General features: G+C 72.2%; 54 protein-coding genes (1 of these 54 cut by a window edge). 30 read left to right on the forward strand and 24 right to left on the reverse strand.

The features are described 5' to 3' along the window. Window positions 1–251: 251 nt before the first annotated feature. Both AB0K14_RS34335 and AB0K14_RS34340 read left to right on the forward strand, forming a co-directional pair. The gene (locus AB0K14_RS34335) at window positions 252–1229 is read left to right on the forward strand and encodes a zinc-binding alcohol dehydrogenase (protein ID WP_360458607.1); all 978 of its coding nucleotides are present in this window, start codon (window positions 252–254) and stop codon (window positions 1227–1229) included. Continuing rightward, window positions 1216–1899, forward strand: a complete 684-nt coding sequence (locus AB0K14_RS34340) for a creatininase family protein (RefSeq protein ID WP_360458609.1) — start codon at window positions 1216–1218, stop codon at window positions 1897–1899. The genes AB0K14_RS34335 and AB0K14_RS34340 overlap by 14 nt, the downstream gene beginning before the upstream one ends. On the opposite strand, the gene AB0K14_RS34345 is transcribed toward AB0K14_RS34340, so the two are convergent. Genes AB0K14_RS34345 through AB0K14_RS34360 form a run of 4 tightly spaced genes read right to left on the reverse strand, consistent with a single transcriptional unit; the run spans window position 1828 to window position 4956 of the window. After that, window positions 1828–2772: a lysylphosphatidylglycerol synthase transmembrane domain-containing protein gene (locus AB0K14_RS34345; protein ID WP_360458612.1), complete on the reverse strand. Its 945-nt coding sequence runs from the start codon at window positions 2770–2772 to the stop codon at window positions 1828–1830. The genes AB0K14_RS34340 and AB0K14_RS34345 overlap by 72 nt on opposite strands. Next, the gene (locus AB0K14_RS34350; RefSeq protein ID WP_360458615.1) at window positions 2769–3545 is read right to left on the reverse strand and encodes a class I SAM-dependent methyltransferase; all 777 of its coding nucleotides are present in this window, start codon (window positions 3543–3545) and stop codon (window positions 2769–2771) included. Before AB0K14_RS34350 ends, AB0K14_RS34345 begins: the two co-directional genes overlap by 4 nt. Continuing rightward, the gene (locus AB0K14_RS34355; RefSeq protein ID WP_360458618.1) at window positions 3542–4561 is read right to left on the reverse strand and encodes a glycosyltransferase family 4 protein; all 1020 of its coding nucleotides are present in this window, start codon (window positions 4559–4561) and stop codon (window positions 3542–3544) included. Before AB0K14_RS34355 ends, AB0K14_RS34350 begins: the two co-directional genes overlap by 4 nt. Further along, window positions 4558–4956, reverse strand: a complete 399-nt coding sequence (locus AB0K14_RS34360) for a 6-carboxytetrahydropterin synthase (RefSeq protein ID WP_360458803.1) — start codon at window positions 4954–4956, stop codon at window positions 4558–4560. Before AB0K14_RS34360 ends, AB0K14_RS34355 begins: the two co-directional genes overlap by 4 nt. A 90-nt stretch (window positions 4957–5046) precedes the next feature. On the opposite strand from AB0K14_RS34360, the gene AB0K14_RS34365 reads away from it, so the two are divergent. The 10 genes from AB0K14_RS34365 to AB0K14_RS34410 all read left to right on the forward strand — a co-directional run bounded on the left by AB0K14_RS34365 (window position 5047) and on the right by AB0K14_RS34410 (window position 17106). Continuing rightward, on the forward strand, window positions 5047–5673 hold the full coding sequence (locus AB0K14_RS34365; protein WP_360458620.1) for a GTP cyclohydrolase II: 627 nt from the start codon (window positions 5047–5049) through the stop codon (window positions 5671–5673). 74 nt (window positions 5674–5747) lie between these two features. Next, window positions 5748–7163 (forward strand): alpha/beta hydrolase, encoded by a 1416-nt coding sequence (locus AB0K14_RS34370; RefSeq protein WP_360458623.1) that lies wholly within the window; start codon window positions 5748–5750, stop codon window positions 7161–7163. Between the two features lie 12 nt (window positions 7164–7175). Further along, entirely contained in the window at window positions 7176–8258 is a 1083-nt protein-coding gene (locus AB0K14_RS34375) for a sensor histidine kinase (RefSeq protein WP_360458626.1), read from the forward strand. Beyond that, on the forward strand, window positions 8259–8903 hold the full coding sequence (locus AB0K14_RS34380; RefSeq protein WP_360458629.1) for a response regulator transcription factor: 645 nt from the start codon (window positions 8259–8261) through the stop codon (window positions 8901–8903). It abuts the gene before it with no gap. Window positions 8904–9108: 205 nt separating this feature from the next. Continuing rightward, window positions 9109–9855: an ABC transporter ATP-binding protein gene (locus AB0K14_RS34385; RefSeq protein ID WP_360458632.1), complete on the forward strand. Its 747-nt coding sequence runs from the start codon at window positions 9109–9111 to the stop codon at window positions 9853–9855. Next, the gene (locus AB0K14_RS34390) at window positions 9852–12332 is read left to right on the forward strand and encodes an ABC transporter permease (RefSeq protein ID WP_360458635.1); all 2481 of its coding nucleotides are present in this window, start codon (window positions 9852–9854) and stop codon (window positions 12330–12332) included. The genes AB0K14_RS34385 and AB0K14_RS34390 overlap by 4 nt, the downstream gene beginning before the upstream one ends. A 4-nt stretch (window positions 12333–12336) precedes the next feature. Next, window positions 12337–13572: a sensor domain-containing protein gene (locus tag AB0K14_RS34395; RefSeq protein ID WP_360458638.1), complete on the forward strand. Its 1236-nt coding sequence runs from the start codon at window positions 12337–12339 to the stop codon at window positions 13570–13572. Next, window positions 13560–14204 (forward strand): response regulator transcription factor, encoded by a 645-nt coding sequence (locus tag AB0K14_RS34400; RefSeq protein WP_360458641.1) that lies wholly within the window; start codon window positions 13560–13562, stop codon window positions 14202–14204. Before AB0K14_RS34395 ends, AB0K14_RS34400 begins: the two co-directional genes overlap by 13 nt. 37 nt (window positions 14205–14241) lie before the next feature. Beyond that, entirely contained in the window at window positions 14242–15495 is a 1254-nt protein-coding gene (locus AB0K14_RS34405; protein WP_360458644.1) for a hypothetical protein, read from the forward strand. Window positions 15496–15870: 375 nt separating this feature from the next. Continuing rightward, a complete protein-coding gene (locus AB0K14_RS34410) occupies window positions 15871–17106 on the forward strand; it encodes a hypothetical protein (protein WP_360458647.1) in 1236 nt (411 codons plus the stop codon). A gap of 31 nt (window positions 17107–17137) precedes the next feature. On the opposite strand, the gene AB0K14_RS34415 is transcribed toward AB0K14_RS34410, so the two are convergent. From AB0K14_RS34415 to AB0K14_RS34430, 4 genes are read right to left on the reverse strand one after another with little or no spacing between them, the layout of a single operon-like run. Continuing rightward, window positions 17138–18160, reverse strand: a complete 1023-nt coding sequence (locus AB0K14_RS34415) for a LacI family DNA-binding transcriptional regulator (protein ID WP_360458650.1) — start codon at window positions 18158–18160, stop codon at window positions 17138–17140. 7 nt (window positions 18161–18167) lie between these two features. After that, a complete protein-coding gene (locus AB0K14_RS34420; protein WP_360458653.1) occupies window positions 18168–19058 on the reverse strand; it encodes a carbohydrate ABC transporter permease in 891 nt (296 codons plus the stop codon). After that, window positions 19055–19984, reverse strand: coding sequence for a sugar ABC transporter permease (locus AB0K14_RS34425; RefSeq protein WP_360458656.1), 930 nt, complete (start codon window positions 19982–19984; stop codon window positions 19055–19057). Before AB0K14_RS34425 ends, AB0K14_RS34420 begins: the two co-directional genes overlap by 4 nt. 11 nt (window positions 19985–19995) lie before the next feature. Then, window positions 19996–21279: an extracellular solute-binding protein gene (locus AB0K14_RS34430; protein ID WP_360458659.1), complete on the reverse strand. Its 1284-nt coding sequence runs from the start codon at window positions 21277–21279 to the stop codon at window positions 19996–19998. A gap of 170 nt (window positions 21280–21449) precedes the next feature. Between AB0K14_RS34430 and AB0K14_RS34435 the strand changes: the two genes are divergently transcribed. The 3 genes from AB0K14_RS34435 to AB0K14_RS34445 all read left to right on the forward strand — a co-directional run bounded on the left by AB0K14_RS34435 (window position 21450) and on the right by AB0K14_RS34445 (window position 25110). Beyond that, on the forward strand, window positions 21450–23489 hold the full coding sequence (locus AB0K14_RS34435; protein WP_360458661.1) for a beta-galactosidase: 2040 nt from the start codon (window positions 21450–21452) through the stop codon (window positions 23487–23489). Between the two features lie 140 nt (window positions 23490–23629). Next, window positions 23630–23953 (forward strand): PadR family transcriptional regulator, encoded by a 324-nt coding sequence (locus AB0K14_RS34440; RefSeq protein ID WP_360458664.1) that lies wholly within the window; start codon window positions 23630–23632, stop codon window positions 23951–23953. Continuing rightward, a complete protein-coding gene (locus tag AB0K14_RS34445) occupies window positions 23950–25110 on the forward strand; it encodes a hypothetical protein (protein ID WP_360458667.1) in 1161 nt (386 codons plus the stop codon). Before AB0K14_RS34440 ends, AB0K14_RS34445 begins: the two co-directional genes overlap by 4 nt. Before the next feature lie 12 nt (window positions 25111–25122). Here AB0K14_RS34445 and AB0K14_RS34450 read toward each other — a convergent pair whose 3' ends face one another. After that, window positions 25123–26043: a substrate-binding domain-containing protein gene (locus AB0K14_RS34450; protein ID WP_360458670.1), complete on the reverse strand. Its 921-nt coding sequence runs from the start codon at window positions 26041–26043 to the stop codon at window positions 25123–25125. 209 nt (window positions 26044–26252) lie between these two features. Between AB0K14_RS34450 and AB0K14_RS34455 the strand changes: the two genes are divergently transcribed. The 3 genes from AB0K14_RS34455 (at window position 26253) to AB0K14_RS34465 (ending at window position 28636) form a co-directional block, all read left to right on the forward strand. Beyond that, window positions 26253–26624, forward strand: a complete 372-nt coding sequence (locus AB0K14_RS34455) for a YciI family protein (protein WP_360458673.1) — start codon at window positions 26253–26255, stop codon at window positions 26622–26624. After that, complete coding sequence (locus AB0K14_RS34460; protein WP_360458676.1) at window positions 26621–27877, forward strand: DUF6596 domain-containing protein; 1257 nt, start codon at window positions 26621–26623, stop codon at window positions 27875–27877. Before AB0K14_RS34455 ends, AB0K14_RS34460 begins: the two co-directional genes overlap by 4 nt. A 69-nt stretch (window positions 27878–27946) precedes the next feature. Beyond that, the gene (locus tag AB0K14_RS34465; RefSeq protein ID WP_360458679.1) at window positions 27947–28636 is read left to right on the forward strand and encodes a dihydrofolate reductase family protein; all 690 of its coding nucleotides are present in this window, start codon (window positions 27947–27949) and stop codon (window positions 28634–28636) included. 69 nt (window positions 28637–28705) lie between these two features. Here AB0K14_RS34465 and AB0K14_RS34470 read toward each other — a convergent pair whose 3' ends face one another. Both AB0K14_RS34470 and AB0K14_RS34475 read right to left on the reverse strand, forming a co-directional pair. After that, window positions 28706–29161 (reverse strand): pyridoxamine 5'-phosphate oxidase family protein, encoded by a 456-nt coding sequence (locus tag AB0K14_RS34470; RefSeq protein WP_360458682.1) that lies wholly within the window; start codon window positions 29159–29161, stop codon window positions 28706–28708. A gap of 53 nt (window positions 29162–29214) precedes the next feature. Next, entirely contained in the window at window positions 29215–29841 is a 627-nt protein-coding gene (locus AB0K14_RS34475; protein WP_360458685.1) for a glyoxalase, read from the reverse strand. Between the two features lie 113 nt (window positions 29842–29954). On the opposite strand from AB0K14_RS34475, the gene AB0K14_RS34480 reads away from it, so the two are divergent. Together AB0K14_RS34480 and AB0K14_RS34485 are read left to right on the forward strand one after the other, a co-directional pair. Further along, window positions 29955–30683: a hypothetical protein gene (locus AB0K14_RS34480; RefSeq protein ID WP_360458689.1), complete on the forward strand. Its 729-nt coding sequence runs from the start codon at window positions 29955–29957 to the stop codon at window positions 30681–30683. A gap of 224 nt (window positions 30684–30907) precedes the next feature. Then, window positions 30908–31381: a hypothetical protein gene (locus AB0K14_RS34485; protein ID WP_360458692.1), complete on the forward strand. Its 474-nt coding sequence runs from the start codon at window positions 30908–30910 to the stop codon at window positions 31379–31381. A gap of 30 nt (window positions 31382–31411) precedes the next feature. On the opposite strand, the gene AB0K14_RS34490 is transcribed toward AB0K14_RS34485, so the two are convergent. After that, complete coding sequence (locus tag AB0K14_RS34490; RefSeq protein ID WP_360458695.1) at window positions 31412–31822, reverse strand: hypothetical protein; 411 nt, start codon at window positions 31820–31822, stop codon at window positions 31412–31414. A gap of 209 nt (window positions 31823–32031) precedes the next feature. Here AB0K14_RS34490 and AB0K14_RS34495 point away from each other — a divergent pair, with 209 nt between their 5' ends. Then, a complete protein-coding gene (locus AB0K14_RS34495; RefSeq protein WP_360458698.1) occupies window positions 32032–33660 on the forward strand; it encodes a BTAD domain-containing putative transcriptional regulator in 1629 nt (542 codons plus the stop codon). Window positions 33661–33701: 41 nt separating this feature from the next. Here AB0K14_RS34495 and AB0K14_RS34500 read toward each other — a convergent pair whose 3' ends face one another. After that, window positions 33702–34793: a pectin acetylesterase-family hydrolase gene (locus AB0K14_RS34500; RefSeq protein WP_360458701.1), complete on the reverse strand. Its 1092-nt coding sequence runs from the start codon at window positions 34791–34793 to the stop codon at window positions 33702–33704. A 114-nt stretch (window positions 34794–34907) separates the two neighbouring features. Between AB0K14_RS34500 and AB0K14_RS34505 the strand changes: the two genes are divergently transcribed. From AB0K14_RS34505 to AB0K14_RS34520, 4 genes are all read left to right on the forward strand, one after another. Next, on the forward strand, window positions 34908–36245 hold the full coding sequence (locus AB0K14_RS34505; protein ID WP_360458704.1) for a sensor histidine kinase: 1338 nt from the start codon (window positions 34908–34910) through the stop codon (window positions 36243–36245). Further along, on the forward strand, window positions 36242–36904 hold the full coding sequence (locus AB0K14_RS34510) for a response regulator transcription factor (protein ID WP_360458707.1): 663 nt from the start codon (window positions 36242–36244) through the stop codon (window positions 36902–36904). The genes AB0K14_RS34505 and AB0K14_RS34510 overlap by 4 nt, the downstream gene beginning before the upstream one ends. A 341-nt stretch (window positions 36905–37245) precedes the next feature. Beyond that, a complete protein-coding gene (locus tag AB0K14_RS34515) occupies window positions 37246–37809 on the forward strand; it encodes a papain-like cysteine protease family protein (RefSeq protein ID WP_360458710.1) in 564 nt (187 codons plus the stop codon). A 9-nt stretch (window positions 37810–37818) separates the two neighbouring features. Then, window positions 37819–38679, forward strand: coding sequence for a hypothetical protein (locus tag AB0K14_RS34520; RefSeq protein ID WP_360458713.1), 861 nt, complete (start codon window positions 37819–37821; stop codon window positions 38677–38679). 69 nt (window positions 38680–38748) lie between these two features. Here AB0K14_RS34520 and AB0K14_RS34525 read toward each other — a convergent pair whose 3' ends face one another. Next, window positions 38749–39291, reverse strand: a complete 543-nt coding sequence (locus tag AB0K14_RS34525; protein ID WP_360458716.1) for a hypothetical protein — start codon at window positions 39289–39291, stop codon at window positions 38749–38751. A gap of 220 nt (window positions 39292–39511) precedes the next feature. On the opposite strand from AB0K14_RS34525, the gene AB0K14_RS34530 reads away from it, so the two are divergent. Both AB0K14_RS34530 and AB0K14_RS34535 read left to right on the forward strand, forming a co-directional pair. Further along, a complete protein-coding gene (locus AB0K14_RS34530; RefSeq protein ID WP_360458719.1) occupies window positions 39512–39955 on the forward strand; it encodes an ATP-binding protein in 444 nt (147 codons plus the stop codon). Between the two features lie 94 nt (window positions 39956–40049). Further along, window positions 40050–40472, forward strand: coding sequence for a hypothetical protein (locus AB0K14_RS34535; protein WP_360458722.1), 423 nt, complete (start codon window positions 40050–40052; stop codon window positions 40470–40472). Here AB0K14_RS34535 and AB0K14_RS34540 read toward each other — a convergent pair. The 3 genes from AB0K14_RS34540 to AB0K14_RS34550 all read right to left on the reverse strand — a co-directional run bounded on the left by AB0K14_RS34540 (window position 40462) and on the right by AB0K14_RS34550 (window position 42252). Then, on the reverse strand, window positions 40462–41310 hold the full coding sequence (locus AB0K14_RS34540; RefSeq protein WP_360458725.1) for a phosphotransferase: 849 nt from the start codon (window positions 41308–41310) through the stop codon (window positions 40462–40464). The genes AB0K14_RS34535 and AB0K14_RS34540 overlap by 11 nt on opposite strands. 94 nt (window positions 41311–41404) lie before the next feature. Next, entirely contained in the window at window positions 41405–41692 is a 288-nt protein-coding gene (locus tag AB0K14_RS34545; RefSeq protein ID WP_360458728.1) for a hypothetical protein, read from the reverse strand. A gap of 62 nt (window positions 41693–41754) precedes the next feature. Continuing rightward, the gene (locus AB0K14_RS34550) at window positions 41755–42252 is read right to left on the reverse strand and encodes a hypothetical protein (protein WP_360458731.1); all 498 of its coding nucleotides are present in this window, start codon (window positions 42250–42252) and stop codon (window positions 41755–41757) included. Between the two features lie 515 nt (window positions 42253–42767). On the opposite strand from AB0K14_RS34550, the gene AB0K14_RS34555 reads away from it, so the two are divergent. Continuing rightward, window positions 42768–43301, forward strand: coding sequence for a hypothetical protein (locus tag AB0K14_RS34555; RefSeq protein WP_360458734.1), 534 nt, complete (start codon window positions 42768–42770; stop codon window positions 43299–43301). A 230-nt stretch (window positions 43302–43531) separates the two neighbouring features. Here AB0K14_RS34555 and AB0K14_RS34560 read toward each other — a convergent pair whose 3' ends face one another. The 3 genes from AB0K14_RS34560 to AB0K14_RS34570 form a co-directional block, all read right to left on the reverse strand. Then, complete coding sequence (locus AB0K14_RS34560) at window positions 43532–43825, reverse strand: hypothetical protein (protein WP_360458737.1); 294 nt, start codon at window positions 43823–43825, stop codon at window positions 43532–43534. Window positions 43826–44020: 195 nt separating this feature from the next. Then, window positions 44021–44677, reverse strand: a complete 657-nt coding sequence (locus AB0K14_RS34565) for a response regulator transcription factor (RefSeq protein WP_360458740.1) — start codon at window positions 44675–44677, stop codon at window positions 44021–44023. Next, window positions 44665–45888 (reverse strand): sensor domain-containing protein, encoded by a 1224-nt coding sequence (locus AB0K14_RS34570; RefSeq protein ID WP_360458743.1) that lies wholly within the window; start codon window positions 45886–45888, stop codon window positions 44665–44667. Before AB0K14_RS34570 ends, AB0K14_RS34565 begins: the two co-directional genes overlap by 13 nt. A gap of 280 nt (window positions 45889–46168) precedes the next feature. Here AB0K14_RS34570 and AB0K14_RS34575 point away from each other — a divergent pair, with 280 nt between their 5' ends. Together AB0K14_RS34575 and AB0K14_RS34580 are read left to right on the forward strand one after the other, a co-directional pair. Then, window positions 46169–47299, forward strand: coding sequence for a serine hydrolase domain-containing protein (locus AB0K14_RS34575; protein ID WP_360458745.1), 1131 nt, complete (start codon window positions 46169–46171; stop codon window positions 47297–47299). Between the two features lie 284 nt (window positions 47300–47583). Further along, window positions 47584–48750, forward strand: coding sequence for a serine hydrolase domain-containing protein (locus AB0K14_RS34580; protein WP_360458748.1), 1167 nt, complete (start codon window positions 47584–47586; stop codon window positions 48748–48750). 445 nt (window positions 48751–49195) lie between these two features. Here AB0K14_RS34580 and AB0K14_RS34585 read toward each other — a convergent pair whose 3' ends face one another. The 4 genes in view from AB0K14_RS34585 to AB0K14_RS34600 are tightly spaced (at most 29 nt apart) and all read right to left on the reverse strand, a layout consistent with a single transcriptional unit that may run on beyond the window. Next, a complete protein-coding gene (locus AB0K14_RS34585) occupies window positions 49196–53257 on the reverse strand; it encodes a TIGR02680 family protein (RefSeq protein WP_360458751.1) in 4062 nt (1353 codons plus the stop codon). Next, window positions 53254–54486, reverse strand: a complete 1233-nt coding sequence (locus AB0K14_RS34590; RefSeq protein ID WP_360458754.1) for a TIGR02678 family protein — start codon at window positions 54484–54486, stop codon at window positions 53254–53256. The genes AB0K14_RS34585 and AB0K14_RS34590 overlap by 4 nt, the downstream gene beginning before the upstream one ends. Then, window positions 54483–56045 carry a TIGR02677 family protein gene (locus tag AB0K14_RS34595; protein WP_360458757.1) on the reverse strand — a complete coding sequence of 521 codons (1563 nt, stop codon included), beginning with the start codon at window positions 56043–56045 and terminating at the stop codon, window positions 54483–54485. Before AB0K14_RS34595 ends, AB0K14_RS34590 begins: the two co-directional genes overlap by 4 nt. A gap of 29 nt (window positions 56046–56074) precedes the next feature. Further along, window positions 56075–56872, reverse strand: partial view of a TIGR02679 family protein gene (locus AB0K14_RS34600; protein WP_360458759.1) — the 3' portion only. Its footprint extends 456 nt past the window's final position; the window shows 798 of its 1254 coding nt (coding positions 457–1254); its start codon lies off the right edge, out of view; it ends in the stop codon at window positions 56075–56077.

Genomic DNA, 56872 nt, shown 5'->3' on the forward strand with positions numbered 1-56872 from the left:
ACACGCAGCTGCTCAACCGGCTGGTGCGCGAGCGCAGGCTGGTGCCGGTGGCCCAGCCCCGACGATCGAAAAGCGTGATCGCCGGGGAATGAGGCGCGAACGACCGACGCGACCTCGCGGGACGGGGGCAGAACGACCGACGCGACCTCGCGGGACGGGGGCAGGTCGGTTGCGACCATGCGCGCGGTGAGCGCGGGGGTGTGCTGGAGTGTGGTCATCTTGCCCCTCGTGCCGGTTCGGAGGTTGTACACATGACACGCTTCGCGAGGGCCCTGTGGTTCACCTCGGCGGGAAAAAGTGAGATCCGGGAGGTCGAACTGGCCGAGCCCGGGCCCGGCGACGTGCTGGTGCGGACGCTCTACTCGGGCGTCAGCCGGGGCACGGAGAGCCTGGTCCTGCGCGGTGGCGTGCCGGAGAGCCAGCGCGAGGTGATGCGCGCGCCGTTCCAGGAGGGTGACTTCCCGTGGCCGGTCAAGTACGGCTACCTCAACGTCGGTGTGGTGGAGCGCGGTCCGCTGCTCGGCCGCACGGTGTTCTGCCTGTACCCGCACCAGACGCACTACGTGGTGCCCGCCGACGCGGTGACGCCCGTGCCGGACCGGGTGCCCGCCGCGCGGGCCGTGCTGGCCGGGACGGTGGAGACGGCGGTCAACGCGCTGTGGGACGCCAAGCCGTTGGTGGGCGACCGGATCGCGGTCGTCGGCGGCGGGATGGTGGGGTGCGCCGTAGCCGCCGTGCTGGCCCGGTTCCCCGGCGTGCGGCTGCAACTGGTCGACGCCGACCCCGGCCGCGCGTCGGTGGCCGCCGCGCTCGGCGTGGAGTTCGCCTCACCCGAGGACGCGGAGGGCGACCGCGACCTGGTCGTGCACGCGAGCGCGACCGAGGCGGGGCTGACCAGGTCGTTGGCGCTGCTCGCGGCGGAAGGCCGGGTGGTGGAGCTGAGCTGGTACGGCGACCGCCGGGTCGCGCTGCCGCTCGGCGAGTTCTTCCACTCCCGCCGGCTGCGGCTGATCGGCAGCCAGGTCGGCGTCCTCGCCCGGCCCGACCGCACCTACGCCGAGCGGATGGCCCTCGCGCTCGACCTGCTCGCCGACCCCGCGTTCGACGCGCTGATCACGGGCGAGAGCCCGTTCGACGACCTGCCGTCCGTGCTGCCGGCGCTGGCGAGCGGCGCGCTACCGGCCCTGTGCCACCGCGTTGGCTACGGTGCCGGGCATGTACCTGCCTGACACCACAGAGGACGTGCGGGCGCGTGCGGCGACCGTGGCGGTGCTGCCCGTCGGCAGCCACGAGCAGCACGGCCCCTACCTGCCACTGGCCACGGACACGGTCGTGGCCTGCACGATCGCGCGGGCGATCGCCGACGCGCACCCGGTCCAGCTGCTGCCGCCGATCACGATCTCGTGCTCGCAGGAGCACGCCGCCTGGCCGGGCACGGTGAGCATCTCGGCGCGCACCCTGTACTCGGTGGTGCGGGACGTCGCGGACTCGTTGCGCCGGTCGGGCGTGCCGAACCTGGTGCTGGTCAGCGGGCACGGCGGCAACTACGTGCTGGCCAACGTCGTGCAGGAGGCCGAGGGGATGGCGTTGTTCCCCGGCGGCGGCGACTGGGCCGCGGCACGCGACGCGGCCGGCATCGAGACCTCGTCCCGCAGCGACATGCACGCGGGCGAGCTGGAGACGTCGATCCTCCTGCACGCCCACCCGGAGCTGGTGAAGCGCGGTTACGACACGAGCGACCACCTGGCCGACGACCGGCCGCACATGCTCACCCTCGGGCTCGCGCCGTACACGTCCTCGGGCGTGGTGGGACGGCCGTCGCTGGCGTCAGCCGACAAGGGCCGGGACGTGCTGGCCGCGCTGGTCGAGTCGTTCGGGCCGTACCTGGCGGTGTTCTGAGCGGAACAGGGTGAGCACCCCGGGCAGGCTGCCGATCAGCGCCAACACGCCGTAGACGACCCCCGTCGTGAGCCCTTGGGCGGCGCCGAGACCGGCCGTGCCGAACGCCACCGCCAGGAACGCCTCGCGCGGCCCGAAGCCGCCGACGTTCACCGGCACGGCCATCACCAGCAGCGCCAGCACGGCCAACGGGACGAGCCCGCCGATCGGCGCCTCGACACCCGCTGCCCCGGCCGCGACCACGAACAGCGCCACGTGCCCGGCCAACGCGACCGCCGACAGCAGGACGACCTCCGGCAGGACCTCGCGGTTCACCAGGCCCGTGCGGGCGTCCGCCCACGTCGTGCGCAACGCCCGGCGCACCTTCGCCGAACGGCCGGCGACCACCGCCACCACGACCACCAGCGCCACCAGCGCCACGCCGAGCACGCCCGGGACCTCGACCGACGAGGAGCCGGCCGACAGCACCACGACACCGAGCGCGACCAGCACCACCTGCCCCGCGACCCGCTCGAACACCACCGCCCGCACACCGCGCCCGACGTCACCGGCCCGCCGACCGTGGCTCACCGCCCGGTGCACGTCCCCGAGCACGCCCGCGGGCAGCACGGCGTTGAGCAGCAGCGCCCGGTAGTAGGTCGACACGGCCGCGCCCAGGGTGAGCGGCAGACCGAGGCGACGCGCGATCAGGCACCACCGCCGTGCGCAGGCCAGGGTGGTCAGCAGCCCGATGCCGACCGCGGCGGCGACCGACCACCCGTCGACGGCGCGCAGCCCGGCCACGAACGCGTCGGCGCCCAACCGCCACCCCAGCGCGCCCAGGATCGCGACCGCGCCGACCAGCCTCAGCCAGGGCCACCACCGCCGCGTCACGGCACCGCCAGCAGGTCGGTGTGGTGCACCACGACCCGCGGCCCGTGGTCGAGCTTGCGCCGCAGGTAGCCGGGTGCTTCGGCGGCCAGGCGGGGTTCCTGCTCCACCGCCGCGCCCACCCACCCGCGCAGCCACTCCCCCGCCAACGCGGCCTGGTCCGGGCCCAGCCGCCACGGGCTCGGGCTCGTGGTCACCTCGGCGCCCCGCCGGGCGAACGCCTCCACCGCGACCTCCACGGCGTCCGGGCCGAGCAGCCGACGCCCGTCGACCACCCGCCGCTGGTGCGCGTTGAAGGCGGCCTCGAACTCGGCGTCCCGCGGCTCGGCCGGGTCGAACTCCACCCGACCCGCCACGGACAGCGTGAACAGCACCGGGCAGCCCGCCTCGACGCACGCCCCGGCCACGTCGTCCAGCTCGTCCCGGGTCAACAGGTCGAGCAGCGCCGACGCGGTGACCAGCGACGTGCCGGCGAGGTCGGCGGCGGTGAGCGCGGTGACGTCGCTCTCGTGCGTCTCGATCGTCACGCCGCTCATGGTCGCCGCCGCGATGCTGAGCAACCGGGGGTCGCGGTCGTGCAGCACCCAGTGCTGCGGACCGCCCAGCCGCCCGGAGAGCCATCGTCCCAACGATCCCGTTCCACACCCGAGATCACGCACCACGAGGGGTGTCCGGTTCAGATCGATCTTGTCGAGCCGGTCGACCAGGTCGAGCGCGCGGGCCTCCGCGTCGGCCCTCTCGCGCAGTGACAGCCATTCCGGTGCGAAGGTGCTCATGGCCGCAGACTAGCCGGCACCTCCGCCAACCGGGCCGCTGTTTCGTCCCATGTGGACAGCTCACGACGGCGTGCCAGCGCACGGCCGCGCAGCTCACGGCGCCACTGCCCGTCGGTGAACCAGCGCCGCAGCGCCCGCGCCAACGCCGGCACGTCACCCGCCGGCAGGAGCAGGCCGCCCGTGCCGAGGGCGTCCGGCACGGAACTGGCCAGCACCGGCACACCGCGGGCCAACGCCTCGGTCACGACCATGCCGTACGTCTCGGCCCGCGACGGCAGCACGAACAGGTCGGCCGTCGCGTACGCGCGCGCCAGCGCCTCACCGCCGAGGGGGCCGGTCAGCTCGATCCGGTCGCCGAGCCCGTGCCGGTCGACCAGCTCGCCGACCGGCCACCGCACCGGCCCGACGAACGCGCACGTCCACGGCAGGTCCGCGACCTCCGCCAGTGCCTCCACCAGCACGTCGTGGCCCTTGCGCGGGGTCACCGAGGCGACGCACAGCAGCCGCGACGCGCCGTCCGTGCCGGTGGCGGGCGGCGCGGGGTCGGTGCCGGGCGTGACCACGTGGACCGCGGCCAGCCCGTGGTGCTCGGCCAGCCGCCGTGCCGCGGCCGGGCTCGTGGCCACGACGGCGCTCGCGGCGCGCAGGCACTCCCGTTCGGCGGCGTCCAGCCTGGCCGCGTCGGCGGGTGCCAGGCCCGTCTCGTCGGCCAGCGGCAGGTGCACCAGGACCACCAGGCGCAGCCGGCGGGCGTGCGGCACGACGACCTCCGGCACACCGCACGCCACCAGCCCGTCGAGCAGCACGACCGCGCCGTCGCCGATCCCGGCCAGCGCCCGGCCCAACTCCCGCCGGGCGCCCTCCCCCGGTTGCGGCCACGCGCCGGGCACGGCGATCTCGCGCACCTGTCCGCCCAGCGCGCGCAGGCCTTCGACCGCCCGGCGGTCGTAGACGTTGCCGCCGCTGGGCGAGGTCGGGTCGTCCACGCCGCCCGGCAGGACGAAGTGGAGGGTCACAGCGGTCGTTCGTAGCTCGCCCAGGCGACGTGCGACTCGTGCAGCGTGACCTCGATCGCGGTCAGGCCCCGGGCGCCTTCGCCGAGCTCGCCCGCGTGCACATCGTCCGCGAGCCGGTCCGCGATGTGCTTGGCCAGGAACTCGGTCGAGGTGTTGATCCCGGCGAACGCGGGCTCGTCGTCGAGGTTGCGGTAGTTGAGCTCGCCGAGCACGGCGCGTAGCCGCTCGGTCGCCAGTCCGATGTCGACCACGATGTTGTCGGCGTCGAGATCGTCCCGTTTGAACCTCGCGTCCACCACGAACGTTGCCCCGTGCAGGCGTTGCGCCGGGCCGAAGACGTCGCCGCGGAAGCTGTGGGCGACCATCACGTGGTCGCGAACGGTGATGCTGAACAGGGTGACCTCCGGCGAGTGCGCGAGTTACGGTGCAGGTCCGGTCGAGCGTAGTGAAGCGCCCGGCCGGTGTCGGGGTGACAGGGGAGCCGGATGCAGCACGAAGCCTTCAACGAGCAGGACGTCGCGGAGTCCGATCTGGTCACGCGCCGCGGCACGTTCCGCGCGGTCGCGTTCCGGGCCGACGGGCACGAGCACATGGCGCTCGTCTACGGGCGGACGGCGTTGCGCGACAACGTGCTCGTGCGCGTGCACTCCGAGTGCATGACCGGTGACATATTCGGCGCGATGCGCTGCGAGTGCGGCGACCAGCTGGAGGCGGCCCTGGACCGGATCGTCGCCGAGGGCAGCGGCGTGCTGGTCTACCTGCGCGGCCACGAGGGGCGCGGCATCGGGCTGGTGGCCAAGGTGCGCACGCACGTGCTCCAGGACGAGCAGGGCATGGACACGCTCGACTCCGCGACCACACTCGGCCTCCCGGTCGACGTCCGGGACTACACGCCGGCCGCGCGGGTCCTGAGACACCTGCGCGTCGGTTCGGTGCGGTTGATGTCCAACAACCCGGACAAGATCCGGGCGTTGGAGGACAACGGCATCGCGGTGGCCCGCGTGCCGCACCTGGTTCGGCCCAACCCGCACAACATCGGCTACCTGACCGCGAAACGCGACCGGCTGGGCCACGACCTGCCGCAGGTCTCGGAGTACCCGACGGCGCGGTAGGCCCGGCGACGTTCCCGGGAAGATCTGTCCGAAGAGGGACGCGCGGCCATGCGCCGGGCGAGCACGCTGGGCCGATGAGGAAAACGATCACCGGCGCGGTGGGGGCGGTATCCCTGCTCGCCGCGCTCATCGTCGCGCCGGGCGCCGCACAGGCCACCGGTGGCGCGCTGTCGTGGGTGGACTGCGGCGACGGGTTGCACTGCGGTGCGATCACCGTGCCTGCGGACTGGGGCGACCCGGGCGGCCCGCGCGTCGAACTCGGCCTGGCCCGGCTGCCCGCGCGCGACCAGGCCACGAAGAAGGGCGTGCTGCTGGTCAACCTGGGCGGGCCGGCGCAGCAGATCTCGGTGCTGCGCATCGCCAAGAGCGCGTTCACCGACCTGACGCAGTGGTTCGACGTCGTGGTCTCCGACCCGCGCGGGTTCGAGGCCAGCACGGGGATCGAGTGCCCCTACCCGGCACCGTTGCCGGAGAACCTGGAGTGGGCCTCGCCGGACCAGGACACCTACGAGCGGTACCGCGCGGCGAACCACCGGTTCGGGGTCGACTGCGGCCGGGCGGCCGGGCCGCTGGCGGGCCACCTCGACTCCGGGCAGGTGGCCCGGGACATGGACGCGATCCGGGCGGCGCTGGGCCAGGCGAGGCTCCACTACTACGGCAACTCCTACGGCACGGTCTTCGCCCAGGCCTACGCGCGGCACTTCCCCCACCGGATCGGCCGGATGTACCTGGACAGCGTGCTGGACCACACCACCCGCTCCTGGACCGACTGGCTCGTGCCCCGCGCGCAGACCATGGAGCGCAACATGGTGCGGTTCGCCGAGTGGTGCGCCGGCGAGCCGACGTGCGCGCTGCACGGCCGTGACGTGCTCGCCGTCTGGGACGAAGTGCTCGCCCGGGCCGCGCGCGAACCGATCCCCGCGCCCGGCGCCGGCACGACCGTCAACGCCTCCCGGATCGTGTCGCGCACGAATCCCGCGTTCGAGCAGGAGTGGCCGGAGCTGGCCCGGTCCGTCGCCGAGGCGCACGCGGGCGACGCCACCCGGTTCGCCGAGCAGCCGGTCGGCGGCCGCGACCCCGACCTGTCCCGGATCATGTTCTGCGCCGACTTCCCCTACCCGTCCGACCACCGGGTGCTCAAGTCGTGGGAGGCCGAGCTGCGCGCGATCACGCCCCACATCGGGTGGGTCGCGACCTGGCCGATGGCCTACCACTGCGCCGGGCTGCCCGGCACCGGGACCTACCCGCCGCGACGCCTGCACGTCCGGGACCTCCCGCCCGTGCTGGTGGCCAGTGGCGAGTACGACGGCACGACCCCACCGCGGGACGCGCGACGCGTCGCGGCACAGCTCGGCCACGCCCGCTACCTGCCGGTGAAGGGCGGTCACGCGCTCTACCTCAGCGGCCACCCGTGCGTCCGGGAGCACGTCCACCGCTACCTCACCACCGGTGCGCTGCCACCCGAGGGCACGGCCTGCGGCGCCGCGTAGACGATGGTGGTCATGCGATACGCCCGGGAAGGCCTGCTCGTCGTGGGCGTCACGGCGCTGCTGGTGCTCCTGTCGATCTGGGAGGGACGGGGGCACGCGCCGCAACCGCTGCCGGTCCTGTGCGCGACCAGCCTGTGCGTCAGCCTGCCGCTGCTGCTGCGGCGCGTGCTGCCGTTGACGGCGGCGGTGCTGTCCGCGGTGGTGGGGCTCGGTGGCCTGGGTTTCCTGCCCACGTGGCCGGGGATGCTGGTGACGATGGGCGCGTTCTGCGCGGCCGTCTACCACCGCGACCGCGGTCCGGGGCTGGTGCTGGCGGTGTGCGGTGGCTGGGTGCTGGTCAGCGCCGTGATCGCGGGCAGCCCGGTCCAGGTCTTCACGGTCACCGACCTGCTCGTCATGGGCGTCGCGCCGGTGGCGACCGGCTACGCGTTGCGGCTGCACCGGGAACGGGCGGACCAGACGCTGCGGCTGCACCGCGCGGACGCGGACCGGGTGCTGGCCGAGGAGCGGGCGCAGCTCGCCCGCGAGGTGCACGACAGCGTCGGCCACCACCTCACCGCGATCCGGATGCAGGCCACCGCCACCCGGCGCGCGCTGGACGGCGCCCCACCGCTCGCCGACCGCGCGTTGGGCACGATCGCCGAGCTGTCGTCGTCCGCGCTGGACGAGGTGCGCGAGCTGCTGGGCACGTTGCAGGACGCCCCCTCCGGCCTCGGATTGGCGGAGCTCGACCACCTGGCCGGGCGGCTCTCCGCCCCGGACCGCCGCATCACGGTGCGGCGGTCCGGCCTGCCCGCACCGCTGCCGCCCGCCGTCGACCACACCGCGTACCGGGTGGTGCAGGAGGCGTTGACCAACGCCGCCCGGCACTCGACCGCCACCGAGGTGGACGTCGCGCTGCGCCGGGAGCGGGACCGGCTGGTCGTCGCGGTCGTCGACAACGGGCGAGCCGTGGCCCCGCCGCACCTGGAGGGGCAGGGCATCCGGGGCATGAGGGAACGGGTGCGGCTGGTCGGCGGCACCCTCGCGATCGGGCCGAGACCGCCGCACGGGTGGCGGGTACTGGCCGAACTGCCGACGGAGAGGACGGGGTGAGTGGCGATTCGGGTGCTCGTCGCCGACGACCAGGAACCGGTGCGGGAAGCGCTGCGGATGGTCCTCGACGGCGAACCGGACATCGAGGTGGTCGCGGAGGCGGCCAACGGCGCGGACGCCGTCCACCTGGCACTGGCCCGCCGGCCCGACGTCGTCGTGATGGACCTGCGGATGCCGCACGGTGACGGCATCGCCGCGATCACCCGCCTCACCGCCACCGAGCCCGCGCCCAAGATCCTCGCGCTGACCACGTTCGACCTGGACGAGTACCTGTTCGGCGCGCTGGCCGCGGGCGCCGCAGGTTTCCTCCTCAAGGACAGCGACCCGGCCCTGCTCCTGGACGCGGTGCGCGGCCTGCACGAGGGTCGGGGCCTGATCGACCCGAAGGTCACCGGGCGGCTCATCGCCCGCTTCGCGCAGCTGTCACCCCGCCCCGCGCCCCGCCCGCTCGACCGGCTCACGCCGCGTGAGCACGAGGTGCTGGCCCACGTCGTGCGCGGCCTGAGCAACGGCGAGATCGCCGCCGCCCTGACCATCGAGGAGGGCACGGTGAAGACGCACGTGGCCCGCATCCTCGCCAAGCTGGGCCTGCGCACCCGCGTGCACGCGGTGATCTACGCCTACGAGCACGGCCTCGCGCGATAGGGGGTCGGACGGTCGGGCACGGGCGGGCGGTTCGGCACGGGCGGGCGGTTCGGCACGGCGGGGCGGTTCGGCACAGCGGGGCGGTCCGGCACGGGCGGGGCGGCACGGGCGAGGCGAGGCGGGGCGAGCGGTAGGGACAGCCATACCCCGGAGATCAAAGCCCGCACGGTGGGTCCGGGCGCGGCCGGGCGGAAGAGTCCTCGGCATGGTTCTGGTGCGGGGTTCACGGGTCGCGGCGGCGGATGTCGTCTCGTTGACCGACGTGACGAAGGTGTACTCGGGGCGCGTGCGGGCGCTGGACGGCGTGACGGTCGGGTTCGCCCGCGGGTCGTTCACGGCGGTCATGGGGCCGTCCGGGTCGGGCAAGTCGACGCTGCTGCACTGCGCGGCGGGGTTGGACCTGCCGACCGGCGGGCGGGTGGTGCTGGCCGGGCAGGACGTCGGCGCGCTGCGCGAGCCGAAGCTGACCGCCGTGCGGCGTCGGCACGTCGGGTTCGTGTTCCAGTCGTTCAACCTCGTGGACGCCCTGTCGGTGTGGGACAACGTGCTGCTGCCGCAGCGGTTCGCGGGCACGCGGCCGGACAAGGCGTGGGCGCGCGAGGTGCTGGCGCGGGTCGGGCTCGGCGGGCGGGAGCGGTCGCGGCCCGGTGAGCTGTCCGGCGGGCAGCAGCAGCGGGTGGCGTTGGCGCGGGCGCTGGCCGGACGCCCCGAGGTGATCTTCGGTGACGAGCCGACCGGCGCGCTCGACCTGTCCACCGGGCGCGAGGTGCTGGCGTTGCTGCGCGGGTTCGTGGACACCTCCGCCGCGACCGTGGTGATGGTGACGCACGACCCCGCCGCGGCGGCGTGGGCGGACCGCGTGGTGTTCCTGGCCGACGGCAGGCTCGCCGGTGACCTGGTCGCGCCGACGGCCGAGCGGGTCGCGGCCCGGATGACGGAGCTGACCCGATGATGCTCAAGCTCGGGGTGGCGAGCGTGCGGCGACGCCCGGGCGCGTTCGCGGGCACCTTCCTGACCGCGTTCCTGGCCGTCGCGTTGATCTCGGGCAGCGGGCTGCTGCTGCACTCCGTGCTCACCGCCGGTCCCGGTGGTGACCGGTTCGCCGCGGTCGACCTCGTGGTCGCGGCGGACCGCTCGGTCGAGCTGACCACCACGCGGGACAAGGGCGACGAGGTCAAGGTGAAGACCAAGACCGAACGGCTGACCGGCGCCGGCGCGTTGCCCGCCGAGCTGGTCGGGGTCGTCGCGGCGACACCGGGGGTCGGCACGGCGGTGGCGGACGTGGCGTTCCCGGTCGCGCTGGACGTCGACGGCACGCCGGTGCGTGCGCCGGAGCGCGCGTCCGTGGTGGCGCACGGTTGGTCCTCGGCGTCGTTGACCCCGTACGTCCTGCGTGACGGGGTCGCGCCCGCGGCCGGCGAGGTCGCGGTGGGCGCGGAGCTCGGCCTGGCGGTCGGGCAGGCCGTGCGGCTGACCACCAAGACCGGTGCGCGTGAGGTCCGGGTGGCGGGTGTGGTGACCGGCGGCGTGCCGGGCCAGGCTGCGGTGTTCGTGGCCGACCGGCAGGTCACCGACCTCTCCGGGCTGACCGGCCCCACCGCCATCGCGGTCGGGTTGGCGCCGGGTGCGGATCGGCGCCAGGTCGTCGCCGCGCTCGACGAACTCGCCACGCTCGACAGCGCGCGGGTGCACACCGGCGCGGACAAGGTGAACGGCGACCTGCCGGGCGCGGTGCCGGACTACGTCGGCGCCATCTCCATCTTCGGGTTCGTCCTGGGCATCACCGGCTTCGCGGCGGTGTTCGTGCTCACCGGCACGGTGTCGCTGGCGGTCCGGCAACGGCTGCGGGAACTGGCCCTGCTGCGCACGGCGGGTGCGACGCCCCGTCAGCTCCGCCGCCTGTTGGGCACGGAGATCACGCTGGTCACGGTCGTGGCCACGGTGCCCGCCCTGCCCTTCGGCGTCGTCGTGGCGCACGTGGTCGCCGGTCGGTTCCGCGAGCTGGGCGCGGTGCCGGCGCAGTTCGCGGTGGCGGTCGACCCGGTGGTGCTGATCGCGGCGGCCGTGCTGGGGCTGCTCGTGACGCGCTCGGCCACGTCGGTGGCGGCACGGCGGGCGGTGCGGATCTCGCCGACCCAGGCGTTGCGGGAGACGGTCACCGCCGCTCGGGGCAGTCGGGTGCCGCGGGTCGTGGGCGCGGCGGTGCCGGCCGCGGGTGCGGTGGCGGTGCTCGGCCTGGTGCCGTTGGGCGGGCCGCTCGGCATGGGGATGGGTTTCGTGTCGTGCGCGCTGCTGCTGTGCGCCGCCGCCGCGCTGGGCCCGATCCTGGTCGGGGGTGTGACGGCGGTCGTGTCGCGGCTGGTCGGGTCGACCGGCGTGCTCGGCCGGGTCGCGGGTGCGATGACCCGGGCCGAGAGCCGCCGCGTCGTCGGCGTCGCGATCCCGTTGACGCTGATGTTCGCGATCAACGCCACCATGCTGGTCAACGGCGACATCACCGCCGAGGTGACCGCTGGCCAGCAGGCCGCGCGCACCGCGCCGGCCACCGTCCAGGTGGCCGCGACGAACGCGCCCGGCCTGCCGCTCGCCATCGCCGAGCGGGTCGTCGCGCTGCCGGCGGTGACCGGGTCGGCCCTCACCGTGGGCACGAAGGTCGTGGTCGACCAGGAGGGCAAGCCGGAGGACTACCCGGCGCAAGGGTTGCGGCTGGCCGGCGAACGGGCGCTGGACCTCGGCGTCACGGCGGGCGACCTGGCGCGGTTGGCAGCAGACTCGGTCGCCGTCAGCGGTCCGCTGGCCGCGCAGCGGGGCTGGGAGGTCGGCGACCGGCCGACGTTCTGGCTGGCCGACGGCACGCGCGTGACGTTGACCGTGGTGGCGGTGTTCTCGCACTGGCGCGGTTTCGGCGATCTGGTGCTGGACGCCGGGCTGGTGGCGGCGCACGACCCGCGCGGGCTGGTCGGCGCGATCCACCTGCGTGGCGCGCCCGACCTGGCCGGCTTCCCGCTGGCGCCCGCCGAGGCGGGCGCGGCCGAGGTGCGCAACCAGCAGGCGGCGTGGGAGCTGATGGTGGCCGTGTCGCTCGGCTTCACCGCGATCGCGGTGGTCAACACGTTCGCCATCGCCACCGGTGCGCGGCGGCGCGAGTTCGCCGGGCTGCGGCTGGCCGGCGCGACGTCGCGGCAGCTGCACCGGCTGCTCGACCGCGAGGCGTTGATCACCGTGGTGGTCGCGCTGGTGCTCGGTTGCGCGATCAGCGGTGTCGTGGTCGGTGCGTTCAGCGTCGCCCAGGACGGCCGGTGGCGGCTGTTCGCCGATCCGCTGCGGTACCTCGGGATGGTGGCCGGCGTCGGGCTGCTCGGTCTGGTCGCCGGCGCCGTGCCCGCACGCGTGGTGGTCCGCCTCCGTTCGCTGCCTCAGCTAGGTTGACCAGGTGTTTCCCCGAGCGGCCAGAGGGCTGGCCCACCTGCTGGCAGGGCTGCTGATCGGGCCCGCGTCGTTCCTGTGGGCGGTGCTGACCACGCTGGCCACCGGCGTCCTGTCGGTCACCTTCCTCGGTCCGCCGGCGTTCCTGGCGGTGACGTGGGCGAGCAGGCGGATCGCGCGGCTGGAGCGGTGGCGGGCCGGGTGGGCGCTGGGCCGGGTGATCGGCGACCCGTACGAGCCGGTGACGGGGACGAACCCGTGGATGCGCGGCCGCGCGGTGCTGCGCGAGCCGGCGACGTGGCGCGACCTGGCGTGGCTGCTGCTGTCGTTCCCGGTCTGCCTGGTGACCGGGGTGGTGGGCGTGGTCGCCGCGGTGACCGAGGCGGGCGTAGTTCTCGCGCCGCTGTGGTTGTGGTCCGTGCCGAACCCGCGCCTGTACCCGGTGGCGGACTGGCTGTTCAACACCGTCGGCGGCCGGTTCACCCTCTCGATCGCGGGGCTCGCGGTGCTCCGGCCGGTGCTGTGGCTGGTCGCCGCGGTGTCGCGGGTGCAGGCGTCGATCGGGGCGAGGCTGCTGGAGGCCGGGCCGCGGGCGCGGCTGCGCCGGCAGGTCAGCGCGCTGCGCGAGACCCGCCTGCGGGTGGTCGACGCGCAGGCCGCCGAGCTCCAGCGGATCGAACGGGACCTGCACGACGGCGCGCAGGCCCGGATCGTGGCGGCGGGCATGACGCTGGCGCTGGCCGACCGCAAGCTGCGGTCCGCGGGCCTGGCGGAGGACCCGGCGCGGGCCGACGTGCTGACCGCGCGGCGGCAGCTGGACGACGCGCTCGCCGAGCTGCGACGGCTGGTGCGCGGCATCTACCCCCCGATCCTCACCGACCGGGGCCTGGCGGCGGCGTTGACGGCGTTGGCGGGCGACGCGCCGCTCGGCGTCGTGGTGGAGGCGGGTGAGCTGGGCGAGCTGCCGCCCGCCGTGGAGTCGGCGGCGTACTTCGTGGTCGCGGAGGCGTTGGCGAACGCGGTCAAGCACGCGGCGGCGGACGAGTGCGTGATCTCGCTGCGGCGGTCGGGCGGTGTGCTGGCGGTGGCCGTGCGGGACGACGGGCGGGGCGGCGCGGACCCGTCCGGCTCCGGTTTGGACGGGTTGCGGCGTCGGGTCGAGGCGTTGGACGGCACGATGGAGGTCACCAGTCCACCGGGTGGGCCCACCACCGTCCTCGCGGAGCTCCCATGCGCATCGTGATCGCCGAAGACCTGCTGCTGCTGCGCGACGGTCTGGTGCGCATGCTGACCGACACCGGGCACACCGTGGTGGCGGCCGTGGACAACGCGCCGGACCTGGAGCGGGCCGTGCTCGACCACCGGCCCGACTTGTCCATCGTGGACGTCCGGCTGCCGCCGGGTTTCCGGGACGAGGGGCTGCGCGCGGCGTTGTCGGTGCGCGGCAAGGACCCGAAGGCGCCGATCCTGATCCTGTCGCAGTACGTCGAGCGGACCTACGCCACGGAGCTGCTCGCCGACGGCAACGGCGCGATCGGCTACCTGCTCAAGGACCGCGTGACCGCGTTGGACGAGTTCCTGGACGCCCTGGACCGCGTGGCCGCCGGCGGCACCGCGATGGACCCGGAGGTGATCCGCCAGCTGTTCGCCCGCAACACCAGGGACCACCGGATCACCACCCTGACCGCGCGGGAGCGCGAGGTCCTCGCCCTGGTGGCGCAGGGCCTGTCCAACTCGGCCATCTGCGCCGAGCTGACCCTCGCGCCGCCGTCGGTGGAGAAGCACATCGGCAACATCCTGACCAAGCTCGACCTCCCGCCGGCCGACAACACCCACCGCCGCGTCCAAGCCGTCCTGGCCTACCTGAACCAGTGACCTGCCTGGACGGGCGTCACCCAATAGGGTTCGCGGGGTGCCCATCGCATTCGACACGACCGGCTTCCGGCAGCACGACCGGACCACCTGGGTGAACCCCGCCAACGGCGACCAGGTCAGCCTCACGTACTTCGACCTGGTGCCGGACCTGCCCGCGTCGTTGGACGACATGCCGAAGCTGCGGCACGACCTGGCGGTCACCACCGGCGACGTCGGCTGCCTGATCGAGGCGCACCACGTGCGGCTCGGCGACGTGCCCGCGTTGTTCCAGGTGGTGAAGGTGCCACTGCCGGACCAGCCGTCGGGACAGGTGTTCATCGGCTCGTTCACCGTGCCGAAGGCCGACAGCAGCGCCGTGCTCAAGCTCCAGGCGGCGGAGCAGGGCCGGACCGGGATGCGCGAGGCCGTGCTGGCGGCGCAGCTCGGGTTCGACGGCTGGGTCATGCCGCACCCGTACGCGCCGGAGGTGGAGGGGCGGCTGCCGTTCCACAAGGGCGACGACCCCCGGTACGACCCGGAGTTCCCCGACCACCCGTTGTCCCGCGTGCGGGCGTGGGCGCACCACGTCCTGCGCACGGCGCGCGTGGACCCGCGCTTCGCCGCGCTGCCGCCGTTCTCGCCCTCGGCCGCCGGTGCGGTGCCCGCGGTGGGGTCGACGTTGACGACGGTGGTGCCCGGCCTGCCGGTCGGCGGTTACCTGCCGTTGTGGGTCGACGGCGAGTGCACGTTCTGGCGGATGACCGAGCCGGACGCCGTGCTGGCGAAGCTGGGTCTCGGCACGCTCGCGCGAACGCCGTTGACCGACCGGCGGTTCCGCGACCTGGTCGCGCTGGACGAGTCGTCGTCCACGATCGTGCTGCTGGACCGCTACCGCGGCGAGGACGGCGGGATCGGCAGCGAGTTGGCCGGGCTGACGCGCGTGACCGGGTTGGAGGCGCACGAGGCGCTGACCACGGACACGCTGCTGGAGGCGTTCCGCTGGATCGGCCGGGTGAGCGGCGCGGCGGCGGAGCGGGGCGAGTACGTCGCCGTGGAGCCCGGCACGCACGCGGAGGACCTGGCCGAGCCGTACGTGCTGCTGGCCGTCCAGGAGCGCGAGGGGCGACCGGTCTCGACCGCCCGAACGGCCCCGACGCCGCCGCCCGGCACCCCGATGTGGCTGGGCCAGGCCACCCACGACACCCCCGCGACCACCGACTCGATCGAAGCGGGCGGCCTCCTGGCCATGTACGCCATGAACACCTGGGACGAACACCCCCTCCGCCTCTGCCTGACCTTCACCCCCCACTAACCCACGCGTGTCCTACCTCCAGAACGCGCGTGTCCTACTCCCAGAACGCGCGTGTCCAACGTTCGCGTACCCCGAGTTGAACACTCGGAATACCGCCGCCAACACCCTGGGCGTTCTGAGCGTTCAACTCGGGTGTTCTGAACGTAGGACACGCGTGACGCGAACGTAGGACACGCGCGTTTGGGTGAGGTGGGGGCGGCGTGAGACTCTGAGTGGACACAGCCCGCATCCGGGCTTGTCGCCCACGGTTCACGCATCCGGCTCCCGGCCATCGACCGGGCCAGCGGTGGACGCTTCGCGCACGGCACGCTTCACCGCTCTCACCCCCGCACCAAGCGGGTTCTTACGGCATCGACGTCCACACCACCGTGTGGCGTGCGTGGCCGTCCCCACTCACCCCCACGGGAGCACGTCATCAGCATCTCCACTCCGCTGCCGCCGGCCGTCGGCGCACCTCGCGCGCTCACCGACGTGTACGGGCCCGGCATCGCCGTCTGCGCACGTCCGGCCGCCGGGGACAGCCTGCACCGCAACACCGTCGACGCGCTGTCCGCCCGCCCCATCGCGGTCGCCGGCGACACGCCGGTGATCTGCAGCGCGGGCGGCACGGACCCGGCGCTGCTGGCGCAGCTGCGCGACGGCGGCCTGCCGGTCGGCGACGACCTGCGCGACTTCCGCAACGAGGCCGGGTTCGCCGCCCGCGTCACGGAGGCGATGGCCGACGGCCTGCTGATCTCGATGGAGTACCCCCACCCGACCGTGCTGTGCCCCGACGAACGCGTGGTCAAGACCGCCCACCTCGTCGGCTACCTGAACAACAAGGCCACCATCAGCACGTTCGTCGCCCCGCGCTTCCACGCCCGCCGCAGCGTCGTCACGCGCGCCGACCTCGCCGAAGTCGCACCGGCCGAGAAGTCGTGGGTGCTCAAGGCCGCCACGAACGACGCGCACGGCGGCAGCCTCGACGTCTACCTGCACGAGGCGGGCGAACCGGTCGCGTTCCCGGCGTTCACCGACCTGCTCGGCGAGTTCGTGATCGAGGAGTACCTGTACCTGGCGCGCAACTGGGGCGTCCAGCTCTACGTCGGCCCGGACGCCGTCGCCCGCCTGCTCGCCGTCACCGAACAGCGCGTCGACGACACCGGCGTGTACGTCGGCGGCCGGTTCGGCCTGGTCAGCCCGCCGCCCGCGGACCTGCTGGCGGAGTGCCTGGCGATCACCCAACGCGCCGCCGACGTCGGCTACCGCGGCCTGTGCAGCCTGGACTGCGCCGAGACGCTCGACGGGCAGCTGGTCATGCTCGACCTGAACTTCCGCATCACCAGCGGCTCGATCCCGCTGCTCGCGCTGCAGTCGGTCCGCCCCGACGCGCTCGACGGCTACGCCGAGTCGGTGAAGCTGACCGCCGCCGCACCGCTGGCCGACCTGCTCGCCCACGTCCGCCCGGCCCTGAACGCGGGCGGCGTGCTCATCACCTCCGGCCACGACACCACCCGCACCGACAACCCGGTCATGCTCAGCACCCTGCAACTGCTGGTCTACGGCGACGACCCGGACGACGTCACCGTCCGCCGCAGCGCGCTGGAACGCCTCGGAGCCGCCACGCGGTGATCGGCGCCGACGAGCCGGCGCGACGGGTAGGTCAGGTCGACGCGCGCACCACGAGCTCGGTCGGCAGGATCGACGCGGCCGGCGGCTCGCCCTGGATCTGTTCCAGCAGCAGCCGCACCATCTCGCGGGTGATGCGCTGGAACGGCTGCCGCACCGTGGTCAGGGCGGGCCGAGTGGAGGTGGCGATGCTGGAGTCGTCGAAACCTCCCACCGCCACGTCCTGCGGCACGCGCCGGCCCGAGTCGTGCAGCACGTTCAGCGCACCCGCCGCCATCAGGTCGGACGCGACGAACACCGCGTCCAGGTCCGGCGCACGCGCCAGCAGCGTGGCCATCGCCGCCTCGCCGCCCGCACGGCTGTAGTCACCGTGCGCGATCAGGTCCTGCGTGGCCTCCGGGCCCAGCACGTCCCGGTACCCGGCGAGCCGCTCGACCCCACCGGGCGTGTCCGGCGGACCGGTGATGGTGGCGATCCGCCGCCGCCCGCGTGACCGCAGGTGCTCCACCATCAACCGCGCGCCCGAGCGGTCGTCCGCCGCCGCGTACGCCACCTGCCGCTCGTGCCCGATCGGCTTGCCGCAGGCCACGACGGGGATGCCCGAGTCGCGCAGCTCCTCCAGCAGCGGGTTGCCGGTGTGCGACGACACCAGCAGCACGCCGTCCACGTGACCGGCCGCGATGAACCGGCTGGTCCGCTTGCGCTCCACCTCCGTGCTGGCGGTCATCAACAGCACCGGCACGTCGAGCTCGGCCAACTCCTGGGTGCAGCCCTGCAGCAGGATGCTGAAGTTCGGGTCCTCGAACAGCCGCTGCTGCGGCTCGGTCAGCACGAACGCCACCGAGTGCGCGCGCTGCGTGACGAGGCTCCGCGCGGCCGGGTTGGCGACGTACCCGGTGGTCCGCACGGCCTTCAGCACCGCCTGCAACGCCGCGGGGCTCACGTTGCGGCCGCCGTTCAGCGCCCGCGACACCGTGCCCCGCGACACGCCCGCCGCGGCCGCCACGTCGTGGATGGTCGGCCGGTTCCGCGCCGCCTTGCTGCGCTCGACGCTCATGACTCCCTCATGCTTTCACCGCTCCGGAGAGCAAGTCGATGCGCCAGTATCGCTGCAAGGTGAGGAACAGCGCGATCAAGGGCAGCACCGACACCAGCGAACCGGTGACCACGAGGGTGTAGAGCGCGGGTGTGGTGTTGCCCTGGTTGAGCAGCGTGTACAGGCCCAGGGTCACCGGGAACTTCTCGTCGTCACCCAGCATGATGAACGGCAGCATGAAGTTGTTCCAAATCGACACGAACTGGAACAGGAACACCGTGACCAGCCCCGGGACCATCATCGGCAGTGCGATGGAGCCCAGGATCCGCACCTCGCTCGCCCCGTCCGTGCGGGCGGCCTCCACCACGTCCTCGGGCACGGCCGCGGCGGCGTAGATGCGGGCCAGGTAGATCCCGTACGGGCTGACCACGCTCGGCAGCAGCACCGACAGGTAGGTGTCGGTCAACCCGACCTTCGACATCAGCAGGTACTGCGGGATGGCCAGCACCACGCCGGGCACCAGCACACCCGCGATGAGCGCGTTGAAGATCAGTGCCCGGCCCCGGAACGAGTACTTCGCCAGCGCGTACCCGGTGACGCCGGACAAAGCGGCGGACAGCAGCGCGCCCACTCCCGCGTACAGGGCGGAGTTCGCCACCCACTGCCAGAACAGCCCGTCCCGGTACCCGAACAGCTCGGCGAGGTTCGCGAAGAGCGACGAGCCGAGCGAGAACGTCGTGGTGGAGAACAACTGGCCGCTGTTCTTCGTCGCGGCGACCAGCACCCACGCCACCGGGAACAGGCAGTACGCCGCGCCGAGCAGCAGCACGAACGTCGGCAACGCGCCCAACGCGGACGCGACCGAACGCGCCCGCGGCGTCGGCGTCACCGCGCGGTCCTCGACCAGCACCGCACTCACCGCTCACCTCCGAACGCCCGCGAGCGGGTGACGCGCAGCAGGCTGAACGAGATCGCGAACATCACCACGGCGATCAGCACGGACGTCGCGGCGGCGGAGTAGATGTCACCGCGGCCGAACGCGTCCTGGTAGACCTTCATCAACGGGGTCCAGGTGCGGGAGAGCGAATTGGTCAACGGGGCCAGGGTCATCGGCTCGGCGAACACCTGGAGCGTCGCGATGATCGAGAACAGCGAGGTCAGCACCAGTGCGGGCGCCAGCAGCGGGATCTTGATCCGCACCGCGACCTGCCACGGCGAGCAGCCGTCGATCCGCGCCGCCTCGTAGAGGTCGCGCGGGATCGACCGCAACGCCGTGTACAGGACCACCATGTTGTAGCCGACGCCTCCCCACACCGCGATGTTGGCCAGCGCGAAGTAGATCCCGGTCGGCGACAGCAGGTTCACCCCGGGCAACGACAGCTCCGCCAGGAGTTGGTTGAACGGGCTCGTCGCGGGCAGGTACAGGAAGCCCCACAGCAGGGACGCGATGACGCCCGGGATCGCGTACGGCAGGAAGATCGCGATCCGGCTGAACCCGCGGGCCCGCACCCGGTCCTCGTCCAGCAGCAGCGCGAACACCAGCGCCAGCCCGAGCATCGTCGGCACCAGGATCGCGCCGTAGCCGAGCACCCGCAACGCGCCCGCGCCGAGTTCGGCGTCGGTGATCGCGCGCACGTAGTTGTCCAGGCCCACGAACACCTCGGACCGGCTGCCCCTGCCGAGTCCCAGCCCCTTGACCTCGGTGCGGAACAGGCTCAGGTAGACCGTGTAGCCGATCGGCAGCGCGAACAGCAGCACGAACAACACCACCGCCGGGGCCACGAAGGCGTACGGCGCCACCTTCGGCGCCGCACCACCCCGCCCGGACATGCGAATCGATGTCACGGGTGCGCTCCTCAGCCGCTGACGGTGAAGCCGTTGGCCTTCATGTCGTCCACGGTCGCGGTCTGCATCTTGGTCAGCGCGGGTGCCAGGTCCGCGCCGGCGGTGATCGCCTCGCCCATCGCGTTCTTGTACGCGGTGTAGGTGACGTTGACGTTCGGCCCCCAGGTGAAGCCGGACGACGTGGCGGCGATCTTCGCGGCCTGGGTGTAGAAGTCCGGTTGGTTCGGGAAGAACGCCGGCGGCTTGGTCAGCGCCTCCTGCGCCGACGTGGCCGCCGGGTAGATCGCGCTCTCGGTCACCAGTGCCTCGACGGCCGTCGGGTCGGTGTTCAGCCAGACCGCGAACTCGGTCGCCGCCTTCTGCTTCTTCGACCCGGAGGTCACCGCCGTGGTGGAGCCGCCCCAGTTGCCGGTGCGCGGCGCGGAGGCGTCCCACTGCGGCATCGGGGCCATCGCCCACTTGCCCGACGTGCTCTCCGCGTTGCCCTTGAGCACGCCCGGCGCCCACACGGCGCTCAGCCAACCGATCTGCGTGCCGTCGTTGAGCGCCTTGTTCCACTCCGGCGTGTACATCGGGGACTTGTCGACCACGCCCTCGGCGACCAGGCCGCTCCAGTACCCGGCGACCTTCCTGGTGGCGGCGTCGTCCACGGAGACCTTCCACGCGTCGCCGTCGACCGACCACCACGACCCGCCCGCCTGCTGCACGAGGCCCGCGAACCAGCCGGGGTCGTTGGACGAGAACGTGCCGAGGAACTTGTCCGACGCCTTGGCCCGCAGGTCACGGGCGGTCTGCGCGTACTCGTCCCACGTCGTCGGCACCTTCAGGCCGTACTGCTCGAACAGGTCGGCGCGGTAGTAGAACATCATCGGGCCGGAGTCCTGCGGCACCGCGTAGACACCGCTGCCGCCCAACGTCACCTGGTCCCAGATGCCCGGCGCGAACTTGTCCCGGGCCGCGCCCGCACCCTCGGAGATGTCGGCCAGCACGTCGTTGCTGACCAGCGTCGGCAGCGCCTGGAACTCCACCTGCGCGAGGTCCGGCGGGTTGCCGCCCTTGGCGCTGGTCAGCAGCTTGGTCACCAGGTCGTCACCCTGGGCCTGCTTGCTCACCACGACCTTGACGTCCGGGTGGTCGGCGTTCCACTTGTCGACCACCTTGTCGATGTCGGGCGCCCAGGCCCAGAAGGACAGTTCGACCGGGCCGTCGGGCGCCTGCTCGGTGCCGCCGCAGCCCGCGAGCAGGGCGAGGCCGAGCCCGAGTGCCACGGCCTTCTTCGCGAAGTCGAGTCGCATGAGGTCTCCGGGGGTTCCGCGTCGCTGACGCCGCTGCCAGCGAGAACCGCGCTGTGAACGTGCACAGTAGTTGTACCCGGACCGCGCATGTCAACTACTTGACTCACCCTCTTATCTGCACCGTAATCTGCGATCAGTTCACGTGCACGTTCACAGCCACTGGAGTGTTCATGACGTTTGTGGTGCCTCGCCGGACCGACGAGGGGGCCCTGGGGGACCCCTTCGCGCCCCGGATGCCGGTCGGCGTGGACGGCCTGGTCTACGGCGGGGACTACAACCCCGAGCAGTGGCCCGAGCACGTGTGGGCCGAGGACGTCGAGCTGATGCGGCAGGCCGGGGTCAACCTGGTCAGCGTCGCGATCCACGCGTGGGCGCTGCTGGAGCCGCGTCCCGGGGAGTTCGACTTCGGCTGGCTGGACCGGCTGCTGGACCTGCTGCACGGCGCGGGCATCGCGGTCAACCTGGCCACGCCGACCGTCGTGCCACCGGCCTGGCTCTACCGCTCGCACCCGGAGATCCGGCCGGTCACCCGCGACGGCACGGAGCTGGAACGCGGGTCGCGCGCGACGTTCTGCCCGAGCGCGCCCGCCTACCGCCAGGCCGCCGCGGCCATCACCCGGCGGCTCGGCTCCCGGTACGGCGACCACCCGGCCGTGGCGCTCTGGCACGTGCACAACGAGTACGGCGCACCGGTCGGTGCGTGCTACTGCCCCGAGTCGGCCGCCGCGTTCCGGCGCTGGCTGCGCACCCGGCACGGCGACCTGGACGCGCTCAACGAGGCCTGGGGCACCACCTTCTGGGGCCAGCGCTACGGCGAGTGGTCCGAGATCGAGCCGCCGCGCGTGTCCGGCACCACCGGCAACCCCGCGCACGAGCTGGACTTCGCCCGGTTCTGCTCGGACGAGCTGCTGGCCTGCTACACCGCCGAGCGCGACATCCTGCGGCAGCACTCGGCCGTGCCGGTCACCACCAACTTCATGACCACCAACTGCAAGTCGATCGACTACTGGCGCTGGGGCCGCGAGGTCGACGTGGTGGCCAACGACCACTACCTGACCGCCGAGGCGGACCGCAACCACATCGACCTGGCGATGTCGGCGGACCTGACCCGCGCGGTGGCGGGAGGTCGGCCGTGGATGCTCATGGAGCACTCCACCGGCGCGGTCAACTGGCAGCCGCGCAACATCGCCAAGCGGCCGGGCGAGATGCGCCGCAACAGCCTGACCCACGTGGCGCGCGGCGCCGACGCGGTGATGTTCTTCCAGTGGCGTGCTTCCCGCTTCGGCGCGGAGAAGTTCCACTCCGCGATGCTGCCCCACTCCGGCACGGGCAGCAGGCTGTGGCAGGAGGTCGTGCGGCTGGGCGGCGACCTCGGCGCGCTGCACGAGGTGCGCGGCAGCCTGGTGCGGGCCGACGTCGCGGTCCTGTGGGACTGGGAGTCGTGGTGGGCGCTGGAGCTGGACTGGCGGCCGTCGGTCGACCTGTCCTACCGCGAGCGCGTCGGCGCGTTCTACGAGCAGCTGTGGGACGCACGGCTGACCGTGGACTTCGTCGCGCCGGCCGCCGACCTGGCCGGCTACCGGCTCGTCATCGTGCCGTCGCTGTACCTGATGTCGACGGCGGCGGCGAAGGTGCTGCACGACTACGTGGCCGGTGGCGGCACGCTCGTCGTCTCGTACTTCTCCGGCATCGTGGACGCCAACGACGCCGTGCACCCCGGCGGGCACCCCGGCGCGCTGCGCGACGTGCTCGGCCTGGAGGTCGAGGAGTTCCTCCCCCTGCGCCAGGGCCAGGAGGTATCGCTCGGCGACGGGCTGCGCGGCGACGTGTGGGCCGAGCACATCCGCCTGGCCGGCGCGCGGAGCGTGCACGACTACGCCGACGGCCCGGCGGCGGGCGGCCCGGCCGTCACCAGGCACCGGCTCGGCGCGGGCACCGCCTGGTACGTGTCGACCAGGCTGCGCGGCGCGACGCTCGACCGGGTGCTGCGCGAGGTCTACCCGGCCGCGGGCGTGGAGGTCGACGACGACCTGCCGCGCGACGTCGAGGTGGTCCGCCGCAAGGGCGCCGACGCCGACTACCTGTTCGTGCTCAACCACACCGACGCCGAGGTGCGCCTGGCCGCGTCCGGCACCGAGCTGCTCACCGGGCGTTGGTGCGAGTCGGAGCTGCGCGTGCCCGCGGGCGGCACGGCCGTGCTCAAGTCCTGACTCCTCGACAGTCCGAACCCTCCACGGTCTTCCCGGGCCGGGTGCGCCTCCGCGTGCCCGGCCCGGCTCGCACTACCCCTTCGTACGCGGTACTGCGCAATCCGTAGTAGCATCCATCGCACACCACCGGGGAGAGGCGCATGGACACCAGTCAGCTGCTCAAGGGGGTGCTGGACCTCGCCGTCCTTGCGGTGCTGCGCAAGGAGGACGGGTACGGCTACGACGTGCTGCGCAGACTCCGGGCCGGGGGCCTGGACGGCGTCGGCGACGCGTCGGTCTACGGCACCCTGCGCCGGCTCTACAACGCCGGGTTGCTCACGTCGTACGTCGTGCCGAGCGAAGAGGGGCCGCACCGCAAGTACTACAGCCTCAACGAGCCGGGCCGTGCCCGGCTGCTCGACTCGGGCAAGACGTGGAAGTCGTTCGCGCAGGCGTTGGACGACCTGTTGGGGGAGGGTGCATGAACACGCAGACCAGCACCGAGGTGCGGCACTACCTGGACGGCATGCGCGAGGCGCTGGCCGACCTGCCCGCCGCCGAGGTCGCCGAGATCATGGACGACGCGGGCGCGCACGTCACCGAGGTCGCCGACGAGATGGGCGAGGAGTTCTCCCTGGCCGCCCTGACCGACCGGCTGGGCACGCCACGCGCGTACGCCGACGAGCTGCGCGTCGCGGCCGGTTACCCGGCCCCCGCCTCGCCCGCCGCCGAGAAGACCGAGGTCCGGTCGACGCTGCTCGCCAGGTTCGCGCTGTGGAGCCTGGTGGCGGGCGTGGTCATGGCGTTCAGCTTCGCGCTGACCCGCGGCGACGGCGCCGAGCTGACGGTGGTCGTCGGCCTGTGCGCGGCGGCGGGCGCCCTGCTGGTGTTCCGGCAGCACGGCCTGTTGGCGGACATCGCGAGGCTGCCGGAGGTGATCGCGCTCCGGGATGCGCTGGCCCGTGGCGAGAGGTCCGACCTGTACAAGGCGTTCGCCTCCCTGCGCGCCTTCCAGCCCGTGTGGTGGGTCGGCCGTGCGCTGCTCATCGCCGCGGGCGGCCTGCTGATGTACCGGCCGACGACGGGCTTCGTGCTGGCCCTGGCGCTCGCCGCGCTGTCGCTGGTGGCGGGCCCGAAAGCCAGGACCGATCGCCGGTGGCTGTGGATCAGCCTGCCCGCGACCGGGTTCGCCCTGGGCGTCCTGCTGCTCGTCCTCGGCACGCTGGCCACGCGGTTCGACAGCTACCCGTTCGGCAACCCGGCCCCGGTCACGTACCACCAGTCCCCGCCGACCCCCGGCAACATCTACGTGTTCGACAAGGACGGCAAGCCGCTGACCGACGTCCACCTCTACGACGAGGACGGCCGTCCGCTCGACGCGCCGTGGTACGGCTGCCAGGGCGAGGACCGCCACGACAACCGCTTCCCGCGGCCCCGGGTCGTGCACGACGAGAAGGGCTGCCACGAGGTCGCGGGTGTCCCCTTCACCATCGTGATGCCCACCGCGCCCACCACCACGGTGCCGCCCACTCCGGTGTCGCCCACGCCGGGGCAGACCACTTCGGGGCAGACCACCACGCAGCCCTCGTCGCCGTCGGCTTCCCTGTCGCCCGCGCCGACGACGGTCACCCCCACCGGCTGAGCAGGCGGCCCCTCACCCCCGGGACGGTCGACCCGTGGAGGAGCGGACGACCAGTTCGGTGGCCAGCTCGACGCGGCCGGTCGCGGGTGGGCGGCCGGCGATCAGGTCGGCCACCATCCACCCCGCCCGCCTGCCCATGGCGGCCAGCGGCTGGCGGACGGTGGTGAGCGCGGGCGCGGACCGGCGGGCGGCGGGCAGGTCGTCGAAGCCGACGACGCTGAGGTCACCCGGCACCGACAGGCCGGCGGAACGGGCCGCCTCCACCACGCCCAACGCCTGCTCGTCGTTGGCCGCGAACACCGCCGTGGGCCGGTCGGGCAGGCGCAGCAGCTCCCGGGCCTCGCGACGACCGCCCTCACGGGTGAAGTCCGCGTGGCGCACCAGCGCGGGGTCGAACGCGATGCCCGCGCGGTCGAGGGCGACGCGGCAGCCGTCCAGGCGGGAACGGCTGCACAGCACGTCACGCGGGCCGCCGACGGCCCCGATCCGCCGGTGACCGAGCGCCGACAGGTGCCGCACCGCCGCCGCGCCGCCCGCTTGGTTGGTCGCGCCGACGCTGAACAGGTCCGGTGTGGGCAGGTCCGGCGCGGCCGCGTCGACCGGGTCGATGTGCACCAACGGCATCCCGGCCCGCGCGAACGCCCGCGCCTCGGCCGCGCTGATCGAGCACGTCACCAGCAGCACGCCGGCGCGCCGCGACCGGACCACCTCGGCGGCCCACGACGTGCCGCGACCGACCGCCGAGGACAGCACGACGTCCAGCCCGGAGTCGACCACACCGCGCATGACCTCCATGGCCCACGCGCTGTTCAGGGCGGGGAAGACCAGCTCCACCAGCGGTGCGGCGGGACGCGGGTGCTCGGCCGCCGGCTCGCGCCACCGGCGCGTCCGCACCCGGCTCACGTGGCAGGTGCCCATCCTCAACAGGCTCACGCGCCGACACTATCGAGAATCATGCGAAACACAATCACCGCTCTGAACTGCAACGATTCACCTCAATACGCAGCCGTCGACCTATCCGATACCCGCACCGGACGCCACTACTTTCGGAGAAGTTTCGGTACCCGGCTCCGGCGCGGCGTCACGGCCGGCTCCCGTGCAGAATCAGGCGTCCGGACACCGACCCACCGGGAGGCCCCGCGGTGAAGTACCTGATGCTGATCTACGGCAACGAGCAGGTGTGGAACAGCGTCGACGCGGAGCAGTTCGCCGAGCTGGTCGGCGAGGTGGACGCGTTCAACGCGGCCCTGCGCGAGTCCGGCGAGCTGGTCGACTCCCAGGGTCTGATGCCCCGCCCGCGGTCGGTGCGCGTGGTCGGGGACGCACCGGTCGTCACCGACGGCCCGTACCTGGAGGCCAAGGAGTACGTCGGGTCGTACTTCGTGGTCGACGTCGACGACGAGCAGCGGGCGTTGGAGATCGCGCGGTCGTACCCGGCCCTGCGCTACAGCCGCGGCCTCGGCGGCGGCCTGGAGGTGTGGCCCCTGATGACGCACGGCGGCGGCGACCTTTGACCCCGGTCGACCACGTCCTGCGCACGCTGACGCCGCAGGTGCTCGGCATCCTCGTGCGCCGGCACGGCGACTTCGCGCGGTGCGAGGACGCCGTGCAGGAGGCGTTGATCGACGCCGCGGCCGCGTGGTCGCGCAACGGCGTGCCGGAACACCCGCTGGGGTGGCTCACCACCGTGGCCGCGCGCCGTTACGTGGACCTCGTCCGCTCCGACGCCGCGCGCGAACGCCGGGAGCTGGCGTCGTTCGACGCCGTGCCGCGCGACGAGCTGCTCGCGCCGCCGCCGGACGCCGAGCCGGCCCGGGACGACCTGCTGGAGCTGCTGTTCCTGTGCTGCCACCCGGCGTTGACCGCGCCGTCCCAGATGGCGCTCACGCTCCGGGCGGTCGCCGGGCTGACCACCACCGAGATCGCCGCGGCGTTCCTGGTGCCGGACAAGACGATGGGCCAGCGGATCTCCCGCGCCAAGCAGCGGCTGCTGGAGGCGGGCGCCCGGTTCGAGCTGCCGGCCGACCTCGGCCCGGCGTTGGCGGTCGTGCTGCACGTGCTGTACCTGCTGTTCAACGAGGGCTACAGCGCCAGCGCCGGACCGAGGCTGCGCCGTCCGGACCTCACCGGGCAGGCGGTGCGGTTGACCCGGCAGCTGCACCGGCGGCTGCCCGACTCCGGCGAGACGGCCGGGCTGCTGGCGTTGATGCTGCTCACCGAGGCCCGCGGCGAGGCCCGCACCGGAGGCGACGGCGTCCTGGTCCCGCTGGCCGAGCAGGACCGGTCGCGGTGGGACCGGGCGGCGATCGCCGAGGGCACCGAGCTGGTCACCCGCAGCCTGGCCACCCACCCCGCCGGCCCGTACCAGGTGCAGGCGGCGATCGCGGCCGTGCACAGCGAGGCGGCCACGCCGGAGGACACCGACTGGCGGCAGGTGCTGGCGCTGTACGACGTGCTGCAACGGCTGGCGCCCAGCTCGGTCACCGCGCTGAACCGGGCCGTGGCGCTCGGCGAGGTGCACGGTCCCCGTGCCGCCCTGGAGGTCGTCGCCGAACTGGAGCGGGGAGCGCTCGCGGGCCACCACCGACTGCTCGCCGTGCGCGCCCACCTGCTCGAACGGGCGGGTGACCGCGACGCCGCGAGCGCCGCGTTCCGCGAAGCCGCACGACTGGCCGGCAACGTGTCCGAGCAGCGGTTCCTTATGCTGCGGTCGGCGCGCTGCGGTTCCGCCGACCGATCCGCGGAAGTTTTTCCGGACTCGACGTAGAAACCGCGTCGTCGGCTCCGATCCCCTCCCGAGCGAGCCCGTCGGGCGTCGCCGGGAGGAAGGAACACGATGACCAAGGTGACCGCGCAGCTGTCGGTGTCCCTCGACGGCTTCTACGCCGGACCGCGCCACGAGGGCGACGGCGACTGGATGGAGTCGGCGGAGTGCGCGGCGTTCTTCCGCGTCACCCGCTGGGCGACCAACGCGATGGCGTGGCGGGAGCGCCAGGGCTTCGCGGGCGGCGAGCAGGACGTGAACTCCGACGTGATCCGCGAGTCGTTCGAGGCCGCCGGCGCCTACCTCATGGGCAGGCGCATGGCCGACGGCGGCGAGGTGCCGTGGGGCGAGGAGCCGCCGTTCCGCGCACCCGTCTTCGTCGTCACCCACCGCCCGCGCCAGACCCTGGAGCGCAAGGGCGGCACCAGCTTCACCTACGTCACCGACGGCCTGGCGAGCGCCGTCGAGCAGGCGAAGGCCGCGGCCGGCGGCAAGGACGTCGCCGTCGCGGGCGGTGGCAGCCTGGTGCGGCAGGTCCTCGCGGCGGGCCTGCTGGACGAGCTGGAGCTGCACGTCGCGCCGGTCGTCCTGGGCACCGGCCTGCGGCTGCTGGACGCCGACCTCGGCCTCGGCGACAAGGAGGGCATCGAGCTGGTCCCGACCAGGGTCCTGCACGCCCCGGACGTGACCCACATCCGCTACACCGTCGAGGGCCGCGCCCCGCTGCTCCTCGACGACCGCGGTCGCGGCACCGCGCAGTGACGTCGGACCCCGGCACCGGCGTGCGCCCGCCGGTGCCGGACGGCGGCTCGGCGCCGTGCCGGGTGTCGGTCAACCGAGCCAGCGGCCGTCCCGCACGAGGTCGCGGTCCCGCAGCTCGTTCACCTCGCGCCAGGCCTGGATGCGCCGCGGCCGGACGAGGAAGTACTGGTAGGGCTCGGCGAGCTCGCGCGGGTCGAACCCCGCCTTGGCCGCGAACGCGTCACCCGTCCCGGTGGTGAGCTCGGCGGTGTCCACGGGCTCGGCGACGCCCTCGATGACGACGACGTCCCGGGTCGACCCGAGGCTGAGCCGCACCCGACCGTCCGCCAGCAGGTTGCGGCCGGTGATCGAGGCGCGCGGCGTGGAGATGAGGAGGGCGGCGCCGTCCCAGAGGAACGAGAGCGGGACGAGGTGGGCGCCGCCCGGGGAGCCCGACGTCGCGACCCAGAGGTCGACGTCGGTCTCCAGCTTCGCGCGGGTGTCCCGCAGCCTCTCGTCGAGCGGACGTGGTGGCGCGAGCGTCATGGTTCCTCCGGGAACTCGGTGCAGAGCCGTCAGGCAGGCGGAGAAGCGGCACATCAGGGTGCGGAGACCGCCTGCGCGGCCTCCCACTCGAACCCGTCGGGGTCGGTGAAGGTGCCGGCGTCGCCACCGATCACGAGCCGGTGCGACCCGGTGCCGTCGGGCGCGACACCGACGTCCTTGGCCAGGGCGCGACGCCGGTACAGCGCCAGCTTGACGGGGCTCGACCCGGCGGCGAACTCGACGTACACGCGCCCGAAGCTCTTGCCCACGACCAGCCCCTGCCCGACGTAGAACCGCTTGCCGGCGGCCACGTCCGAGACCCCCAGGAGCAGCACGATCTCGTCGATGACCCGGGTGGCCGGGCCGGTGTCCTTCTTGGCCGAGGTCGCGACCTTCCAGATCGTGCCGTCCGGGGCCTGCACGACGCCGCCGTAGCCCCAGAGCGACTTCGTGGCCGGCTTGAGCGTGGTGGCGCCGGCGGCGAGGGCCGTGCCGATGAGGCTGTCGACGGTGCTCGGCTGCGAGACCGTGAGCGCCATCGTGAACCCCCGGAAGCCGGCGGTGGGCGCCTCCGACACCCGGAACCGGAGCTGGGTGTCCAGCCCGAAGGCGGCGGCGTAGAAGCGTTGGGCGGCCGCGATGTCGGCCACGTCGAGGGTGACGGTTTCGATGAATGCCATGGCCAAGACGCTATGCGCGGCCGGCCGCCCGACGCTTCTCGATTCCTGACCGGTCCGGTAACCTGCCGCCCCGGAACCGGCCGAGCGGGCTGCGACGGGACGTGGGACGGGCGTTGAGCGAGTACCAGTACTACGAGTTCCTCGCGGTGGACCGGCCGCTCGACGCGGCGGCGCAGGCCGAGGTGCGGGCGCTGTCGACCCGTGCGGAGATCACCGCCGACAGCTTCGTCAACGAGTACCAGTGGGGCGATTTCCGCGGCGACCCGAGCGAACTCGTCGAACGCCACTACGACGCGCACCTCTACCTGGCCGACTGGGGATACCGGCGGGTCATGCTCCGGGTGCCGCGCACCGCGCTCGACCTGGACGCGACCGAGCCCTACCTCGTCGACGACCTGGTCGTGGCCTGGACCACGGACGAGCACCTCGTCCTCGACCTGTCGAACGAGGACGAGCCAGGCGACTGGGACCACGACCCGGAGGGTTCGTTGGCCGAGATCGTCGGCGTCCGGACCGAACTCGCCACCGGCGACCACCGCGCGTTGTACCTGGCGTGGCTGGCGGCGTACGGCACGTGGGAACGCGACGAGGACGCGTTCGACCGTGCGGCGGACGACGAGGTCGAGCCGCCCGTGCCCCCGGGCCTGGGCACGCTCACCGCACCGCAACGCGCCCTCGCCGACTTCCTGCGCCTGGACGACGACCTGCTCGCGGTCGCGGCCGAGCAGAGCCCGCCACTGCGCCGGACCCGCGACAAGACCGCACCGATCACCACCGTCCCGCCTCGCCGCACGGTCGGCGCCATTTTGGACGCCGCCGCCCGCAAGCGTGCTGAGGGATAAGCCAGACACCAGAGCGCACGCGTGATCACCGGAGGCGGTCGGCCAGCGGAGTGCCGGTGCCGGAATGTTGATCGGCCCGTTCGACACCTGCTTGCACGGCGGTGAAAGCGCCCCGAAAGCGCGAGCCGGACCCTGGACGGCGAGGGCAGGAGGGCCCTCCCGCACACCCCACCTCCTGCCCCGCCCGGGCCTCCCGCACACGTGACGCCGCAAAGGATGTCGAAATGAAGAAATTGCGCAGTGCGTTGCTCGTCTTCCTCCTCTTCCTCGGCTTCGGCCTGGCGGTGGCGGCACCCGCGCACGCGGCCAAGCTGGGCACCAGGCCCAACTGGGGTGCGTGCGGTATTTCCACCAGCGAGCAGAACCTGGTCTACCAGTTCAACACCTTCGAACTCAGGTGCGGCAACGCCAGTTGGGGCTACCGCCACATCAAGGACGGGCACCTCGACCAGTTCCAGCGTTTGGCCACGGCGGGCGGGCTGAACTGGAGCGATCTGGTGCACTGGGCCATCCACTACAACAACACGGACCCCGACCACGTGATCGTCAACGGGACCGACGGCTGCCGGGACCGGTTGCTGTACCTGCACGACAGCAATGGTCGTGAGATTTGGCAGCAGCGCTTCAAGTTGATCTACAACGCCACGGACGGCCGCATCATCACCACCTATCCCAGCAGCTCGATCTGCAAGCGGTAACCGCTCCGGTCCGAGGTGCCGGGTGGTAGATCAGGCACCAGGCCGGTCGGGTGACCAGTGGCCGCTCTCCGTCGGGATCGATCGGCGTTCCGGGCCCCGCCGATCGACGAGGGAGATCCGACCACCAGCCGACCGGCCGAGCCTGATCTCGACCAGCGACAGGGAGATGTCCGCTTCGAACATCTCCTCGATCCACAGGGCGATGCGCCTCACCCGGACCTCGTCCTGCTCGTCCCGCGGTGAGCGGGAAAGGCCGGGGATGTCGCGTTCGCCCAGCCGGTCGAAGAACTCCGCCAGGAGGTCCGGCGCCAGCGCGACACGAACCGTTCGACCCTCGTCGTGCAGTTCGAATGCGCCGGACCCGGGATCCGGAACGGACATCCGGTGCCGACGCCCGAGGATCTCGCCGATACCGTGAAGAATCGCTGCTCCGTCAGTCATGTCAACCTCGGTGATTCTTGGTGATCGTCGGGGTGAACCGACTGCCGGGCGCGGATCCGGTCACGAAAGGCCACTTCGCACATTCTACGGCGCAATCGAAAGATTCGCGAGTGTGTGCAACGTCCGCCGCCACGGTCGGGTTTGTCCGGTGAACACCTGACAAACCCGACCCGACCGCGATGTCACGATCCCTGAGCCGAGGGGGGCTCATGGAGATTCGGGTGTTGGGACCGGTCGAGGTACGGCGCGGTGAGCGGGTGGAGGTGTTGTCCGGTCGGCTGCAGCGGACCTTGCTCGGCGTGCTGCTGGAACGGGCCAACCAGCCGGTGCCGGTGGACGTGCTGACCAACGCGCTGTGGGGTGATCGGCCCGACCCGCGCGCGGCGCAGAAGCTCCAGCTGCACGTGCACCGGCTGCGCGGTGTGCTGGGCACCCCGGACCGGCTGACGTTCTGCCCGAACGGCTACCGACTGCGGACGCGACCGGACGAGGTCGACGCGGAACGGTTCGAAGCGCTGGTCAAGGCGGGGGTGGCGACCTCCGGGCAGGAACCGCAGCGCGCGATCGAATCACTGCGCGCCGCGCTCGCGTTGTGCCGCGGCACGCCGTTCGCGGACCTGGAGGTGCCGGCGCTCACCGACTGGGCGCGCCGCCTCGCCGAACGCCGCCTCGCCGCCGTCGAATCGCTGTACCAGGCCGAGCTCGCCTGCGGGCTGCACGAGGCCGTCATCGGCGAGCTCACCGACCTGGTGCGGGAACACCCGTGGCGGGAGCGGTTGCACGAGTTGCTGATGACCACGCTGCACCGGGCCGGACGCCGGTCGGAGGCACTGGAGGTCTACCGCCGGGCACGGCACGCGCTGGTGTCCGAACTCGGCCTGGAGCCGGGGCCGCAGCTGCGCGAGCTGCACCGCCGCGTCCTCGCCGACGACCTCCCGACGCCGGCACCCGAGCTCCGGCCCGCCCACCGCGACGTGCCCGCCCGCCGTCACGTGCCCGCCCACCGCGAGGTGCCCGCCCAACTCCCGGTGGACGTGCGGGGTTTCGTCGGCCGGGAGGCCGAGCTCGCGGAGCTGGACGGCCTGCTGGCCGCCGAGGCGCCGGTGCGGATCTCGACGGTGGCCGGCGGCACCGGGGTGGGCAAGACGGCACTCGCCATCCGCTGGGCGCACCGGGTGCGCGACCGGTTCCCGGACGGGCAGCTCTACGCGGACCTGCGCGGGTGCGGCCCCGGCGAGCCGGTGTCGGCCGCCGACGTGCTGGCCGGGTTCCTGCGGTCACTCGGCCTGGACGACGCCGCCATCCCGAAGGACCTCGACGAGCGCGCCGCCCGCTTCCGCACCCTCCTCGACCGGCGCAGGGTGCTGGTCCTGCTGGACAACGCCCGCACCGTCGAGCAGGTGCGGCCGCTGCTGCCCGCCGGTTCGTCCTGCTTCACGCTGGTAACCAGCCGTGATCCGCTGGTCGGGCTCGTCGCGCGCTACGGCGCGCACCGGGTCGGCCTGGACCGGCTGTCCCCGGCCGACGCGGTCGACCTGCTGCGCGAACTGCTCGGCACGCCCGCCGACGCCGAACCGGAGGCCTTCGCCTCGCTGGTCGAGCGCTGCGCGCGGTTGCCGCTGGCGTTGCGGGTCGCGGCCGAGATCGTCCGATCCCGGCCCGGGCCTGCCATCGGCGAGCTGGCGGCCGAGCTCGCCGACCGGCAGGACGCGCTGGACCTGATGTCTTCCGGCGGTACGGCCGTCAAGACCTGCTGCGCGTGCTCGGCACCGCGCACGGCCACTGCGGCGAACACGAGCAGGCCGTCGGCGACACCGCTCGGCTCACGGCCGCGCTGAACGCCCGGGCCGCCGAACCCGCCCGCACGTCGACGTGACCGTCACCGGTCGCACGGGTCGCAGTGCACGTCGGCGGGAGGTTCGTCGGTGATCAGCGCGTCGAGCCAGTCGACCAGCAGCACGTCGTCCACCTCGATCTCGTAGAACTTGTCGGGCTCGAAGACCTGGTGGTCGGCGCCGGGTGCGGTGTAGCTGTGCAGGCGCACCCCGGCGGCCTCGATCGCCGCCTCGTTGCCGTCGATCACGGCGAGGAGGTCCGGCGGGTCCCCGTCCACCCACCTGGTCACCTCCGCCGCCGCGTGCGGGTCGAAGGCGAAGTCGAAGCGGGCCAGCACGAGGTCGGGTCGGTGCCGAGCGGCCTGGGTCCAGAACCGCGGGACGCCCCAGTCGCGGGCGGCGAGCCCCGTGACCGCCCAGTCCGGCACGGCGTCGTAGGCGCCCCACCGCGCGTCGAGGACCTCGGCGTTGAACTCGGGGTTGTCCGGCCAGGCGCCGGACTGGGCGCCGAGCACGGTGACCTCGGCGTCGGGGAGCAGGTCGGCGACGAGGCCGCCGTAGAGGGGCGCGGCGACCGACCCCGCGGTCTTGCCGATGACGACGACCCGGGTGGCGTCGGGGTAGTGCTCGGCGAGGTGCCCGAGCGCCGCCGTGCCGTTGACGTAACCGCGGTGCTCGACGGTCGACTCCGGCGAGTACTGCCGGGAGACGTTGCCCAGGTGCGCGTCACCGGTGCAGGAACTCACGTAGAGGAACGAGTGGTCGGCGAACGGGTTGTCGGCCCGCGTGACGTCGAACATCCCGCTCCGGTTCTCCGGTTCCGTGCCCTGGATGCTCCAGTCGTAGTAGCCGCTCTCACCGTGGTCGCCGGTGAAGGCACAGCTCTCCGCGTCCCAGCAGACGCCACCGCCGTTCAGGAAGAGCACGACCTTGGTCGGATCGGCCCGCCGCTCCCAGAAGGCGAACCCGCTGCCGTCGGCGCAGTGGCAGTCACCGGCCGGCACGACCCGTTCCCACTCCAGGCCGTTGTCCCTGAAGGCGCTGCAACCGGACAGCACGAGGGTCAGCGCGGCCAGCAGGAGCAGTGCGCGGGCGTGGTGAGGACGGCCGTCGGCACCGCGGGAGGTGGTCGTCATGCGCCACAGGTTGCGTGGTGCCGGGTCGTCCGCGCACCGGCCCGCGGTCATGTTCCGAACCATGACTCCAGACAGGTGTCAGGCGGTGGCGCCGGGGCTAGGGTGCTGCCTGGCATGAAGATTCACGTGGCGCCCCTCCGAGGCGCCTTGCGCAGATCGAGCCTCCAGGACGCCGGCCTCGCCGCCCTGCTGCTGGCCGGCACGTGGGCGGGCAGCGGTGCCGCGGCGACCCCGGTGATCAGCGGGCCGTTCGCCGAGGTGGCCTGGTTGCAGGAGCCGTCGGCCCGGTGGGTGCTGATCGGGGTCTGCGCCGGCGCGGTGGCGGTGCGCCGCAGGTGGCCGGTCCCGGCGCTCGCCGCGGCGGCGCTCGCCACCCTGGTGCGGATGGCGCTGGCGGCCGGACCGGAGCCCGTCGACCTGGCCGTTCCGATCATCCTCTTCACGATCGCCACCGGACGGCGGCCCAAGGTGTCGCTCGCGCTGCTCGGGGCCGCCCTGGCCGTGGCGACGGCGTGGTCGGCGCACGTGACGCTCGACGGCAAGGCCGACGGTCGGCTCCACGACGGGCCCTACGGCGTCGGCGGACAGCAACGCGCGCCGGAGGCCCCCGTCCCGCCGCCGCGGGCGATGCCCGAAGTACCGCTGCCGGGCGACGGGGAACCCACGGCGCTGGGACCGACGCACTGGGGCGGGCTGCCCGTCCTCGGCTCCCTGCTGGTCGTCGCCTGGGCGATCGGGTGGGGTGTCCGGAGCCGCCGCGCCTACCTGGGCGAACTCGTGGCGAGGGCACGGGACCTGGAACGCGAGCGCGACCAGCGGGCCGAGCTGGCCGTGGCCGCCGAGCGGGCCAGGATCACCCGCGAGCTGCACGACGTGGTGGCGCACGGCCTGGCCGTCATCGTGATGCAGGCGCAGGGCGGCGCCGCGGCGTTCGCCAACCGGCCCGCCGACACCCTCGCCGCGCTGGACGCCATCGTGGCGACCGGCCGCACCTCGCTCGCCGACCTGCGCCACGTGCTGTCCACGTCCGGGCGGACCGACGACCCGGTGCGCCCGGTGCCGGGCGTGGCGCGGCTGCCCCACCTCGTCGACCGGGTGCGGCAGGCGGGCACCCCGGTCCGGCTGCGCATCGACGGATCGCCGCGACCGCTGCCCACCGCCGTGGACGTCTCGTCCTACCGGATCGTCCAGGAGGCGTTGACCAACACCGTGAAGCACGCCGGACCGGGAGCCGCCGCCGCGGTGGTGGTGTCCTACGGCGACGACGGACTCGTGCTCGACATCAGCGACGACGGCGCCGGCGAGTCGTCCCCCGGCGGGGCCGGCAACGGCCTGAGGGGCATGGTGGAACGCGCGGAGCTGCTCGGCGGCGACCTGACCGCGGGTCCGGGGCCCGACGGCGGTTACGTCGTGCACGCCCGCATCCCCCTCGATCCCGGAGGAACCGCGTGATCCGGGTGCTGCTGGTCGACGACCAGGCCCTGCTCCGCGCCGGCCTGCGGATGATCGTCGAGAACGCCGAGGGCATGGCCGTCGTCGGTGAGGCCGACAACGGCGCCGCGGCCGTCGCCCTGGCGATCGAGACGAAGCCCGACATCGTCCTGATGGACATCCGGATGCCGGGGGTCGACGGGCTGGAGGCCACCCGCCGCATCCGCGCGTCGCTGCCGGACGGGCCGCGAATCCTGATCCTCACCACCTTCGACCTCGACGAGTACGTGTACCTCGCGCTGCGGGCCGGTGCCGGCGGGTTCCTGCTCAAGGACACCCTCGCCGCCGATCTCCTGTCCGCGATCCGCGTGGTCGCCGGAGGTGACGCGATCGTCGCGCCGTCGATCACCCGGCGGCTGATCGAACGCCACATCGGCACGTCCGACGACCCGCTGCCCCGCACCGAGGCCGAGCTCCACGTCCTCACCGAGCGGGAGCGCGAGGTGCTCCAGCTGATCGCCCGGGGCCTGTCCAACGCCGAGATCGCCGGCCGTCTCTTCCTCACCGAGGGAACCGTGAAGGGCCACGTCAGCCACGTCCTGGCGAAGCTCGGCCTGCGGGACCGGGTGCAGGCCGTGGTCTTCGCCTACGAGTGCGGCCTGGTCCGCGCGGGCGCGTGACGGGCGATCGCGCCGACGTTCACCTCGCGGTGTCCGAGCCGTCCCCACGACCCGCGACCGCGACACGGACAGTCACCTTTCCACTGGGAACAGAACCGTGAAGGGTGCGGCTTTGCAACCATCCGCTGGAGTGCTTTCGAGGAACGTGACAGGTCCGCGCAGGAATTGTTGATATTCGATTACCCGCGACCCCACCCCCGGGTACCCGGTTTCGCGCCGAATACGAACTCTCACTCTTACGGGCGTATTCCCGCGTCACCCCTGTATGGCGACGGCATTTCGCGCTGTCATGTCCATACGGATCGCCCGGCACTACTCGTGCACACGGGAAAGGCAGGAAGATGGGCAGGTTCAAGTTCGCGACCGCGGTGTCGGCCATCGCGCTGACGGCCTGCGGGATGCTCGTGGCCGCCGGCGGCACGGCCCAGGCGGAAGCGGCGTACGACAACATCGCCATGTACAAGCAGGAGAAGACCCAGTGGTGCTGGGTCGCCTCCGGCCTGACGATCGCCAAGTACCACGGCCTGGGCAGCACGCAGACGGACTTCTGCAGCCGGGCCCAGCCCTACTACGGCTGCAACAACCAGCCCGCCACGCTCGACGACATGGCCAAGGGCTGGAGCAGCCTCGGCATGGCGCACACCGGCTCCGGCCTGGCCAGCGCGGCGACGTTCAACCAGGTCTACACCGACGTCAAGGCGGCCCGGCCCCTCGGCGCGCGCATCGGGTGGACCTCCGGCGGCGGCCACATGAACGTCGTCTACGGCTTCGACACCTCGAACAACACCATCGCCGTGGCCGACCCCTGGCCGGACACCACCACCTACACGTGGTGGAACTACAACGACTACGTGAGCAACAGCTCGTTCAAGTGGACCCACTCCCGGATCGGCATCTCCCGTTAAGGAGGCGACATGCGCGCAACACCGACGTCCGGCTCGCGCCTCTCCCGCGTGGCCACCGTCCTGGCCCTGAGCGCGTTCGCGCTCCTGTGCTCCACCGGCCCCGGCCACGCGGCCCCGGCCCAGGACCCGCGTCCCGTGGACATCCCCGACTACCAGGCCGCCCTCGCCGCGGTGAAGTCGCCCGCCGTGCTCGACGCCGTGTGCCGGTTCCTGAGCGTGCCGGTGCCCATGGGCGGGTCCGAGACGCCCCAGACGATCCCAGAGAAGGACAAACCGTGCGACGGCATGCCGGCCTTCACGCTCAAGGATCCGTTGGCCGTCAACGAGATCACGCCTGGCTTCGTCGCGGGCACGTCCCAGCCCATCGCCACCGAGGCGGTCAAGCTGAGCCACCTGGTGTCGTCGCTGAGCACCACCGTCAACGGCCGCCAGGCCACCGTCGTGCTCGCACCCACCCAGGGCGGCGGCTGGCACCTGGCGGCGGTGCGCGAGGGCGACAGCGACGCCACCTACGCCGGCAAGGCCGACGTGGGGAGCCTGGTGTTCGCCGAACCGCAGCTGCGCGGTTGGTACCAGCTGAGGCTCCTCACGGTCACGCCGCTCAACGACCAGGCGCGGCAGGGCCTGAACGACCAGTCGGCGGTGTCGCTGAGCGATTACCAGAAGCTGGTCAAGGCCCGGTACGCCGACAAGCAGACCGGATCGGAGTACGACACCAAGGGCTTCTCCAGCGGTTACGAGACCGCCGCCCAGGAGACGCAGGACGGGTCGCGCTCCGTCCCGCTGGTCGTCGGCGGTTCGTGCGCGGCGCTCGTGCTCGCGGGCACCGCCTTGCTCCTCCACCGTCGCCGGCGCGACACCACCGACTGAGCCGCCCCCTCCGCCCCGGTGTCCGGCATCCGGCCGGAGACCGGGGCGGCGCGGCACCCCGGGCCGGACTCACGGGGTGAGGATCTCCAGGACGATCTGGCCGTAGAGGCTGGACAACGTGCCCAGGCCGAGGTTGCACAGGAGGATGTCCGGGCTGGGGTAGACGACGGTGTGGACGAACGTCCCACCGGCGAACACACCCGCGGTGACCGTGCCGGTCGTGACGACCGTCAGCGTGGCACCGGCCATGCTGGAGACGTTGTTGCCGGAGAGGGTCGACGTCTGCCCGGTGTTCCAGGTGATCTGGATGGTGATCGAGTTCGCGCCGAACAGGCTGAGGCAGGTGGCGCCCGGGAACGTGCCGGTGGCGTCGGACACGCCCGAGGTGATGTCCGGATGGGTCGGGGATACACAGGGGCCATACCGCCGGGACACCGTGAGCGTCTCGGTCTGCGGGGTGTTCGTCGCCGGCGGATCGAACGTCAAACCGGCGCTGCTGGGTGGCTTGCACGTGAGGTCGAGCCCGTCGGCCCCGGCGTTGCCGGGCACGACGACCGTCATGGACGCGACGGTGATCAGGACCGCGACGAGCGTGTTGGCGATACGTGACATGACGAATCCCCTCCGGTCACACAATCTCCGCAATAATGCGGACCGATATGCGTCGGCATATTCCGTATCGCCTCCACCGAGGCCGTGTTACCCCTCCCCGTGCCGCCGCGATTGACGGAGGTGCCGCACGGTGGACCACATCGGGTGATCATCAGTCGGTGTTGTCGATCACCCACCGGGGTATCAGGTCACCAAGCTTCACGCCCCAGGGAGGACAGCCATGACCGTCGGTGAGGACGCCGTGAACCTACCCGGACCCCGCCCCGCAGAGCCGTCCGAGGAACCGGTGCTCGAACTGATGGGTGACGTGCCCAACCTGGTCGAGGCACGGCGGTGGACCGGCGAGGTCCTCGCCGACCTCACCGAGGACGAGATCGCCGACGCCAAACTTGTCGTGTCCGAACTGGTGACCAACGCCTACGAGCACGGCCAACACCCCCTGCACCTGCGACTGCGACGCCTCGGCGACCTGATCCGCATCGAAGTCACCGACCTCTCCCCCCAGGTGCCGACCGTGGGTCACTCCTCCGTCCGCCTGACCCGCGGCCGCGGAATGCTCCTCGTCGACAAACTGACCCGCCAATGGGGAGCCGTGCGCCACGCCGTGGGCAAGACAGTGTGGGCCGTCCTGGCCCGCCAATCGAACCCGGCGCTGTCCGGCTGACCACTTGCGCCGCCCCCCAGGTTGATCGACTCAGGTCGCGACGTTCCCACACTCGGTGACACAACTCCCACGAAGAGCAACAACCGCTTGAACCGTGAGCACCGCTCACCATCGTGAAGCCGGTCCGGAGTGGGCTATCTCTTCCTATGCTGCCGTCACGGGCATGCCGGGAGGTGCGTGGGTGGTGACGGGTGGCGACCTGGTGGCGGCGGTTGAGCGATTAGCTCCAGCCGGCACGTCTGAGCGGCCTTGGCGACATCAGGGAATATTGGACGAGCGCCGTGACCTCCACAACATCGCGATGCTCGCTTGCACGTTCGGCTGCGACGCGCTCTACGAATCCGGCTGGATCACCGTCGACGACAACGGACTCGTGCAAACATGGCCACCGGACAGAGTTCCGCAAGGCAGCATGCGAGACCGTCTCAGCCACCTGAACGGACGCGCCAGCACCGCCTACACCCCTTCTTCGGCTCCCTACTTCGAGTGGCACCGCACGACGATCTTCAAGGCTTGACGGTCCGATCGAGGCGCTCGCGGGCCTCGTCCTCAGACAGTGATGTGACGGGCTGCCCGACCGCGTGCTGGTACTTGGCGTCATGGGCCCTGGTCCAGACGCCCGCCGCCCACGACTGCCGCAGTTCGCCGGCGCTGAACTCCCGGCCACGCGCCTGGCAGTACGCGTCGAGGAACCGCTCGGTCTCCTCAACGGTGGCAAGGCCGTCCGCGCTGACGGTCGAGTACAGCGCCGCAGCGAAGCCGACCAGGACGGCTTCGCTCTCCACGATCACGCTGTCCCAGTCGTGCACCACCAGCAGCTCGTCGCCACTCCAGCGCAGATTGCCGGCAAGCCAGTCGCAGTGACCGATCACGACATCGGACTCGCCGGCGCGCAGCCGGTCACGGGCACGCCGCCCTGCATCGTCGATCCACTCCGCGCCGGCCGACGCGTTGAGGTCGACATCGGGGTCCTCCTCCGAACACGGCCACAGTCCTTGCCCAGCGTGGTTCCATGCCGCCCACGACGGTGCCGGGTCGAGCGCGGACACCTCGGCGGGCCGGGGTGCCAGCCGGATCAGCCGCGCGAACGCCTCGGCAAAGGCCAGGGCCGCGTGGTCCGCGTTCGGTAGCACGTCGCCGCCGGGCACGTACGTCTCCGCGGTGGCGATATCACCGTCGAACGACGTGGCGCCGGTGAGCGGCCGGGGGCAGGGATAACCGGCCTCGAACAGGTGGCGCTGGACTTCGACGCAGGCCGACATCCGCGGCGAGTCCGGCCGAACCTTGACCACGACCTCGCGGCCGTCGGCCAGCCGCAACCCGATGACAGCGGACAGGTGCCCGGACCGGAACAACTCCTCCGCTGGCGGGCTACCCAGGTGCTCCCTGCACCACCGGGCAAGGCGGCCGGGATCGACGGCACGTGCACGAGGTGACACAGGAACATCCTCACGGATCCGACTCACACCCGCACCCAACTTGGCGAGCTCCTCCGAACACACAGTCCCCACGCGCGGCGCGGAACTCGACCCGCACCCGCGACGCCGCAGCCAACCGCTCACCCCGCTCGTGCCACGCCGCCGTGGTCGCCTCGTCGGGGAAGCCCGAGCTCTCCGGGTCACTGCGGTTGTACACGGCCTGGAACTCGTCGTCGCACGCGTCGATCGCCGTCGCCAAACCCGCAGGTGCACCGAACTCGACCACGAGCCGCTCGGCAGAGCAGTTGTCGGCGATCACCTCGTCCGCGGTACGAACCCAGAAGGGGAAGCACTCCCACTCCGGCGCCACTCGAACCGAGATCAGTCGACCCATTCTCCCCATCCTCGGTAGTGCGGATCCGCCTCCGCACGCGGGTCACGTCGCGTGTCCTTGAACGGTGTGGACGCACTGTGGACGTTGGCACCGACGATGAAACCGTTGTCGCCCACCGACACCGTGACGTAGTGCGTCTGGCCACCGCACTGGACCTCGAAGAACGGTCGTCCTGGTGACTTGCCCAGGGAGTAGCCCATGTATTTGCCTTCGACGGCAGCTCGGTGCACCACCTCGGCGATCTTGTCCTCAGGGATCCCCGCGGCGGTGAACTCGTCCTTGTGCTTCATCACGTACGCAAGACCGGACCCCTTGTTGGGATCCCTGCCGATTTCGTCGACCTTGTCCGGAGAGATCTTCACGCCGTTGTTGTCCTCAGCTCCGACGGTGAGTTCCTGCTTCTCCTGCTCCCGACGCTGCCGGTCGGCGTCGCGCGGATCCTTGTGCCGCGGATCCGGGTCCTTCCGACGAAGCCTGTAGACCAACTCCTTGCGCCGCGGCCCGCTCCGCGCGAGCCGACTCGGTTTGAGCCGCCTTGACCGCGGCCACGTCGCGCACCACTCCCACAACGCCCAGCCGCTCCTGCGCGTCCCCCGGCAGGTCGACGCCGTAGAGCGCCGCCAGCGCCCGCAGGACCAGCCCGGCGCACCGCGTTCCCTCATCGGCACACCCGTCGCGGGCGGCGCGGCGATGACCCGCAGTGCCCGACCGAGCTCCTCCCGCGTGCGCTCGACCGAACCACCGACGGACCAGTGGCCCGGTAAGGCCGGCCGAACCGCCGACGATGTCGTTGCGAATCCCGTCCGGCGCGACCCGATCGCCGTATTCGATCGGGAACGGAATAACACTTACGGCCGACCGAAGCACACAGGCTGCTCATGGTTGCCGGTCCACCCTGGGCCAAACGGTTGGTTTCCAAGAGTTGTATGGATTGATCGCGGTAGTCGCGAGATGCTTCACAAACTCGCCTGCTGCACGCAGGCGAAAGAGGAGATGCCTGATGAAGCGAATTCCCCGTGTCGCCGTGCTCGTCGTCGCGACCTTTTCGGTGTTGACCGTCGGTGCGGGAATGGCCACGGCGACCGGTCCAGCGGTCGCCACCGCAGTGCCCACCGAGGTGCACAGCCGGATCACGTCCGCCGACATCGCCGACCCGAGGGCCGTCCTGCCGGCAGGCAGCGACGAGTTGGGCGCCCTGCAGACGGTCGAAGGAGCCATCGGCTGGTTTCGGGCGCGTCAAGGCAGCACCGAGCACGACGGCTACTGCGAACGGGCCGTACGCCTCGCCTGGAACCGGAGCACCCACCACGCCAGTGCCATAGCGCACTGGAACTCCTCCGACGGCGCCCGCCACACCGGCACGAACCCGCCGCGTGGTGCGTTCGTCTTCTGGAACATCTCGGCGTACGGCCACGTCGGCCTTTCCGACGGCAACGGTGGTGTCTGGGCCACCGGCGTCAACCACCGCATCGGCCACGTGTCGCGCGGTTACTTCTCCAACTACCTCGGGTGGAAGTACGGAAACAGCAACTAGTCCCGGAATGTCGACCGCGCGGCCGACGATCAGTCGCGCGGGGCCTGGGGTCGCAGGCAGCGATCCCGCAGCTTGGCGATCACCACCTTCTCGTGCACGTTGAGGTCCCGTCGACGTCGCCGACCGATTCAGCGGCGTCGACCACCTCAGCGAGTTCCCCGGGCTCGTCGTCAACGCGGCGCCACACGTCGTCCGGTTCGATGGTGACGACGTTGGCGAGTTGCTCGTCCTCAACCTGGGTGCCGTTCCCGGGCGAGCCGCGTCAGCCGCTGGAACAGCAGGCTCTCGTCGTCGAAGATCCCGCCGTTCGCGTTGATGACGAGCCACGCGACCCACAGCATCAGCCGCGGGTGCCGGGCGCGTCGGATCAGGGTGTCGGCGAGTTCGATCATCTCTGCCTCCCCGCGGAACACGGACTGGACGTGGCGTCCTGCGGCCACGGTCGTGTAGCGATTCATGAGAACGGCATGGGGAATTCCGACACCCGGGATGCCGATTTTGATGATGTTGCGCTGCAAGACCACGTGTGAACGGCGGCAACAGGTGCCGGCCTCAACCGCCGAACACGCGGCCCCCACGCAGACCGTGAACCGGAACCGGCCGGCGAACTTGTCGACCTCGTCGTCCCGAAGAACCCTGTCAACCGCCGCGCGGCGTGTCCGGGTCTTCAGCCGGCGGCTTCCGCTCGCCGCCTACCGATTCAGCCGGGCGCAGCGGCGTTACTTCGGTCCGGTGCCTTTGAGGTAGCGCAGGACCGCGGTGACGCGCCGGTCGGCCCGGTCGTCGGGTGCGAGGTCGAGCTTGGCGAAGATGCTGCGAATGTGCTTGTGCACCCCACCCTCGGTGATGACGAGCCGCTCGGCGATGGCGGCGTTACCGAGCCCTTCGGCCATGAGCGCGAGCACGTCCCGTTCCCGGGGACTCAACCGGCCCAGCGCGCTGGTGTGCGGGTTGCGGGCCAGCAGTTGGCCCACCACCTCGGGGTCAACGGCAGTGCCACCGCCCGCCACGCGGTGCAGCGCGCTCAAGAACTCCTCGACCCGTCCCACTCGCTCCTTCAGCAGGTAACCGAGCCGGTCGGCGCCGGCGGCGAGCAGTTCGGTGGCGAACGCCTGCTCCACGTACGCCGAGAGCACGAGCACCGCGAGGCCGGGTCGGCGTCGTCGCGCCTCGACCGCCGCCACGATCCCCTCGTTGGTGTGGGTGGGCGGCATCCGCACGTCGACGATGGCGACGTCCGGCTCGTGCTCGGCCACCGCGGCCAGGAACGACTCCGGCGTGTCGGTGGTGGACACCACGTCCAGCGATTCGGCGCGCAGCAGCAGCGCCAACCCCTCGCGCAGCAGCGGGTCGTCCTCCGCGATCACGATCCGCACGGCAGCTCCACTTCCATCGTCGTAGGCCCGCCGAGCGGGCTGTCGAGGGTGAGGCGACCGTCGTGCGCCTCGACCCGTCGGCGGATGCCGGACAGGCCCGACCCGCCGAGCTCGTCCGCGCCACCCCGGCCGTCGTCGCCGATCCGCAGCAGCAACCGATCCCCCTCCCGCCTCACCGCCACCACGGCGCTCCCGGCGCCGCTGTGCTTGGACACGTTGGAGAGGGCTTCGGCCACCACGAAGTACGCGGTGGCCTCGACCGAGGCGGCGCACCGGCCCGGCACGTCCACCACCAGCTCGCAAGGCACACCGCAGCTGCCCGCGAGGCCGGCCAGGGCACCGGTGAGCCCGCGGTCGGCCAGCACCGGGGGCAGGATGCCGCGGACCACCGCCCGCAGCTCGGCGAGCGCCTGCTCGGCGGCGTCCTGCGCCCGGTCCAGCACCGCACCCACCGCTGCCGGATCCCGGTCCACGGCCCGCCGCGCGGCACCGAGCAGCACGGCCACCGCGACCAGCCGGTTCTGCGTGCCGTCGTGCAGCGACCGCTCGATGCGACGCAGCTCGGCGGCGTGCGCGTCGAGAGCGGCGGCACGGGTGGCAGTCAGCTCGACGACCCGCAGCGAGAGGTCGACACCCGCGGGCGGCGCCAGCAGGTGCCGGCCCGGCCACTCCTGCGCCCGGACGAGCACCGGAGCCAGCCCGACGATGAAGGCGCCGCAGAACACGCCGGTCAGCGCCACGACCAACGCGCCGGTCAGATCGGTGACATCCCAGAAGACGTCCCAGAAGAGGAAACTGGGGGTGTTGTCCACGGGCGGCAGCAGGCGGTACCAGAACGGGTACGTCGTGTTCTGCAGCATCGTGACCGGCATCGCGAGCCCGATGAACCCCGCCACCAGGCCTGCCGTGGCGTGCAGCGGCAGCCAGGCCAGCTCACGCCGCACGGTCACGTCCCGCACCGCGGCGCGCGCCTGCCGCGGCACTGGGCCGGGGGCGAGGACACCGAGCCGGGCCCGTTCCCGGTTCGCGACCGCCCGCAGCACACGCAGGGCGGAGGGCACCAGGACAACGCCGACACCGACGCAGCTGAGCAGCGCGACCACGCCGGACCAGATCAGGACGGTCAACGCGAGCAGCGCTGTACCGAGGCCGCCGACCAAGCGCGCGACAGCGTCGAACGACGCCAGCAGGCGCTTCCGCACCTGTGCCATGCCACCCCCCTCCGAACCTTAACCGATCAACAGAACCCCATGGTGCACGCGAATCGAGCTGCCCGTCGTGACTTGCCCGGCTGAACGACGGCCTCGTGGTGCCATCACCACTCCGGTTGTCCAGTGGGCTGGATTGTTCACCGAGGTGGAGATGAGCAGCCTCGATCCCGTCGGCCATCGCAGGACCGACATCCGTGTAACCCGGGAGTTGTCTGCCTTGTTCACGTCCTCTTCTCAGCGAGATCGGTCCTCTTCCTCGCCGCACCGCCGCGCGGTCGCCGTGACGGCGGTGGTGGCAGCCGCGGCGGGTGGCCTCGCGTTCGGCGGCCCGGTCCAGGCCGCCCGGGCCGCGCACCGCCCCGACGTGGTCCAGCAGAGCCTGGACAAGCTCGTCGGTGTCGACCGGCACCCTGGGGCGCTGACCGCCATCCGGGACCGGCACGGCCGGACCCGCCACTACACGGCCGGGGTCGGCGACCTGCGGACCGGCAGCAAGGTGCCGGTGAACGGCAGGGTGCGGATCGGCAGCGCGAGCAAGATGTTCGCCTCCGTCGTCGTGCTGCAGCTCGTCGGTGAGGGCCGCGTGGAACTCGACGCGTCGATCGAGACGTACCTGCCCGGCCTGGTGCGGGGCACAGGCGTGGACGCCACCACCATCACGGTCCGCCAACTGCTGCAGCACAACAGCGGCCTGCCGGACTACACCGACTCGATGTTCAAGACCAAGGGCGACTTCCTGCCGTACCAGCACGTCTACCTCGAACCCCGGGAACTGCTCGACCTGGCGAACGCCAGGGAGAACGGCGCGCCCGCCGGCGGCGGCTGGTCCTACAGCAACACGAACTACGTCCTGGCAGGCCTGATCGCCCAGCGGCTCACCGGCCGCCCGTTCAACGAACTGGTGACCACCCGGATCATCCAGCGGATCGGTCTGCGCGACACGTACGCGCCCGAGGTCGGAGAAGAGGACATCCGCGGCCGACACCCCAGGGGCTACCAGCGCGACCCGGCGACCGACGAACTGGTCGACTTCACGCGGATGGACCCGAGCTGGGGTTGGGCCGCCGGTCACCTGGTCTCCACGCCGAACGACCTCAACACGTTCGTGCGCGCGCTGCTGGACGGGAAGTTGCTCGATCCGGCCCAGCTGGCCCAGATGCGCACCACCATCCCGACGGACCCGAAATCCGGGTCAGGCTACGGACTCGGCCTGTTCAGCACGCCGTTGAGCTGCGGAGGAGTCGCGTGGGGCCACGGCGGCGACATCCCGGGCTACGCGACCGTCAACGCGGCCACCGATGACGGCCGCGCGGCGACTCTCGTGGTCACCTCGCTCACTGGGTCGGTGAAGGACGGGTCCGTCGCCGCGGACCGGGGTGCGCTCGTCGACGCCGCGCTGTGCGCGAACTGAGGCCCGGCTGAAGGGTCGATTCCCTCACCCGGGCAGTCGTACGACAAGGGCTCGGGCGCGGTGTGCGTGCACACCGCGCCCGGGCCCTTGCCCGTTCCCACTTCCGGTGCCGCCGAAGGTAGTGCTGGCTGCACCGGAAGTGTGCAGTACAAGGGATCGTGAGGCGCCGGGACCACGACAACACTGATCGAGCCAGTGCGAACCGCTCAATTGGGGAGTGTCCCTTGTCGAAGGATCTCAGTCGTCCGACCCGAACCCGCCCAGGTCCTACGCGCCGGCGCCGCGTGGTCGCCGCGGCGATGGCGGCGATGGCGGTCGCCGGACTCGCGCTGACGGAGGTGGCGTCGGCGGGCGCGTCAGGTGACAGGTCGAGGTCGGGTCACGACAAGGCGCTGCAGGCGGGCCTGGAGGCGCTGGTCGCCGACGGATCGCTGCCCGGGATGCTGATGTCGGTGCGAGACCGGAACGGGCGGGTGACGAACTACACCGCCGGGGTGGGTGATGTCCGGACGAAGTCGAAGGTGCCGACGGACGGTTACGTCCGGATCGCCAGCATCACGAAGATGTTCACCGCTGTGGCGACCCTGCAGTTGGCCGACGAGGGCAAGCTCGCGCTGGACGACACGGTGGAGAAGTTCCTGCCGGGCGTGGTGCGGGGCACCGGCGACGGTGCGGCGATCGACGGTCGGACGATCACGATCAGGCAATTGCTGAACCACACCAGTGGGATGCCCACCGGAGTCCCCTTCATGTCCAACGGGATCCTGCCGGTCAAGGACCGCTACTTCGAGACTCGCGAGATGTTGGACGCGGCGCTGGCGCAAGCACCGACGTTCGCTCCGGGACAGGACAGGGTGTGGGCGTACAGCAACACCGGCTACATGCTGCTGGGCCTGGTGGCGCAAAGAGCGGCGGGACGGCCCTTCGCCGAGGTGGTCACGGACAGGATCATCAACCGGATCGGGCTGAAGGAGACGTACTACCCGGGTCCGGGCGACCGGGACATCCGTGCCCCGCACCCCCAGGGTTACCTGTTTCCCAAGGGCGACAAGGGTGAGCCGATCGCCGGTGATCTGATCGACATCACCCGGTTCGACCCGTCGATCGCCGGTGCCGCGGGGCAGATGATCGCCACCCCGAGTGACTTGAACAAGTTCCTGGTGGCCCTGCAGGACGGTCAACTGCTCAAGCCCGCTCGGCTGGCGGAGATGCGTCAGACCGTGGACGCGCCCGGCCTCTTCGAGGGTTGGCGCTACGGTCTGGGCGTCATCGAGATGAAGCTCAGCTGCGGGATCACCGCGTACGGCCACGGCGGCGACGCCGACGGCTTCCAGACCCGCGCCGCCATCACCCCCGACGGCCGGGCAGTCGCCGTCGCCGGGACGAATGACGAAGTCCACCAGTACGAGGTCATCGCCCTCTTCGACAAGGCCCTGTGTGCCACGAAGTAGGAACCGTCGTGCTCAATCCGCTCACAGGTCGGTGCGGTGGACGCACCACCGCACCGACATGTGAGACTTCGTCGAATCAGGCAGGGCCGCAGACTCAGCCCTTGCCACTGACCGGATCTCGTCCAGCAGACAATCCGCACCGCAGTCGCCTCCGAAACGCACAGACCGCACCACATCAACGAACTGCGCTGAACAACCAGCAATCCATGCCAAACTGCGGCGAAGTGCAGCCAACAAAGCTGAGCCTCACTCTGCCAGTGCTGTTCCACAAGTGCTCTGACCGGCGCAAACAGGGAACCGGCACGTCAGCCGGGGCTGTTCACCGCCGTTCGAAGCCGTCGCACGTCGTTCAACCCCATCGCCTGCTCCAGATCTGCTCCAACACAGCGGTGTGAACGACAGTGGCCTTCACCCAACCCGGGCCCCGACTCGCGACGAACTGCGCTCAGTCGTCCTCCGCCACCTCATCATCGACCACCTCGGCGCCGTTCCACACGAACCGGGCCGTGGTGACGGCGTCGTCGTCGCCCCCGCTGATCAACTGGTGGATCGCGATCCCGTCCAACTCGCGATAGGTGCACCACTCGTGGTCGGAGGTGAGGACCAGGTCGAGGTCCAGCGCCGACAGCAGTGCGAACACCTGACCGCGGTTGACGCTGTCGACGCCGACGAAGACCTCGTCGAGCAGGATGACCCGAGGTGCTCCGGCAACGGCCTGGTAGTGGGCGGCCACGGCGGCGAACAGCGGCAGGTGCAGCGCGATCGCTTTCTCCCCGCCCGACAGCGCACCGTGGAGCTTCTTGGTCAGGGGCTGCCAGCCGGTCCCGTTCATGCGGTCGACCTTCACCACGAACCTGTGCCAGGCGGTGTAGTCGAACACCTGCCCCAGCTGCTGCTCCCAGTTGGTGGCCGTCTCGTCGCCCTTGGCCTGCTCGACCCGGTCTCGGAAGAACCGGTGCAGCGACTCGCGGTCCTCCTCGGTCAACCGCACCGGGTCCTTGAGCAGGAGGTCACGCGCCGCTTTCGTGCCCGCTGGCAGCTCGGGCGAGACCTCCCACACCAACCGCACCGCCACCTTGGAGGCGGTGCGCACGCGCTCCAAGCGGGCGTTCATGCCGTCGACCAGGTCGTGCGCCTGCCGTATCCGGGCGGCGAGGTGGCGGCGCGTGTCCCCCGTGAGGGTCCGGTCGAACAGCTCGCGCTCCTGCGCGGTGATGTCCTCCCTGCTGCGTTCCGCTTCGGACCGCAGCAGGTCGAACAGCGCCGAAGCACCGATCCTCACCCCGTCCACCATCGCGGAGAAGACCTGGACGTCCTCGTCGGAGTCGAGCTCGAGGTCGGCCCGACCACCCAGCACCTCGCGGGAGGCGTGCACCTCCTCCGCCAACCGGTGTGCGGCGTCGCCGAGGTTCTTCGGCGAGTGGGCCAGCGTCGGCCACGTGGCAGCGATCGACCTCGCCGCGTCGAGCGCTGCCCGGACACCGCTCGACGCCGTCAGCACCTGCCTGAACGCGGCGAGGTCGTCCAGACCGCTGTCGGCGGGCAGGCTGCCGTCCGCCAAGTGCCGAAACCGCGCTGCGGCCTGGTCGCGCACCTCGGTGGCGCGGTCGCGGTCACGCGCGTCGGTAGCCCGCTGGGCAGTCAGTTCTCCCAGGCGCACGGCCAGGGTGCCGATCTCGTTCTGGTTGGCACGCGCCTCCCGCCTGACCGAACCCAACTGCTCGCGCAGCGCGGCGAGTTCGTCCAGCACCTGCCGGTAGTCGACGCCGATGGTGCCCTCCACGGCGTCCAGCTCGCTGTCGAGCCCGCGGGCCACGGCTTCAGCGTCGTCCGCCTCGTCCTCGCGCTGTTCCGCGGCGAGCCGGGACCGCTGGGCATGCTCAGCGGTCCGGTCCGCTTCCCGACGTGCCGTGAGCAGGGCGGCGTGCTCGTCGATCCAGGCGTCGGATGCGGTCCGGAAGGCGTCCAGGGCGGCCACGACGGCGGTGAGCGCGTTCCGCTCGGTAGGCAGGCCGTGTTCGGCTGCCGTCGTGGTCAACGCGCGCAGGGCGCGGTCCACACGCTGCTCGCTCTTCGCCAAGCCGTCCAGTGACCGCCGAACCACGCCGTCGGCGCTCGAGACAGCCGAGTCGGCTCTGGTCAGGGCCTCCAGCGCCGCGTTCGCGTCGGCGTGGTCGGGCCGAGCGCGCCGGTCGGCCTCGACGTCGGACCTGCGTCCGGCCAGCGACCGCAAGGCGGCCGCATGCGTCTCGATCAGCTCCTCCGACGCGGCAATCCGCTCACGCAGTTCGGTCAATCGGCGCTGCCGGGCCCGTTGCCTGGCGAGCGCGCCGATGTGCGAGGCCTCGTCCTTGTGCCAAGTGCCGCGCAGGTTGCCCATGCGCCAACCACCGTCGGCTCCGATGGCGACCGGGTGCGCTCCGGGCAGACTCTCCCCGTAGGCCACGCCACCGAGCAGGCGGGCGACGACGTCGGCGGCCACGGGCGCGTCGCCCTCCGGTACGAGGACGTCGGTTAGTGAGCGACCCGGTGCCGGCGGCACGGCACCGGGCACGGCGAACGTGTCGTGCCCGGCGACCACGCCGTCGTGGCCGACCCAGGCGTCCAGTAGCCCGGACGCCTGGAGCGCGGCCTCCACCGAAGCGCGGACGTCGTCGGGCACCGCGTCGGCGAAGCGGACCAGGCGCCACAGCGGCGCACCGGTCATGGCCCCTCGGTCCGCGGTGCGCGTGTGCGGCGGCTGGGGAGGCAGGTCCTCCTCGGTCAGCAGTCGCCGGACCTCGTCGCGCAGGGCATCCCGATCGCGCTCGGCGGTCTCCAGCGCTGTCCCGACCAGGGTCTCTTCCCGGGTGATGGCGCCCAGCACGCGGCTCGCGGCAGAATCGACCTCGGTCAGCACGGCGGTCTCCGACGCCGCGAGGTCCGCCAGTGCCGCGGGGTCGGCGAAGGTCAGCTCACGGCAGCCCGTCGTCCACGCCAGGATCGCGGCCCGGAGCTCCGCGAGCGCCGCCTCGCGCCGGTCGGCGATCTCGGCCCGCCGTTCGGTGACCTCCGCCAGGGCTTCCCGTGCCTCGTCGAGCGCGTGTTCCGCGTCCCGTCTGCTGTTGACCGCCACCTCGTGCTCGTTCAGGGCGGCGCGCACGGCCTCGACCTGCTCGGCACGCGCCTGAACCGCGGCGCGCAGCAGAGCCCGGGACCGCGAGGGGTCGGCGAGGACGCGGGCGATCTCGGCGTGCACCGAGGCGAGACCGACACGGGTGGCTGCGGTCGAGGCGCCGTCGGCCAGCGCTCGCGCGGTTGCGGCCCGTGCCTCCGCGTGCCGGGCAGCGGCGTCGGCCGCTTCCGCGTCGGTCCGGGCGACCTGGCGGTGGCGAGTCGCGTCGACGCGCCTCTTCCCGGCGGTCGCACGAGCCTCGCGCACGCGAGTCCGCAGCCGGTCGAGCTGTTCACCCTTCCGGTACGCCTCGCTGCCGGTCAGGCCCTGGATGCGCCCTTCCGTCTCGACGATGCGCTGCTCCAGCAGCTCGCCGCGTTCTTCGGCCTCTTGTTTGCGCTGCGCGGCGCGGCGGTGCTCGTCTTCCGAGAGTTTCGCGGCGTCCGCCAGGTTGCCCAGTTCCGTGGTGGCGGAGATCAGCTTCGCCGCTGCGGCCCGTAGCACGCGCTGCGCGTACGCGCGTTGCCTGGTTTTGAGGTGCTGTGCGGCCTCCACCTCCGCGTCGAGGCGTTTGAGCTGTTCACGCTGCCGGTCCAAGCGCTCGAAGCCCTCCGCGAGGTCGCTGATCTCCGCCTCGCCCAGTGGCGGCAGCGCCTTGGACAGCAACGTGGACAGCAGCCCGGGGTCGAGCCGCTGGGAGAGCTTCGGCGTGCGGAGTTGGAGCAGGGCCGTGATGAGCGCGTCGTAGCGCTGCTCGCTCAAGCCGGGGAACAGGGTCGAGCGCACGGCCGCCCGGTAGTCGGCCGCGTTCTGGTGGAGCGTGCCCCGGTCACCGAGCGCGGCTTCCAGGGCCTTGGTGGTGAGGGGCGCGCTGTTCGGGTCGGCGAGGGTGAGGCCACCCGGCACGCCGATGCGCTGCCCGGTGGTGAAGTAATCAGGGTGCACCGCGGTGGTGTGCTTGGTCGCGGCCAGCCGCGCGCCGCACGAGAACCACTTGTCCGGCGTGCCGTCCGCACCGGGGAAGCGGAACTCCAGCCACACGTACCCGACTCTCGTGGTGCCGGTCGCCCCTTCCCCCATCAGGTTCCAGTGCATGGTGCGCTCGGACGTGCCGAACGTGGAGAGCCGGTTGGCGCGCAGGTTGGCGTCGAACAGGAACGGCAGGAGCAGTTCCAGCGCCTTCGACTTGCCGGTGCCGTTGGGGCCGCGCAGCAACAACCGTCCCTTGTGGAACCTGAAGACCTCGTCGTAGTAGCGCCACACGTTCAGGATCCCGGCGCGTTCGGGCACCCACCTGACCACCGTCTCCGGCGCGGCACCGCTCTCCGTGCGTGGCAGCTCGGTCACCGTCATGAGTCGTCCTCGACGTCGTCGGCACTCGTTCGGGTCACCGCGTAGCGGGTGGCGGCGGGCCGGGCACGCACGACACCGCTGTCGAGCCGGACGAGGCCGAACTCCCTGAGCACGTCCAGCGCGTCGGCGACCAGCCGCGTGGCACCGTCCTCGCCGCGGTAGCCCTTGGCCCACTTGGGGAAGCGGCCGAGCAGTGCGTCCGCCTCGGCGCGCAGCTGCTCGACCGCGACCGGTCCGGGTGCGGACGTGATCACGTCCAGGAGCAGCAGGGCGGCGACCTTGGCGTTGCCGGCGTCGTCGGGGAACCGACTGTCCGTGGCCACGCCGTCCGGGTCGATCAACATGACGCCTTCGGCACGTTCCTCCACCAGCAACCCCGCTTGGTCGGCGGCCCGGCGCAGGAGCTGCCCGCCGGTCGGTGACTCCAGGTAAGCCAGTTCCGCGGGGGTCAGGTCGTCGCGGTGCACGACCGGGTCGTCGACCAGCTTGCGGAACACCGAGTGCCGCAGCCAGAGGTTGCGCTGGACCTCGGACACCGGCTCGTCGGCATCGCCGTAACGCCGTTCGCGGGACAGCCGGGTCAGCAGCTCGGTGAAGCGCAGCGGCACCTCGTCGGCAGGGACCGCGACCTGTGAGGCACCGACCGGTGCCGCCAGCAGGCGCATGAGCAGCGTCGCGTCGACCCGGTAGAGGACTTTCGCGTCGGCGGAGTCCACGAACGACTCCGTGGCGCCGTCCACCACTTCGACCGCACCGACCGACTCCAGCAGTCGCAGCGCGTCGACGAACGCCATCCGCTCGGCGCGGCTGGACGTGTCGAACGGCGGCAACACCGGGTCCACGGCCGACGCCTGGACAACGCGGTCCGCCAGCAATCCGACCGTGGTCACCGGCACCCCCAGCAGCTCGGCGGCCACCACGCACAGCAGGGTGTACCGGCGGCGGTCGAACGGCGCCCGCCCCGTGCGGTGCCGTCGCGCCGGGCGGGTGGGGTCGATGGCGACCCGGACCTTGGCCAACCGCGCGTACCCCAGGCGGGGTTCGACGATCAGCGACCACCCGCAGTAGTAGTCGAACCACTTCTCGACGGGTTCGCGCCGCCTGCGCACGAGGTCGAAGGCCTCCGGTGCGGCCCTGGCGCCGATCAGCGGTGTCGCCAGCAGCAAGCGGATCGCCCGCGCGACCTCCTCGCGCTCCGCGATGACCAGCTGGTTCGCCAGGTTGCTCATCCGGTCGCCACTCCTTCGGTCGCCCCCTGCGGCCGCCGTGCCGCGCGACCACCCGGCGTGCGGATCTCGACGTCGTAGTCCGGGCCGGTGAACACGCCGCGCGACGTCCTGAGCACCGCCTGCTCGCGGTGCGCCTCCGGCGGCTTCAACAGGATCTCCACCCGCCCGTCGCCCGTGGTGGCCCGGTGGACGCCGTGCCGGTCCGGTGCCACGGCCAACGCCCGCCCGAGCAGGTCGAGCAGCCGTTCGAGCACCTCGTGGTCCAACCGACCGAACTGCGACAACCTCATGCCACCACCGGTGTCCAACCGGTCCCACGCGGCCTTCAGCGCGGCCCGCTCCGCACGAGCCGACTCGGCACGCGCCGCCTTGACCGCGGCCACGTCGCGCACCCGCCCGGTGCGGCTGAACCGCTCGGTCCGCCCCGCGCTGCGCAGCAACGCCGACACCTCCACCGGTGGCGCGTCGACCCACCGGGCGGACGACGCCACGAGTTCCGGGTCGGGGTGTGCGAGGTGCGCGTGCCGGGCCGAGCCGAGCCCGAAGGCGGTCGACCACAGCAGGTGCAGGTCCTCCTCGGTCGGTGCGACCGCGAACCAGCGCGCCAGCTCGCGGAAGTCGGCCGCCGCGCTGGTCGACCTGCGCCTGGACTCGGTGATCCGGTCGAGCACCTGCAACAAGGCGATGATCGCGCGCCTGGCGACCACGAACAGCTGCTGAACCCTGGGCGTGCCGCCGTCCACCGGCAGGAACCACGCACGCAGCCCTTCCCACCTGGCCCGGCGCAGCTCCAACCACGCCACCGCCGGATCCCCGCCCGCGGTGGGCGGGAGTTCGGCTCCCGCCAGCGCGCGGTGGTGCAGGAGGGCCACTCCCCGGGCCTCGACCAACTCGACCCGGTTGGCGATCGCGTGCGCCCGCTGCTCCAGGTGCGTGGTGAACTCCTGGAGGTACGCCACGGTCGCCGACTTGACCTCGCGGAACGTCTCCTGGTCGGCTCCCTCGGCGCGCAGCAGGCGCTGCAGCTCGCCGTTGAACTGCTTGGTGTTGCCCCGCAACGCCTCCAGGTGCCCCTCCAGCTCGACCAGCGTGCCGAAGACCCGGCGATCCGGCACACCGGGATCGCCCAGCTGCGCGACCAGCTCACCGAGCCGGTCGGCGATCGCGTCGAGCACCGCCGTCTGGAGTGCGCCCGTCGAGGCCAGCACGCCCATCGCGTGCACCACACCGGCGAGGGCGGCTTCACCCCGCTTGGTCAAGGAGTACTGGAGGTTGCGCCGCTCGTACTCGTCGGCGGTCCGGTAGTTCTCGGCGTGGTTCTGGGTGACGTCGAGCAGTCGCCAGTCGCGCAGGCTCCCCAGCGCTTCGGTCAGGTCCTTGTCGTCCAGCGGGTCGAGCCACCCCACCGAGCGGAGCCGCGCTCGCACGTCGTCCAGCCCGAGAGCGGTCTCCAACCGCTCGTTGGCCTCACCGAACGCGTGCAGGATCACCACGTACAGCTCGGCCCGCTCGCCCGTGGTGAACCGGAACATCTCCGGCGGCACGCGCATGGCGTCCAAGAGCACCCTCCTCCCACCGGGCGAGCACGCTACGGCAGACCGCCGACATCCCGTCCGCAATCGTCGAGTTCGTCCAACAGCCGCGCGGTGACCCGTTCCTCCGGGACCGCCAGCCCGTGCTCGCGCATCGCGTCCGCCAGCCCGCCGTCCCACGGCGCCTCGGTGACCCGCCCCACCGATGTGCCGGCGCGTGCGCTGCCCAGCGCCAGCAGGTAGTCGTCGGTGGCCATGCGCCACGGCACGGCGCCGGTGCGCGCCACCACGTGCGCGGCGATCCGCACACCCTCGCCGTCGAAGTCCCCGTGGTAGTGGAGGGTCGCCCCGGCCGTGGTCAGGCCACGCAGGAGCACGATCACCGCGCTGTTGGGCCAACCCGACGTGCACACCGCCGGCGGGCACGAAGCCCCGAACCGGGCCACCGCCACCGCGAGCACGCTCGGGTTCTCGAACACCCACACGTCCTCAGGTGTCCCGACGAACGAGGTCGCCCGGACCTGCGCCAGCGTCAGGGCCGCGACGTGCCCCGCATCGGCGCACACGCGCAGCACACCGCCTCCGACACCACCCAACCGCAGGCCGGCGGCCAGGACGACCGAGGACAACTCGTCCTCGACCACCCCCGCTCGCTCCCACAGCGCCCGCCGCTCCTGCGCGTCTCCCGGCAGGTCGACGCCGTAGAGCGCCGCCAGCGCCCGCAGGACCAACCCGGCGCACCGCGTTCCCTCGTCCAGTGCGTGCGGATCGCCGAGGACGGCCTCCGCCAGCACCGGCAGCGGCACACCGGTCGCGGGCAACGCGGCGACGACCCGCAGAGCCCGGTCGAGCCC

The organism is Actinosynnema sp. NPDC050801 (assembly GCF_040673975.1).
Classification (GTDB): domain Bacteria; phylum Actinomycetota; class Actinomycetes; order Mycobacteriales; family Pseudonocardiaceae; genus Actinosynnema.

Excerpts from the sequence above, each read along its gene's own strand:
- AB0K14_RS34335 (WP_360458607.1), top strand. The coding sequence starts at position 252 with ATGACACGCTTCGCGAGGGCCCTGTGGTTCACCTCGGCGGGAAAAAGT.
- AB0K14_RS34340 (WP_360458609.1), top strand. The coding sequence starts at position 1,216 with ATGTACCTGCCTGACACCACAGAGGACGTGCGGGCGCGTGCGGCGACC.
- AB0K14_RS34350 (WP_360458615.1), bottom strand. The coding sequence starts at position 3,545 with ATGAGCACCTTCGCACCGGAATGGCTGTCACTGCGCGAGAGGGCCGAC.
- AB0K14_RS34365 (WP_360458620.1), top strand. The coding sequence starts at position 5,047 with ATGCAGCACGAAGCCTTCAACGAGCAGGACGTCGCGGAGTCCGATCTG.
- AB0K14_RS34370 (WP_360458623.1), top strand. The coding sequence starts at position 5,748 with ATGAGGAAAACGATCACCGGCGCGGTGGGGGCGGTATCCCTGCTCGCC.
- AB0K14_RS34375 (WP_360458626.1), top strand. The coding sequence starts at position 7,176 with ATGCGATACGCCCGGGAAGGCCTGCTCGTCGTGGGCGTCACGGCGCTG.
- AB0K14_RS34385 (WP_360458632.1), top strand. The coding sequence starts at position 9,109 with ATGGTTCTGGTGCGGGGTTCACGGGTCGCGGCGGCGGATGTCGTCTCG.
- AB0K14_RS34390 (WP_360458635.1), top strand. The coding sequence starts at position 9,852 with ATGATGCTCAAGCTCGGGGTGGCGAGCGTGCGGCGACGCCCGGGCGCG.
- AB0K14_RS34400 (WP_360458641.1), top strand. The coding sequence starts at position 13,560 with ATGCGCATCGTGATCGCCGAAGACCTGCTGCTGCTGCGCGACGGTCTG.
- AB0K14_RS34415 (WP_360458650.1), bottom strand. The coding sequence starts at position 18,160 with ATGAGCGTCGAGCGCAGCAAGGCGGCGCGGAACCGGCCGACCATCCAC.
- AB0K14_RS34430 (WP_360458659.1), bottom strand. The coding sequence starts at position 21,279 with ATGCGACTCGACTTCGCGAAGAAGGCCGTGGCACTCGGGCTCGGCCTC.
- AB0K14_RS34435 (WP_360458661.1), top strand. The coding sequence starts at position 21,450 with ATGACGTTTGTGGTGCCTCGCCGGACCGACGAGGGGGCCCTGGGGGAC.
- AB0K14_RS34440 (WP_360458664.1), top strand. The coding sequence starts at position 23,630 with ATGGACACCAGTCAGCTGCTCAAGGGGGTGCTGGACCTCGCCGTCCTT.
- AB0K14_RS34445 (WP_360458667.1), top strand. The coding sequence starts at position 23,950 with ATGAACACGCAGACCAGCACCGAGGTGCGGCACTACCTGGACGGCATG.
- AB0K14_RS34465 (WP_360458679.1), top strand. The coding sequence starts at position 27,947 with ATGACCAAGGTGACCGCGCAGCTGTCGGTGTCCCTCGACGGCTTCTAC.
- AB0K14_RS34470 (WP_360458682.1), bottom strand. The coding sequence starts at position 29,161 with ATGACGCTCGCGCCACCACGTCCGCTCGACGAGAGGCTGCGGGACACC.
- AB0K14_RS34475 (WP_360458685.1), bottom strand. The coding sequence starts at position 29,841 with ATGGCATTCATCGAAACCGTCACCCTCGACGTGGCCGACATCGCGGCC.
- AB0K14_RS34485 (WP_360458692.1), top strand. The coding sequence starts at position 30,908 with ATGAAGAAATTGCGCAGTGCGTTGCTCGTCTTCCTCCTCTTCCTCGGC.
- AB0K14_RS34490 (WP_360458695.1), bottom strand. The coding sequence starts at position 31,822 with ATGACTGACGGAGCAGCGATTCTTCACGGTATCGGCGAGATCCTCGGG.
- AB0K14_RS34495 (WP_360458698.1), top strand. The coding sequence starts at position 32,032 with ATGGAGATTCGGGTGTTGGGACCGGTCGAGGTACGGCGCGGTGAGCGG.
- AB0K14_RS34500 (WP_360458701.1), bottom strand. The coding sequence starts at position 34,793 with ATGACGACCACCTCCCGCGGTGCCGACGGCCGTCCTCACCACGCCCGC.
- AB0K14_RS34505 (WP_360458704.1), top strand. The coding sequence starts at position 34,908 with ATGAAGATTCACGTGGCGCCCCTCCGAGGCGCCTTGCGCAGATCGAGC.
- AB0K14_RS34515 (WP_360458710.1), top strand. The coding sequence starts at position 37,246 with ATGGGCAGGTTCAAGTTCGCGACCGCGGTGTCGGCCATCGCGCTGACG.
- AB0K14_RS34520 (WP_360458713.1), top strand. The coding sequence starts at position 37,819 with ATGCGCGCAACACCGACGTCCGGCTCGCGCCTCTCCCGCGTGGCCACC.
- AB0K14_RS34525 (WP_360458716.1), bottom strand. The coding sequence starts at position 39,291 with ATGTCACGTATCGCCAACACGCTCGTCGCGGTCCTGATCACCGTCGCG.
- AB0K14_RS34530 (WP_360458719.1), top strand. The coding sequence starts at position 39,512 with ATGACCGTCGGTGAGGACGCCGTGAACCTACCCGGACCCCGCCCCGCA.
- AB0K14_RS34555 (WP_360458734.1), top strand. The coding sequence starts at position 42,768 with ATGAAGCGAATTCCCCGTGTCGCCGTGCTCGTCGTCGCGACCTTTTCG.
- AB0K14_RS34570 (WP_360458743.1), bottom strand. The coding sequence starts at position 45,888 with ATGGCACAGGTGCGGAAGCGCCTGCTGGCGTCGTTCGACGCTGTCGCG.
- AB0K14_RS34585 (WP_360458751.1), bottom strand. The coding sequence starts at position 53,257 with ATGACGGTGACCGAGCTGCCACGCACGGAGAGCGGTGCCGCGCCGGAG.
- AB0K14_RS34590 (WP_360458754.1), bottom strand. The coding sequence starts at position 54,486 with ATGAGCAACCTGGCGAACCAGCTGGTCATCGCGGAGCGCGAGGAGGTC.